At 45.8% G+C, this 56,959-nt stretch carries 60 protein-coding genes and 1 pseudogene (1 of these 61 running past the window's edge); 47 read left to right on the top strand and 14 right to left on the bottom strand.

Going from position 1 to position 56,959, the window contains the following annotated elements; genetic code table 11:
* Positions 1–584: 584 nt before the first annotated feature.
* Both CIK96_RS09680 and CIK96_RS09685 read left to right on the top strand, forming a co-directional pair.
* Positions 585–842, top strand: coding sequence for a hypothetical protein (locus CIK96_RS09680; protein ID WP_094391140.1), 258 nt, complete (start codon positions 585–587; stop codon positions 840–842).
* A 30-nt stretch (positions 843–872) separates the two neighbouring features.
* Positions 873–1,490, top strand: coding sequence for a fimbrillin family protein (locus tag CIK96_RS09685; RefSeq protein ID WP_256387599.1), 618 nt, complete (start codon positions 873–875; stop codon positions 1,488–1,490).
* A gap of 504 nt (positions 1,491–1,994) precedes the next feature.
* Here the strand turns inward: CIK96_RS09685 and CIK96_RS09690 are convergent.
* A complete protein-coding gene (locus CIK96_RS09690; RefSeq protein ID WP_094391142.1) occupies positions 1,995–2,645 on the bottom strand; it encodes a hemolysin III family protein in 651 nt (216 codons plus the stop codon).
* 670 nt (positions 2,646–3,315) lie between these two features.
* On the opposite strand from CIK96_RS09690, the gene rpsL reads away from it, so the two are divergent.
* The 36 genes from rpsL to CIK96_RS13265 all read left to right on the top strand — a co-directional run bounded on the left by rpsL (position 3,316) and on the right by CIK96_RS13265 (position 25,199).
* Positions 3,316–3,696: a 30S ribosomal protein S12 gene (rpsL, locus tag CIK96_RS09695; protein WP_094391143.1), complete on the top strand. Its 381-nt coding sequence runs from the start codon at positions 3,316–3,318 to the stop codon at positions 3,694–3,696.
* Between the two features lie 150 nt (positions 3,697–3,846).
* Positions 3,847–4,323, top strand: a complete 477-nt coding sequence (gene rpsG / locus CIK96_RS09700) for a 30S ribosomal protein S7 (RefSeq protein WP_094391300.1) — start codon at positions 3,847–3,849, stop codon at positions 4,321–4,323.
* A 24-nt stretch (positions 4,324–4,347) separates the two neighbouring features.
* A complete protein-coding gene (gene fusA / locus CIK96_RS09705) occupies positions 4,348–6,474 on the top strand; it encodes an elongation factor G (protein ID WP_094434388.1) in 2,127 nt (708 codons plus the stop codon).
* Between the two features lie 85 nt (positions 6,475–6,559).
* Positions 6,560–6,865 carry a 30S ribosomal protein S10 gene (rpsJ, locus tag CIK96_RS09710; RefSeq protein ID WP_027448969.1) on the top strand — a complete coding sequence of 102 codons (306 nt, stop codon included), beginning with the start codon at positions 6,560–6,562 and terminating at the stop codon, positions 6,863–6,865.
* A 58-nt stretch (positions 6,866–6,923) separates the two neighbouring features.
* Positions 6,924–7,538: a 50S ribosomal protein L3 gene (gene rplC / locus CIK96_RS09715; RefSeq protein WP_094391145.1), complete on the top strand. Its 615-nt coding sequence runs from the start codon at positions 6,924–6,926 to the stop codon at positions 7,536–7,538.
* Between the two features lie 3 nt (positions 7,539–7,541).
* Entirely contained in the window at positions 7,542–8,171 is a 630-nt protein-coding gene (rplD, locus tag CIK96_RS09720) for a 50S ribosomal protein L4 (protein WP_094440481.1), read from the top strand.
* A 14-nt stretch (positions 8,172–8,185) separates the two neighbouring features.
* Positions 8,186–8,545, top strand: a complete 360-nt coding sequence (gene rplW / locus CIK96_RS09725) for a 50S ribosomal protein L23 (protein ID WP_094440482.1) — start codon at positions 8,186–8,188, stop codon at positions 8,543–8,545.
* Positions 8,546–8,553: 8 nt separating this feature from the next.
* Complete coding sequence (gene rplB / locus CIK96_RS09730) at positions 8,554–9,381, top strand: 50S ribosomal protein L2 (protein WP_094391148.1); 828 nt, start codon at positions 8,554–8,556, stop codon at positions 9,379–9,381.
* A 24-nt stretch (positions 9,382–9,405) separates the two neighbouring features.
* Positions 9,406–9,672: a 30S ribosomal protein S19 gene (rpsS, locus tag CIK96_RS09735; protein WP_094391149.1), complete on the top strand. Its 267-nt coding sequence runs from the start codon at positions 9,406–9,408 to the stop codon at positions 9,670–9,672.
* 35 nt (positions 9,673–9,707) lie between these two features.
* Positions 9,708–10,109: a 50S ribosomal protein L22 gene (gene rplV, locus CIK96_RS09740; RefSeq protein WP_094391150.1), complete on the top strand. Its 402-nt coding sequence runs from the start codon at positions 9,708–9,710 to the stop codon at positions 10,107–10,109.
* 5 nt (positions 10,110–10,114) lie between these two features.
* Positions 10,115–10,837, top strand: a complete 723-nt coding sequence (rpsC, locus tag CIK96_RS09745) for a 30S ribosomal protein S3 (RefSeq protein WP_094391151.1) — start codon at positions 10,115–10,117, stop codon at positions 10,835–10,837.
* Between the two features lie 24 nt (positions 10,838–10,861).
* A complete protein-coding gene (rplP, locus tag CIK96_RS09750) occupies positions 10,862–11,290 on the top strand; it encodes a 50S ribosomal protein L16 (protein ID WP_091960123.1) in 429 nt (142 codons plus the stop codon).
* A 3-nt stretch (positions 11,291–11,293) separates the two neighbouring features.
* Positions 11,294–11,488, top strand: a complete 195-nt coding sequence (rpmC, locus tag CIK96_RS09755) for a 50S ribosomal protein L29 (protein WP_094391152.1) — start codon at positions 11,294–11,296, stop codon at positions 11,486–11,488.
* Between the two features lie 2 nt (positions 11,489–11,490).
* Positions 11,491–11,757, top strand: coding sequence for a 30S ribosomal protein S17 (gene rpsQ, locus CIK96_RS09760; protein WP_094391153.1), 267 nt, complete (start codon positions 11,491–11,493; stop codon positions 11,755–11,757).
* Positions 11,758–11,759: 2 nt separating this feature from the next.
* Positions 11,760–12,125: a 50S ribosomal protein L14 gene (rplN, locus tag CIK96_RS09765; RefSeq protein ID WP_094391154.1), complete on the top strand. Its 366-nt coding sequence runs from the start codon at positions 11,760–11,762 to the stop codon at positions 12,123–12,125.
* A 20-nt stretch (positions 12,126–12,145) separates the two neighbouring features.
* On the top strand, positions 12,146–12,463 hold the full coding sequence (gene rplX, locus CIK96_RS09770; RefSeq protein WP_094391155.1) for a 50S ribosomal protein L24: 318 nt from the start codon (positions 12,146–12,148) through the stop codon (positions 12,461–12,463).
* Positions 12,463–13,017 (top strand): 50S ribosomal protein L5, encoded by a 555-nt coding sequence (gene rplE, locus CIK96_RS09775; RefSeq protein WP_094391156.1) that lies wholly within the window; start codon positions 12,463–12,465, stop codon positions 13,015–13,017. The genes rplX and rplE overlap by 1 nt, the downstream gene beginning before the upstream one ends.
* Before the next feature lie 5 nt (positions 13,018–13,022).
* Entirely contained in the window at positions 13,023–13,325 is a 303-nt protein-coding gene (gene rpsN / locus CIK96_RS09780; protein WP_094391157.1) for a 30S ribosomal protein S14, read from the top strand.
* A gap of 74 nt (positions 13,326–13,399) precedes the next feature.
* Complete coding sequence (gene rpsH / locus CIK96_RS09785) at positions 13,400–13,795, top strand: 30S ribosomal protein S8 (protein WP_094391158.1); 396 nt, start codon at positions 13,400–13,402, stop codon at positions 13,793–13,795.
* 16 nt (positions 13,796–13,811) lie between these two features.
* Positions 13,812–14,381, top strand: coding sequence for a 50S ribosomal protein L6 (gene rplF, locus CIK96_RS09790; protein WP_094391159.1), 570 nt, complete (start codon positions 13,812–13,814; stop codon positions 14,379–14,381).
* A gap of 24 nt (positions 14,382–14,405) precedes the next feature.
* Positions 14,406–14,750 (top strand): 50S ribosomal protein L18, encoded by a 345-nt coding sequence (gene rplR, locus CIK96_RS09795; RefSeq protein ID WP_094434390.1) that lies wholly within the window; start codon positions 14,406–14,408, stop codon positions 14,748–14,750.
* A gap of 6 nt (positions 14,751–14,756) precedes the next feature.
* On the top strand, positions 14,757–15,269 hold the full coding sequence (rpsE, locus tag CIK96_RS09800) for a 30S ribosomal protein S5 (RefSeq protein WP_094391161.1): 513 nt from the start codon (positions 14,757–14,759) through the stop codon (positions 15,267–15,269).
* Positions 15,270–15,285: 16 nt separating this feature from the next.
* The gene (rpmD, locus tag CIK96_RS09805; RefSeq protein ID WP_094391162.1) at positions 15,286–15,462 is read left to right on the top strand and encodes a 50S ribosomal protein L30; all 177 of its coding nucleotides are present in this window, start codon (positions 15,286–15,288) and stop codon (positions 15,460–15,462) included.
* A 26-nt stretch (positions 15,463–15,488) separates the two neighbouring features.
* A complete protein-coding gene (gene rplO / locus CIK96_RS09810; protein ID WP_094391163.1) occupies positions 15,489–15,935 on the top strand; it encodes a 50S ribosomal protein L15 in 447 nt (148 codons plus the stop codon).
* Positions 15,936–15,940: 5 nt separating this feature from the next.
* The gene (secY, locus tag CIK96_RS09815; protein ID WP_094434392.1) at positions 15,941–17,284 is read left to right on the top strand and encodes a preprotein translocase subunit SecY; all 1,344 of its coding nucleotides are present in this window, start codon (positions 15,941–15,943) and stop codon (positions 17,282–17,284) included.
* Between the two features lie 5 nt (positions 17,285–17,289).
* Positions 17,290–18,090 carry a type I methionyl aminopeptidase gene (map, locus tag CIK96_RS09820; RefSeq protein WP_094391165.1) on the top strand — a complete coding sequence of 267 codons (801 nt, stop codon included), beginning with the start codon at positions 17,290–17,292 and terminating at the stop codon, positions 18,088–18,090.
* Between the two features lies 1 nt (position 18,091).
* The gene (infA, locus tag CIK96_RS09825) at positions 18,092–18,310 is read left to right on the top strand and encodes a translation initiation factor IF-1 (RefSeq protein WP_094391166.1); all 219 of its coding nucleotides are present in this window, start codon (positions 18,092–18,094) and stop codon (positions 18,308–18,310) included.
* Between the two features lie 17 nt (positions 18,311–18,327).
* Complete coding sequence (gene rpmJ / locus CIK96_RS09830) at positions 18,328–18,444, top strand: 50S ribosomal protein L36 (protein WP_094391167.1); 117 nt, start codon at positions 18,328–18,330, stop codon at positions 18,442–18,444.
* Between the two features lie 103 nt (positions 18,445–18,547).
* A complete protein-coding gene (gene rpsM / locus CIK96_RS09835; RefSeq protein WP_092067126.1) occupies positions 18,548–18,928 on the top strand; it encodes a 30S ribosomal protein S13 in 381 nt (126 codons plus the stop codon).
* A gap of 43 nt (positions 18,929–18,971) precedes the next feature.
* Positions 18,972–19,361, top strand: coding sequence for a 30S ribosomal protein S11 (gene rpsK, locus CIK96_RS09840; protein ID WP_094391169.1), 390 nt, complete (start codon positions 18,972–18,974; stop codon positions 19,359–19,361).
* Positions 19,362–19,405: 44 nt separating this feature from the next.
* The gene (rpsD, locus tag CIK96_RS09845) at positions 19,406–20,011 is read left to right on the top strand and encodes a 30S ribosomal protein S4 (protein ID WP_094391170.1); all 606 of its coding nucleotides are present in this window, start codon (positions 19,406–19,408) and stop codon (positions 20,009–20,011) included.
* A gap of 12 nt (positions 20,012–20,023) precedes the next feature.
* Positions 20,024–21,016, top strand: a complete 993-nt coding sequence (locus CIK96_RS09850; protein ID WP_094391171.1) for a DNA-directed RNA polymerase subunit alpha — start codon at positions 20,024–20,026, stop codon at positions 21,014–21,016.
* Between the two features lie 33 nt (positions 21,017–21,049).
* Entirely contained in the window at positions 21,050–21,559 is a 510-nt protein-coding gene (gene rplQ / locus CIK96_RS09855; protein ID WP_094391172.1) for a 50S ribosomal protein L17, read from the top strand.
* 715 nt (positions 21,560–22,274) lie between these two features.
* Positions 22,275–23,186, top strand: a complete 912-nt coding sequence (locus CIK96_RS09860; RefSeq protein ID WP_094391173.1) for an AEC family transporter — start codon at positions 22,275–22,277, stop codon at positions 23,184–23,186.
* A 358-nt stretch (positions 23,187–23,544) separates the two neighbouring features.
* Positions 23,545–24,882: an NADP-specific glutamate dehydrogenase gene (gene gdhA / locus CIK96_RS09865; RefSeq protein WP_094391174.1), complete on the top strand. Its 1,338-nt coding sequence runs from the start codon at positions 23,545–23,547 to the stop codon at positions 24,880–24,882.
* Between the two features lie 143 nt (positions 24,883–25,025).
* Positions 25,026–25,199, top strand: a complete 174-nt coding sequence (locus tag CIK96_RS13265; protein WP_158214858.1) for a hypothetical protein — start codon at positions 25,026–25,028, stop codon at positions 25,197–25,199.
* A 7-nt stretch (positions 25,200–25,206) separates the two neighbouring features.
* On the opposite strand, the gene CIK96_RS09870 is transcribed toward CIK96_RS13265, so the two are convergent.
* The 10 genes and pseudogenes from CIK96_RS09870 to CIK96_RS09915 form a co-directional block, all read right to left on the bottom strand.
* Positions 25,207–27,687: a glycoside hydrolase N-terminal domain-containing protein gene (locus CIK96_RS09870; protein WP_094440483.1), complete on the bottom strand. Its 2,481-nt coding sequence runs from the start codon at positions 27,685–27,687 to the stop codon at positions 25,207–25,209.
* 37 nt (positions 27,688–27,724) lie between these two features.
* The gene (locus CIK96_RS09875; protein WP_094440484.1) at positions 27,725–28,492 is read right to left on the bottom strand and encodes a hypothetical protein; all 768 of its coding nucleotides are present in this window, start codon (positions 28,490–28,492) and stop codon (positions 27,725–27,727) included.
* 140 nt (positions 28,493–28,632) lie between these two features.
* Complete coding sequence (locus CIK96_RS09880) at positions 28,633–31,179, bottom strand: glycoside hydrolase family 9 protein (protein ID WP_094440485.1); 2,547 nt, start codon at positions 31,177–31,179, stop codon at positions 28,633–28,635.
* Positions 31,180–31,787: 608 nt separating this feature from the next.
* On the bottom strand, positions 31,788–33,680 hold the full coding sequence (locus tag CIK96_RS09885; protein WP_371592624.1) for a glycoside hydrolase family 13 protein: 1,893 nt from the start codon (positions 33,678–33,680) through the stop codon (positions 31,788–31,790).
* A 64-nt stretch (positions 33,681–33,744) separates the two neighbouring features.
* Positions 33,745–34,155, bottom strand: coding sequence for an alpha-1,6-glucosidase domain-containing protein (locus CIK96_RS09890; RefSeq protein WP_094440487.1), 411 nt, complete (start codon positions 34,153–34,155; stop codon positions 33,745–33,747).
* Positions 34,118–34,468 (bottom strand): hypothetical protein, encoded by a 351-nt coding sequence (locus CIK96_RS09895; protein ID WP_094440488.1) that lies wholly within the window; start codon positions 34,466–34,468, stop codon positions 34,118–34,120. The genes CIK96_RS09890 and CIK96_RS09895 overlap by 38 nt, the downstream gene beginning before the upstream one ends.
* A gap of 21 nt (positions 34,469–34,489) precedes the next feature.
* Positions 34,490–36,625 carry a glycoside hydrolase family 97 protein gene (locus CIK96_RS09900; RefSeq protein WP_094440489.1) on the bottom strand — a complete coding sequence of 712 codons (2,136 nt, stop codon included), beginning with the start codon at positions 36,623–36,625 and terminating at the stop codon, positions 34,490–34,492.
* 48 nt (positions 36,626–36,673) lie between these two features.
* Positions 36,674–39,346: a 4-alpha-glucanotransferase gene (locus CIK96_RS09905; protein ID WP_094440490.1), complete on the bottom strand. Its 2,673-nt coding sequence runs from the start codon at positions 39,344–39,346 to the stop codon at positions 36,674–36,676.
* 141 nt (positions 39,347–39,487) lie between these two features.
* Positions 39,488–39,715 (bottom strand): annotated as a pseudogene (locus CIK96_RS09910) (MFS transporter); the annotation flags it as partial.
* A 91-nt stretch (positions 39,716–39,806) separates the two neighbouring features.
* Positions 39,807–40,838 carry a LacI family DNA-binding transcriptional regulator gene (locus tag CIK96_RS09915; protein ID WP_094434408.1) on the bottom strand — a complete coding sequence of 344 codons (1,032 nt, stop codon included), beginning with the start codon at positions 40,836–40,838 and terminating at the stop codon, positions 39,807–39,809.
* Positions 40,839–41,702: 864 nt separating this feature from the next.
* Here CIK96_RS09915 and CIK96_RS09920 point away from each other — a divergent pair.
* Complete coding sequence (locus CIK96_RS09920; protein ID WP_094440491.1) at positions 41,703–44,711, top strand: PEP/pyruvate-binding domain-containing protein; 3,009 nt, start codon at positions 41,703–41,705, stop codon at positions 44,709–44,711.
* 33 nt (positions 44,712–44,744) lie between these two features.
* Here the strand turns inward: CIK96_RS09920 and CIK96_RS09925 are convergent, their stop codons facing one another.
* Positions 44,745–45,740, bottom strand: a complete 996-nt coding sequence (locus CIK96_RS09925) for a YqiA/YcfP family alpha/beta fold hydrolase (RefSeq protein ID WP_094440492.1) — start codon at positions 45,738–45,740, stop codon at positions 44,745–44,747.
* Positions 45,741–45,824: 84 nt separating this feature from the next.
* Between CIK96_RS09925 and CIK96_RS09930 the strand changes: the two genes are divergently transcribed.
* The 6 genes from CIK96_RS09930 (at position 45,825) to CIK96_RS09955 (ending at position 52,438) form a co-directional block, all read left to right on the top strand.
* Positions 45,825–47,363, top strand: a complete 1,539-nt coding sequence (locus CIK96_RS09930; protein ID WP_094440493.1) for a glycoside hydrolase family 43 protein — start codon at positions 45,825–45,827, stop codon at positions 47,361–47,363.
* Positions 47,364–47,398: 35 nt separating this feature from the next.
* On the top strand, positions 47,399–48,076 hold the full coding sequence (locus CIK96_RS09935) for an MIP/aquaporin family protein (RefSeq protein WP_094391188.1): 678 nt from the start codon (positions 47,399–47,401) through the stop codon (positions 48,074–48,076).
* 223 nt (positions 48,077–48,299) lie between these two features.
* Positions 48,300–48,845, top strand: coding sequence for a hypothetical protein (locus CIK96_RS09940; RefSeq protein ID WP_094434418.1), 546 nt, complete (start codon positions 48,300–48,302; stop codon positions 48,843–48,845).
* A gap of 232 nt (positions 48,846–49,077) precedes the next feature.
* Positions 49,078–50,079, top strand: coding sequence for a class II fructose-bisphosphate aldolase (locus CIK96_RS09945; protein WP_094391190.1), 1,002 nt, complete (start codon positions 49,078–49,080; stop codon positions 50,077–50,079).
* Between the two features lie 275 nt (positions 50,080–50,354).
* Positions 50,355–50,873, top strand: a complete 519-nt coding sequence (locus tag CIK96_RS09950; RefSeq protein ID WP_144007515.1) for a hypothetical protein — start codon at positions 50,355–50,357, stop codon at positions 50,871–50,873.
* 335 nt (positions 50,874–51,208) lie between these two features.
* Positions 51,209–52,438, top strand: a complete 1,230-nt coding sequence (locus CIK96_RS09955) for an L-serine ammonia-lyase (RefSeq protein WP_094434422.1) — start codon at positions 51,209–51,211, stop codon at positions 52,436–52,438.
* Positions 52,439–52,457: 19 nt separating this feature from the next.
* On the opposite strand, the gene CIK96_RS09960 is transcribed toward CIK96_RS09955, so the two are convergent.
* Positions 52,458–54,026: a hypothetical protein gene (locus CIK96_RS09960; protein ID WP_094440494.1), complete on the bottom strand. Its 1,569-nt coding sequence runs from the start codon at positions 54,024–54,026 to the stop codon at positions 52,458–52,460.
* 333 nt (positions 54,027–54,359) lie between these two features.
* On the opposite strand from CIK96_RS09960, the gene CIK96_RS09965 reads away from it, so the two are divergent.
* Together CIK96_RS09965 and CIK96_RS09970 are read left to right on the top strand one after the other, a co-directional pair.
* Complete coding sequence (locus CIK96_RS09965) at positions 54,360–55,295, top strand: hypothetical protein (protein ID WP_094434426.1); 936 nt, start codon at positions 54,360–54,362, stop codon at positions 55,293–55,295.
* Positions 55,296–55,432: 137 nt separating this feature from the next.
* Positions 55,433–55,948 (top strand): hypothetical protein, encoded by a 516-nt coding sequence (locus CIK96_RS09970; RefSeq protein WP_094434428.1) that lies wholly within the window; start codon positions 55,433–55,435, stop codon positions 55,946–55,948.
* Between the two features lie 87 nt (positions 55,949–56,035).
* Here the strand turns inward: CIK96_RS09970 and CIK96_RS09975 are convergent, their stop codons facing one another.
* On the bottom strand, positions 56,036–56,959 hold the 3' portion of the coding sequence (locus tag CIK96_RS09975; protein WP_094440495.1) for a DUF4831 family protein. The gene runs 141 nt beyond the window's last position; only the last 924 of its 1,065 coding nucleotides appear in the window; its start codon lies off the right edge, out of view; its stop codon occupies positions 56,036–56,038.

Genomic DNA, 56,959 nt, shown 5'->3' on the forward strand with positions numbered 1-56,959 from the left:
TGTTTTCAACGTTTGTTAAAGGTATTATCCAATGTTTGGCAAGAGTGTTTTCAACGTTTGATAAAGGTGTTATCCAACGTTTGATAAAGGTGTTATCCAACGTTTGATAAAGGTGTTATCCAACGTTTGATAAAGGTGTTATCCAACGTTTGATAAAGGTGTTATCCAACGTTTGATAAAAGTGTTATCCAACGTTTGGCAAGGTGTTGATAAATATCAAGCCGTTCATCATCAAGCAGGAACAACCAATTTCTCCAGAGATGTGATGGCTTACCAACAGATGATAGAATGGTGGTCGATAATGCCGTTATAAGATTTTCGACCACCCACTTAATCGTATATCTTACAATGTGTTATCCCATATCGGTGGTCGATGGTCGATTATTTGCTACGTCGCGTGTGCGTGCATACGTGTGTACGCACGCATACCTTATTATATGGATGTTATACCAAATATCATTTCATGGATGTATAATTTGTGGATAAAGAAAATAATGTATCACCTTGCATCCGGAAACGCTTATGTATTGGTGAAATGAGAAGAAATCAAAGAAAAAGTAGAATTTAACTCTTATTATTTTTATATGAAACAAAAATTAAACTGTTGCAAATTTGTTGGTATGCTCTTGGCTTTTACCGCCATCTCCTGCTCTGAGAGCGATGGGTTGCAGAACAACGGTATGTCTGACAAGAAGATTTGCTTTACTGCTATGTTGCAGAAAGGATGGAACGGAGGTGAAAAAACTCGTGGGGCTGTGTCTGAGTCGGCAGCACTTGCCCAAGAGCAGATGGTGCTAGAGGCAGAAGGCCAACTCGACACCCTCTCTATCGCATGCTATTGAAACTGACAATGAAGAATTGAGGGGGGGATAATTACCCTCCCCTGTACACAAACCCGTTGCGCATTAAATGATGCCGCTGAGGTAGGGAATTTCGGCGTGAGTGCCGTTTACACCAAAGGTTCTACTATTTCTTCCTTATATCATGATCAGCAAGTCACCAAGAGCGGTAACAACTGGTTTACCGCAGGCAACGAGATGTGGCCTACCGAAGGATCTCTGTCGTTTTATGCTTATGCACTTTATCAGCGTGCCGCCTTGTCTTATATATCTACAGCTGCTGATTTCGCCAAGAATAAAGTCATCCGCTACGTGGCAGATACGGATATAGACCATCACCCCGATTTTATTGTAGCCAAAAACGAAGCTATTGCTTATAACATTTCTACTGCCAGCAAACTTGTGGTGCTTGCTTTCAGCCATACCCTTACTGCCCTTACCTTTGCCGTAGATGCAGAAATGATATCAGGAAAGGTGAAACGTATCACTATAAAAGGAGTGAATGGACAGAGTGACTATGATTTTGCTCCCATTCTCGTTAGGTTTGAACGGTTCCTCGTCGTGTATTCGAAAGTTTCTCGTTCGACTCTCGATCCTCTTTCGTTCGGTCTTCGACATATCCTCGTTCGGTTCTCGATCGGTCTTCGATAGACTAACGAATGACGAATGAGAAGCAATCGTGTGTTAAGCGAAAAAGCATGGTTCTTCTGTTGTATCCAGTTGGGGGCGTTGGAAGTGATGCCTGTTAATATAATTGCGTTGTTTTATATTGTACGATAAATGGCTTGTTGCAATGGTATCTTTTTGTTTTGGAAATCATCCTTAGGTACGGTTGCAAAGATACAACATCACAAAACCCAAATGTGCGTCCTTGTCCGTCTTTGAGATTGTTTTTAGGTTCTATTAACTTTTCTACGGATTTTTTATAAGTTCTGCACATTGAATAGCAAAACGCTTTTGATAAAAGATCAGTAGTCAATCAATAAGTTGCCATATCGTTTATTGATAACAATCCTTAATCGGTTGTCTGATGGTCTGTGAGTATCATTTGTCGCAGTTTGCAATCTTTAGTTCTTTATAATGCAATTCTGTTGGTGCAGGTATTGATGGCTTTATGGGAGTATATATAATGAAAATGGTCTTTTCTGCTTGACGTTAGAGATATTCCATCAATACGTCCCATACGGCGATGATGTGGCAGATGCTGCCAGCTAAGACGAAGAAGTGGAAAACGCTGTGCATATATCGTTTTTTGTTGAGCGAATAGAATACTGCACCGGTAATATAGGCTACTCCTTCAGCAATAATCCATGCCACAGCAGCAGTAGATACGGAGTCGATCAATGGCTTGAATGCCACAAGAACAGAAAGGCCCATGCCTACGAAACAAAATGTCTCAAGATTAGAATGCTCCTTGAGCTTGATGAAACTGATGGCGGTGCCGACTATGGCACAAAGCCACACAAAGGTGAACAGCGACCATCCCCAGTAGCCTTGGCTGCGTAGCGCAATAAGTGTAAGAGGGGAGTAGCTGCCTGCTATGTGCCAGTAGATGGCAGCGTGGTCCCATTTGCGCAACCGTTCTTTCCACTTTGAATGCCTGGGGAGTGCATGGTATGCTGTGGATGCCATATATGATCCTAACATGCCAAAGAGATAGAGACACACGCCGAGGCGTGCCCAAGGGTTGTCACCTTTGAATGCCATGACGAGAAACACAATGCCGAACGCCAAGCCTAATAGTATGCCGCCAGCGTGTGACCATGTGTTCCAAAGTTCTTCTTTATGTGTGTATCTTATAGCCATCGTTTGCAAAGATACGAAATATTTTTGGTTTATTAGGAAAATGAAGTGATAAAGTCTGAATAATAATATTTTGTTTCGTATATATTATATGGATCGCATGCTTCTATACGCGCGTACATTATATTATCGTGTATTCATTTGATAGAGTTTGAACTTACCTAAGGTTTATGTTGGACTTGCTTGGGACTTGCTTGGGACTTGCTTGGGACTTGCTTTGTACGTCTTCAGAAGTTTCGTGTGTAGAAAAGTAGTGACGACCCGAATGCATCCCGAATGCATACCGAAGCCCGATGACGCTTGTGCGAGAAAAGGCGGTAAGGATTTCCTTCTTGTGCGAGATTAGCAAGTGCGGCTTGCTTTACTTGGAATGATGTGAGGACTGTGTTGCTGTGGGCGGAAACAAATTTGTGGTTGAGTTGACAAAAGCTTGCTGATGAGTTATGATAATCCTCTCTTTCTCTGTTTTTATAGAACTTTCATCTGTTAAATATTGCAAAAACACTTATAAAATGTTAAATAATAAAAATGCAGGTGGTATTTGTCTCTTATATATTAGGTAGTTAGGCAAAAAGTTAGTACCTTTGCACCCCAAAAGCGCCTAATATCAATGGGGTAGCTATGTCAAGTTGAGTAATAACAAACAATATAATAAATTAAAAAACAAACAATTATGCCTACAATTTCACAATTGGTAAGAAAAGGCAGAAAGGTGCTCGTTGAGAAGAGCAAATCTCCCGCTTTGGATTCATGTCCTCAGCGTCGTGGAGTTTGCGTTCGTGTATATACAACGACTCCTAAGAAGCCTAATTCGGCTATGCGTAAGGTAGCCCGTGTACGTCTGACAAACCAGAAAGAGGTAAACTCTTACATTCCTGGAGAAGGACACAACTTGCAGGAGCACTCAATCGTTCTCGTTCGCGGTGGACGTGTGAAGGACCTTCCTGGTGTACGTTATCACATCGTTCGTGGTACTCTTGATACCGCAGGTGTTGCAAGCCGTACACAGCGTCGTTCTAAGTATGGTGCTAAGCGTCCTAAGGCCAAGAAATAATAGCCGGTGAGGGTTATTTGGCTCGAAAAATCAAAAGTAAAACGTTTTGCTGGAGAATTGTTATAGACAGGTTGAGTAAATGCTCATGTGAGAGCGTTGAAGAACAAGCAAGAACAGCCCCACGCAGACAACAAAACAAAAAAACAAAAAATGAGAAAAGCAAAACCAAAGAAGCGTGTGATCCTTCCAGATCCAGTCTTCAATGACAAAAAAGTGTCTAAGTTCGTTAACCATCTGATGTATGATGGTAAGAAATCAATCTCTTATGAGATTTTCTACAATGCTCTTGAAACCGTAAAGGGTAAGATGCAGAATGAAGAGAAATCTGCTCTTGAGATTTGGAAGCAGGCTCTCGACAACATCACTCCTCAGGTTGAGGTTAAGAGTCGTCGTATCGGTGGTGCAACCTTTCAGGTTCCTACTGAAATCCGTCCCGATCGCAAGGAGAGTATCTCTATGAAGAATATGATTTCTTTTGCACGCAAGCGTAGCGGTAAGTCAATGGCTGACAAGCTTGCTGCTGAGATTATGGACGCATTTAACAATCAGGGTGGTGCCTACAAGCGCAAGGAGGACATGCATCGCATGGCTGAGGCTAACCGTGCTTTTGCCCACTTCAGATTCTAATTATAATACAAGGAGAAGAAAGAAATGGCAAATCGCGACTTACATTTGACTCGTAATATCGGTATTATGGCTCACATCGATGCCGGTAAAACCACTACTTCTGAGCGTATCCTTTTCTATACAGGAAAGACTCATAAGATTGGTGAGGTGCACGATGGCGCTGCTACCATGGACTGGATGGCTCAGGAGCAGGAGCGTGGTATCACTATTACCTCTGCTGCTACTACCTGTAACTGGACTTGGCAGGGTAAATCATTCAAAATCAACTTGATTGACACTCCAGGACACGTTGACTTCACTGCTGAGGTTGAGCGTTCACTGCGTGTTCTTGACGGAGCTGTTGCTACTTATAGTGCTGCTGACGGTGTACAGCCTCAGTCAGAAACTGTTTGGCGTCAGGCAGATAAGTACAATGTTCCACGTATCGGTTATGTAAACAAGATGGACCGTTCTGGTGCTGACTTCTTTGAGACTGTACAGCAGATGCGCGACATTCTTGGTGCTAACCCTGTAGTTATCCAGGTGCCCATTGGTGCTGAGGAGAACTTTAAAGGTGTGGTTGACCTTATCAAGATGAAGGCTATCCTGTGGCACGACGAGACCATGGGTGCTGAATATGATTTAGAGGAAATTCCTGCTGATCTTCAGGATGAGTGCGACGAGTGGCGTAATAAGCTGCTTGAAGCTGCCGCTGAATATGATGAGGCCTTGATGGAGAAATACTTTGATGATCCTAACTCAATCACTGAGGATGAGGTTATCGCCGCTATCCGTAAGGGTTGTGTAAGCATGGCCTGCACTCCTATGGTTTGTGGTTCTTCATATAAGAACAAGGGCGTACAGCCTCTGCTCGACTATGTTTGTGCATTCCTCCCATCTCCTATCGACATTGAGGTAGTTAAGGGTACTAACCCTGATACTGATGAGGAAGAAGATCGTAAGCCCAGCGAGACAGAGCCTACTTCAGCTCTTGCGTTCAAGATTGCTACCGACCCATACATGGGCCGTCTGGTATTCTTCCGCGTTTACTCAGGTAGCGTAAAAGCTGGTTCTTACGTTTACAACCCACGTTCAGGTAAGAAAGAGCGTATCAGCCGTCTGTTCCAGATGAACTCAAACAAGGAAATTCCTATGGAGTCTATCGACGCTGGTGATATCGGTGCGGGTGTTGGTTTCAAGGATATCCGTACTGGTGATACTCTCTGTGATGAAGATCATCCTATCGTACTTGAGTCTATGAGTTTCCCTGATACTGTGATTTCTATTGCCGTAGAACCTAAGTCACAGGCCGACATTGCTAAGCTTGACAATGGTCTTGCTAAGCTTGCCGAGGAAGACCCAACCTTTACTGTCCGTACTGATGAGCAGAGTGGTCAGACTATTATCTCAGGTATGGGTGAGCTTCACCTCGATATTATCATCGACCGTCTGAAGCGCGAATTCAAAGTAGAATGTAACCAGGGTAAGCCTCAGGTTAACTACAAAGAAGCCATCACCAAGACGGTTAACCTCCGTGAGGTTTATAAGAAGCAGTCAGGTGGTCGCGGTAAGTTCGCTGACATCATTGTTAATGTTGGACCAGTTGATGACGATTGGGATATCAAGGAGAATGGTGGACTTCAGTTCGTCAACGAAGTTAAGGGTGGTAACATTCCTAAGGAATTCATTCCATCAATCCAGAAAGGATTTGAGACAGCCATGAAGAACGGTATCCTCGGTGGTTACCCCGTTGATTCACTTAAGGTAGTTGTTGTTGACGGTTCGTTCCACCCAGTTGACTCTGACCAGCTCTCATTCGAAATCGCCGCTCAAATGGCTTATAAGGAAGCTTGTGCACAGGCTAAGCCCGTACTTATGGAGCCTATCATGAAACTCGAAGTTGTTACTCCAGAGGAGAACATGGGTGACGTGATCGGTGACTTGAACAAGCGTCGTGGCCAGGTAGAAGGAATGGAAGAAGGTCGCAGCGGTGCTCGCATCGTTAAGGCTCAGGTACCTCTGTCAGAGATGTTCGGTTATGTAACCGCTCTCCGTACCATTACTTCTGGTCGTGCAACCAGTTCTATGGAATATGATCACCACGCTCCTCTGTCAAGCACATTGGCTAAGGCTGTGCTCGAGGAAGTTAAGGGACGTGCCGATCTCGTATAATGCAATTTAGGAGTGCCGCTGAGCAAATGACTCTTTAGCGGCCTCCTTTCAATATTTTTATTCATCAATTTATAATTCAAGACAAATGAGTCAGAAAATTCGTATCAAGCTGAAGTCTTATGACCACAAGTTGGTTGACAAGTCTGCAGAGAAAATCGTGAAAGCTGTTAAGGCTACAGGCGCTATCATCAGCGGTCCTATCCCCTTGCCAACCCACAAGCGCATCTTCACTGTTAACCGTTCAACCTTCGTTAACAAGAAATCTCGCGAGCAGTTCCAGCTCTCAGATTACAAACGTCTGATTGACATCTACAGCTCTACAGCAAAAACTGTTGATGCTTTGATGAAGCTCGAACTCCCCAGCGGTGTTGAAGTTGAGATCAAGGTCTAGTAACGATTAAGTAAGATACAAAAACGAATTTATTTATTATTATTAAAAAGTAATTGAAATGCCAGGATTAATTGGAAAGAAAATCGGAATGACATCCGTATTCAGTGCCGACGGTAAGAATGTACCGTGCACTGTTATCGAAGCCGGTCCTTGTGTTGTTACTCAAGTAAAGACCGTCGAGAAAGACGGTTATGCTGCCCTTCAGCTGGCCTTTGGTGACAAGAAAGAAAAGAACACCACTAAGGCTATGCAAGGTGTATTCAAGAAAGCAGGTACAACACCTAAGGCTCACTTGGCCGAGTTCAAATTTGACGAAGAGCACAATCTCGGTGATGTTATCACTGTAGAGTTGTTTAGCGACAATGACTTCGTTGACGTTGTAGGAACTTCTAAGGGTAAGGGTTTCCAGGGCGTTATGAAGCGTCATGGCTTCGGTGGTGTTGGTCAGGCTACCCACGGTCAGGATGACCGCGCACGTAAGCCAGGTTCTATCGGTGCATGTTCGTACCCTGCTAAGGTGTTTAAGGGAATGCGCATGGGCGGTCACATGGGTAGTGAGCGCGTAACCACGCAGAATCTCAAAGTATTGAAAGTAATACCGGAACACAATCTTATCCTTGTCAAAGGTAGTGTTGCTGGTTGTAATGGTTCAACCGTTTTAATTCAGAAGTAAGCAATGGAAATTAACGTATTAGATATCAATGGTCAGGAGACCGGAAGAAAGGTTACGTTAAACGAATCTATCTTCGGAATTGAACCAAATGACCACGTTCTTTATTTGGACGTAAAGCAGTATCTCGCTAACCAGCGTCAGGGTACACATAAGGCTAAGGAAAGAAGTGAGCATGCAGGTTCAACCCGTAAGCTCGGTCGTCAGAAAGGTGGCGGCGGTGCACGTCATGGTGATATTAACTCTCCTCTGTTGCGTGGTGGTGGTCGCGTATTCGGTCCCCGTCCGCGTGACTATCGTTTCAAACTCAACAAAAAAGTAAAGGTTCTTGCACGTAAGTCTGCTCTGTCTTACAAGGCACAGGAGAATGCAATCATTGTTGTTGAAGACTTCAATTTTGAGGTTCCAAAAACTAAAGATTTCATAAAAGTTGCTAAAAATCTTAAAGTTGAGGGCAAAAAACTGCTGATGGTTTTGCCAGAAGCAAATAAAAATGTATATTTGTCAGCTCGTAATTTGCAGCGCTCTGAAATTGCCCTTGCAGCACAGCTCAATTCATACAAAGTTTTGAATGCTGATGTGATGGTGATCACTGAGAATTCGCTCAAGGCTATCGAGGCTGTTTTAAACAAATAAAGGAGACATAGAATATGACATATATCATCAAGCCTCTGATTTCAGAGAAAATGAATAATATCACAGAGAAGTCTTCTGCTGACAGAACTTTCAAGGCTAAGACCGGTGCCCACAAGGGTGAGATGGTTACTAAGAAGGCTCAGGCAAAATACGGTTTTATCGTAAAGCCTGAAGCCAAAAAGCTTGAGATTAAGTCAGAGGTCGAAGCTCTGTATAATGTTACAGTAGAGAATGTGAACACACTTCGCTATGCCGGCAAGCGCTCTCAGCGTTACACCAAGGCAGGACTCGTGAGAGGTCAGAAGAATGCGTTCAAGAAGGCAATCGTTACTCTTAAGGAGGGCGACACTATTGATTTTTATAGCAATATTTAAAATAAAAAATGGCAGTACGTAAATTTAAACCCGTTACTCCGGGTCAAAGACACAAGATTATTGGCACGTTCGAGGATATTACTGCATCCGTGCCAGAGAAGTCTCTCGTTTACGGTAAGCGTTCTACCGGTGGTCGAAACAACACCGGTAAGATGACCGTTCGTTATATGGGCGGTGGTCACAAGAAGAAGTATCGTTTGGTCGACTTCAAGCGAGAGAAAGATGGTGTTCCAGCCGTAGTAAAGACAATTGAATACGATCCGAACCGTTCGGCTCGTATTGCATTGCTTTTCTATGCTGATGGTGAAAAACGTTATATCATTGCTCCTAACGGACTGCAGGTTGGTGCAACCTTGATGTCAGGAGAGGATGCAGCGCCTGAGGTAGGTAATGCACTCCCATTGGCTAACATTCCCGTTGGTACCGTCATCCACAACATTGAGATGCGTCCCGGTCAAGGTGCTAAGCTCGTTCGTTCGGCTGGTAATTTCGCTCAGTTGACTTCTCGTGAGGGCAGTTATTGTGTTATTAAGCTTCCTTCAGGAGAGACTCGTCAGATTCTCTCTGCTTGTAAGGCTACAGTTGGTAGTGTAGGAAACTCTGACCACGCACTTGAGCAGTCTGGTAAGGCTGGTCGCTCACGCTGGTTGGGCCGTCGTCCTCACAACCGTGGTGTTGTTATGAACCCGCATGATCACCCAATGGGTGGTGGTGAAGGACGTCAGTCTGGAGGTCACCCACGTTCACGCAAGGGCTTGTACGCTAAGGGTCTCAAGACTCGTGCACCTAAGAAGCTTTCAAACAAGTATATTATTGAAAGAGCTAACAAGAAGTAATCACGAAGTTAATTAGAGTAAATTATGAGTCGTTCATTAAAAAAAGGCCCTTACATCAACGTATCTCTCGAGAAGAAAGTTCTTGCCATGAATGAGAGTGGCAAAAAGAGTGTCGTTAAGACATGGGCTAGAGCTTCAATGATTTCCCCCGATTTCGTGGGACATACAGTTGCAGTTCACAACGGAAATAAGTTCATTCCTGTTTACATTACTGAAAACATGGTTGGTCACAAGCTCGGAGAGTTTGCCCCCACTCGTCGCTTCGGCGGACATGCTGGTAATAAGAAATAACAGGCTAATCCACCAGAAATAAAAAGAATAAAATAATGGGAGCAAGAAAAAAAATTGCGGCTAATAAAAGACAAGAAGCCAAAAAGACACAGTATTTTGCAAAGCTGAAAGGTGTTCCTTCTTCTCCACGCAAGATGCGCTATGTCGTTGATATGATTCGAGGCATGGAAGTTAATCGTGCACTTGGCGTACTGAGATTCTCGAAGAAGGCCGCTTCGGCTGACGTTGAGAAACTTTTGCGTTCAGCTATTGCCAACTGGGAAGCCAAAAACGATCGCAAGGCTGAAGATGGCGAACTTTACGTAACACGCGTCTTCGTTGATGAAGGTGTTACAATGAAACGTATGAGACCGGCACCTCAGGGTCGTGGATACCGCATTCGTAAGCGTTCTAACCACGTTACTCTGTTTGTTGATGCTAAAACTAATGATAAATAATAAGTATGGGACAGAAAATAAATCCAATTAGCAACCGTCTTGGAATTATCAAAGGTTGGGATTCAAATTGGTTCGGAGGCAAGGACTTCGGAGATAACTTGGTAGAGGATCAGAAAATCCGCAAGTACCTCAACGAACGTCTGGCTAAAGCTAGCGTATCAAAAATTGTCATCGAACGTACATTGAAGCTCGTTACCATTACTATTTGTACCGCTCGCCCCGGTATTGTCATTGGTAAAGGTGGACAGGATGTCGATAAATTGAAAGAGGAACTGAAGAAGCTCTATGATAAAGAGATTCAAATCAATATCTTCGAAGTGAAGAGACCTGAGCTCGATGCAACAATCGTTGCCAACAACATCGCTCGCCAGATAGAAGGCAAAATCGCTTACCGCCGTGCTATCAAGATGGCTGTTGCTAACACCATGCGTGCAGGAGCAGAAGGTATTAAAGTACAGATCTCCGGTCGTTTGAACGGTGCTGAAATTGCACGCAGCGAAATGATCAAAGAAGGTCGTACTCCACTCCACACTTTCCGTGCTGATATTGACTACTGCCAGGCAGAGGCTCTTACAAAAGTTGGACTGCTGGGATTGAAGGTTTGGATTTGCCGTGGAGAAGTTTACGGTAAGGTTGATCTGGCTCCAAACTTCACTCAGGAGAAAGGCATGGGTCGCTCTAATGGTGGTAACAATGGTGGCAGAAAGTTCCGTAATAGAAAAAAGTAATTAACGTTAAAGTAAGAAGCTAACATGTTACAGCCTAAGAGAGTAAGATATAGAAGACCTCAAGATGGACGTGGCAATAAAGGCAACGCTCACAGAGGTACGCAACTGGCCTTCGGTTCTTTCGGTATCAAGACACTTGACGCCAAGTGGATTGACAGCCGTCAGATTGAGGCAGCCCGTGTTGCTATCAACCGTTATATGAACCGTGAAGGTCAGGTATGGATCCGCATCTTCCCCGACAAACCTATCACCCGCAAGCCTGCTGATGTACGTATGGGTAAAGGTAAAGGTGACCCCGCAGGATGGGTTGCTCCGGTAACTCCCGGACGCATCCTCTTCGAGGTTGAAGGTGTTCCTTTTGAGACAGCCAAAGAGGCTCTTCGCCTCGGCGCTCAGAAGTTGCCTGTTAAGACTAAGTTTGTTGTTCGACGTGATTACGATAAAAACGCTTAATTTATGAAGACAAAGGAAATCAAAGAGCTCGAGACCAAAGAATTGGCCGAGAAATTGGAGACTGAAGTTGCCAAGTACAACATGATGAAGATTAATCATGCAGTAACTCCTGTGGAAAATCCATCTCAGATTAAAGCAGCACGTCGTGATATCGCTCGTATGAAGACGGAGCTCCGTCAAAGAGAACTTAACAAATAATAATGGTTCAGATGGAAACAAGAAATTTAAGAAAGACAAGACAGGGTGTTGTCATCAGCAACAAAATGGATAAAACCATTGTTATTGCCGCTAAGTTCAAAGAGAAGCACCCTATTTATGGTAAGTTTGTCCAGAAGACAAAGAAGTACCATGCTCATGATGAGAATAACGAGTGCAACGTAGGTGACACCGTTCTTGTTATGGAGACCCGTCCCTTGTCGAAGACAAAGAGATGGAGATTAGTACAAATCGTAGAAAAAGCTAAGTAATTATGATACAAGCAGAATCAAGACTGACAGTAGCAGACAACAGCGGCGCTCGCGAGGCCCTTTGCATTCGTGTATTGGGTGGTACACGCCGTCGTTATGCAAGTGTAGGTGATGTGATCGTTGTTGCTATCAAGAACGCCATCCCTACTAGTGATGTTAAAAAGGGTGCAGTATCAAAGGCTTTGGTTGTTCGCACAAAGAAAGAGATTCGTCGTGCTGATGGTTCTTATATCCGTTTCGACGATAATGCTTGTGTGCTTTTGAACAATGCTGGTGAGCTCCGCGGAAGCCGTATTTTCGGTCCTGTTGCACGTGAGTTGCGTGCTGTAAATATGAAGGTCGTTTCACTGGCACCTGAGGTTCTTTAACATTATAAAGTATTAAAGAAATGAGTAAGTTACATATTAAAAAAGGTGATGAGGTAATCGTCCTCGCTGGTAAGAATAAAAACAGCAAGGGAAAGGTGCTCAAAGTCTTGGTAAAGGAAGAAAAGGCTATTGTTGAAGGAGTCAATATGGTTTCTAAGAGCACTAAGCCTAATGCCCAGAACCCTCAGGGAGGTATTATCAAGCAAGAAGCTCCTATTCATATCTCAAATATTAGTCTGATTGACCCGAAGAGCGGTAAGCCTACTCGTGTTTCTATCAAACATGATGGCAAAAACGTAATCCGTGTCTCTAAAAAGTCAGGGGAGGAAATTAAGTAATGGATACAGCACAGTTAAAGAAAGAGTATAAGGAGAAAATTGCTCCAGCTCTCCAGAAGCAGTTCAACTACACTTCAGCCATGCAGATTCCTGTCCTGAAGAAAATTGTTATCAACCAGGGTTTGGGTGATGCAACTCAGGATAAGAAAATCATTGATGTTGCTATCAATGAAATTTCTACTATCGCTGGACAGAAGGCCGTTGCAACCTATTCCAAGAAGGATATTGCTAACTTCAAACTTCGTAAGAAGATGCCTATCGGTGTTATGGTAACTTTGCGTCGTGAGCGTATGTATGAGTTCCTTGAGAGACTCGTACGTGTTGCTTTGCCTCGTATCCGTGACTTCAAGGGTATCGAAAGCAAGTTTGATGGTCGTGGTAACTATACTCTTGGTGTTCAGGAGCAGATTATCTTCCCTGAAATCAACATTGACTCAGTGGACCGCATCCAGGGTATGAACATTACCTTCGTTACTTCGGCTACTACCGACGAAGAAGGTTATGCTCTCCTCAAAGCTTTCGGTCTGCCATTCAAAAACGCTAAAAAAGATTAATAGATATGGCAAAAGAATCTATGAAGGCTCGCGAGGTAAAGCGTGCTAAGATGGTTGCTCAATACGCCGAGAAACGTGCTGCCCTGAAGAAAATCATCGCAACAACAGAGGATCCCGCAGAAGCTTACGAGGCAGCTCGTAAACTTCAAAGCATTCCTAAGAATGCTAATCCTATCCGTCTGCACAACCGTTGCAAGATTACAGGACGCCCCAAAGGTTATATGCGTCAGTTTGGACTGTCGCGTATTCAGTTCCGTGAGATGGCCTCAAACGGTCTGATTCCAGGCGTAAAGAAAGCAAGTTGGTAATCAACATTTGAATCGAAAGAGATTATTTATTTAATATTGTCGGGGTTGTCCCGATTAATTAAACATTTTATTTTATGACAGATCCAATAGCAGATTATCTGACAAGACTCAGAAACGCAATTATGGCTCATCACCGTGTTGTTGAAGTTCCTGCGTCTAACTTGAAGAAGGAAATCACTAAGATCCTCTTCGAGAAGGGTTACATCTTGAACTACAAGTTCGTAGAAGATGGACCTCAGGGAAGTATCAAAGTTGCTTTGAAGTATGACCCTGCAACAAAGGCAAATGCCATTAAGTGTTTGAAACGCGTATCGACTCCAGGTCTTCGCAAATACACTGGCTACAAAGACATGCCGAGAGTTATTAACGGATTAGGTATTGCAATCTTATCTACATCCCAAGGTGTAATGACAGACAAAGAAGCTTCTGATTTGAAGATTGGTGGCGAAATACTTTGTTATGTATATTAAATTGGAGGAATAGCATATGTCAAGAATAGGTAAATTGCCAATTAGTATTCCTGCTGGTGTTACTGTAGCTCAGGGTCAGGATGGAATTGTAACCGTTAAGGGTCCCAAGGGTGAACTCTCTCAAAAGGTTGATTCTTCTATCAAGGTGACTATTGCTGATGGTCACGTTTCTTTCGAAATTGACGAGAATAGTCCTGTTAATCTCAAACAGAAACAGGCTTTCCATGGTCTTTACCGTGCCCTTGTACACAACATGGTTGTTGGTGTAAGTGAAGGTTATAAGAAGGAAATGGAACTGATCGGTGTAGGTTATCGTGTTTCAAACCAGGGTAATCTTATTGAGTTCTCTCTCGGTTATACTCACCCCATTTTCCTTCAGCTTCCAAGTGAAGTAAAGGTTGAGACTAAGTCTGAGCGCAACCAGAATCCTCAGATTGTACTTGAGTCTTGCGACAAACAGTTGCTCGGACTCATCTGTGCTAAGATTCGTTCTTTCCGTATGCCTGAACCTTATAAAGGAAAGGGTATCTTGTTCAAGGGCGAGGTTATCCGTCGTAAATCGGGTAAGTCAGCTTCAGCTAAGTAATAATCATTAAACGAATTGAAGATTATGACAACAAAGAAAGTAGAAAGACGAATTAAGATCAAATACAGAATTCGTAAGAACGTTTTCGGCACAGCCGAGCGTCCCCGCTTGAGCGTTTTCCGTAGTAACAAGCAGATTTATGCTCAGGTGATAAATGATTTGGAAGGTAAAACTCTTGCATCTGCATCTTCTCTCGGTCTTGAGGCTATGCCTAAGATCGAACAGGCTGAGAAGGTTGGCGAATTGGTAGCCCAGAAGGCCAAGGAGGCTGGCGTTGAAAGCGTAGTCTTTGACCGTAACGGTTATCTCTATCATGGCCGAGTAAAGTCTTTGGCTGATGCAGCTCGTAAAGGTGGACTTAATTTCTAAACGATTATGGCAATAAATAAAGTTAAAGTAAATAGTGACGTTGAGTTGAAAGACAGATTGGTTGCCATCAACCGTGTTACCAAAGTAACTAAGGGAGGTCGCACCTTTACTTTCGCAGCCATTGTTGTTGTCGGTGACGGCAACGGTATCATTGGTTGGGGTCTTGGCAAAGCTGGTGAAGTTACCGCAGCTATCGCCAAGGGTGTAGAAGCAGCCAAGAAGAATCTTGTAAAGGTTCCCGTACTCAAGGGAACCATTCCTCACGAGATGGAAGCACGTTACAGTGGTGCTCAGGTCTTCTTGAAGCCTGCAGCTGCTGGTACCGGTCTTGTTGCCGGTGGTGCTATGCGTGCTGTGCTTGAGAGCGTAGGTATTAAGGATATTCTGGCCAAGTCAAAGGGTTCTTCTAACCCTCACAACTTGGTTAAGGCAACAATCGTTGCTTTGAGCCAGATTCGTGATGCTTATACTATTGCCGGCACACGTGGAATCAGTATGGATAAAGTATTTAGAGGATAATAAGGAGATATTAACTATGGCAACAATTAAGATTAAGCAAATTAAAAGCAAAATCGGTTACCCTGTAGATCAGAAGCGTACTCTTCAGGCTCTTGGCCTTCGCAAGATCTCTCAGGTAGTTGAGGTGGAGGATACTCCTGTCATCCGTGGTATGGTACGTAAAGTCCATCACTTAGTGACTGTTATCGATTAATTATCATTTATTAAACAGATTCGAATATGAAACTTCATACTTTAAAGCCCGCAGAAGGCTCTACACATTCAAGCCGTCGAATCGGACGTGGTCCCGGTTCAGGTCTTGGTGGTACTTCTACGCGTGGACACAAGGGTGCAAAGGCTCGTTCAGGTTACAAGAGAAAGATTGGTTTCGAAGGTGGTCAGATGCCTCTTCAGCGTCGTGTTCCTAAGGCTGGTTTCAAAAATATCAACCACAAGGAGTATTTCGCAGTAAACCTTTCTACACTTCAGAAGCTTGCTGAAAAGCATGGTTATGCCAAGATTGGTGTTGCTGAACTCGTTGAAGCAGGTCTTACCAATGGTAAAGAGTTGGTTAAGGTTCTCGGAAACGGTGAACTGAAAGCCAAGGTAGATGTAGAAGCTAATGCATTCTCAAAAACTGCCGAAGAAGCAATCAAGGCAGTAGGTGGTAACGCAACAATTATCTAAAAAAGATGAAGAAGTTTATAGAGACACTGAAGAACATTTGGAAGATTGAGGATTTGCGTCAGCGCATCCTCATCACCTTCTTGTTTGTAGCAATATACCGTTTTGGTTCGTTCGTAGTTCTGCCTGGTATTAATCCTAGCATGCTCGACAAACTGCAGTCACAAACTCAAGGTGGCCTTATGTCACTTTTGGATATGTTCTCCGGTGGTGCATTTTCCAACGCATCAATTTTTGCGCTTGGAATCATGCCTTACATCTCTGCTTCTATCGTTATGCAGCTTCTTGCTGTTGCTGTACCTTATTTCCAAAAGATGCAGCGTGAAGGCGAGAGTGGCCGCAAAAAGATAATGACTTATACTCGGTATCTGACAGTAGGTATCCTGCTGTTTCAGGCACCGAGTTATCTCATTAACTTGAAAATGCAGGCTGGTCAAGCTTTGGCCTCGGGAATCAACTGGACGATTTTCTCAATCCCCGCATGTTTTATTCTCGCAGCAGGAAGTATGTTCATCCTTTGGTTGGGTGAGCGCATTACAGATAAAGGTATAGGCAATGGTATTTCTCTAATCATTATGATTGGTATCATCGCACGTCTGCCTCAAGCTTTCATCCAGGAAGTAGGCTCGCGTTTTACCGCTATTACCAGTGGTGGACTTGTGATGTTCCTTGTAGAGATTATCATTCTCTATGCAGTTGTTTGCGCATCTATCATTCTGGTACAGGGAGTTCGTAAGATTCCCGTACAGTACGCAAAACGTCTTGTAGGTAATAGTCAGGTTGGTGGTGCACGTCAGTACATCCCACTCAAGTTGTTTGCCGCCAATGTGATGCCAATTATCTTTGCTCAGGCATTGATGTTCATCCCCTTGGCATTTGTGCAGTATGCAGCTCCTGAGAATGCAAGTTGGTTTGTTCGTTCGTTGTTGAATCATCACAGTTGGACTTACAATATTATCTTTGCAGTTCTTATCATTCTATTCACCTATTTCTATACAGCTATTACGCTTAATCCAACCCAAATGGCTGAGGATATGAAACGTAACAATGGATTTATTCCTGGTATTAAGCCTGGAAAACCGACTGCTGATTACATCGACACTATTATGTCGCGTATCACATTCCCTGGTTCGTTGTTTATTGCTTTCATTGCTGTTATGCCCGCTTTGGCTGGATTGTTGAATGTTCAGGATGCCTTCTCTCAGTTCTTTGGTGGAACATCTTTGTTGATTCTTGTTGGTGTTGTTATTGATACACTCCAGCAGATTGAGAGTCACTTGTTGATGAAACACTACGATGGACTATTGAGTTCTGGCCGTATTCATGGACGTGGCGGTGTAGCAGCCTACTAATCTGTATGAAGATATTTCTAAAAACAGAGGACGAAATAAACTTGATGCGCGATGCTAACCAACTTGTTGGTAAAACGCTCGGGCATCTTGCGAAATATATTAAGCCTGGCGTAACGACCCTTCAGTTGGATCAGATGGCAGAGGAATTTATCCGTGACCATGGAGCTATTCCGACTTTTAAGGGATTTCCAAATCCATATGGAGGGCCGTTCCCTGCCAGTATTTGTACATCAGTCAATGATGTCGTAGTTCATGGAGTACCTAATGCACAGACCATATTAAAGGAAGGTGATATAATCTCCATTGATTGTGGTACGTTATTGAATGGATTTTGCGGTGACTCTTGCTATACGTTCTGCGTTGGGGAAGTCAGTGATGAAGTTAAGAAATTACTTCGCACAACTAAAGAATCTTTGTACAAAGGCATTGAAAATGCAGTTGCAGGAAATCATTTGGGTGACATCAGCAGTGCTGTTCAAGATCATTGTGAAGTACAAAATTACGGTGTTGTCCGTGAGTTAACCGGTCATGGTATTGGTCATGAGATGCATGAAGATCCTCCTGTACCTAATTATGGTCGTAGAGGAAACGGTATTCTCTTGAAGGCCAATATGTGTATAGCGATTGAACCGATGATAACGATGGGAAAACGCGAAATTTGGCTTGATGCCGATAAGTGGACCATTCGTACTCGAGATGGTAAACCTGCTGCACACTTTGAGCATACCATAGCAATTAGAAAAGGCAAGGCTGAAATTTTATCCTCATTTGAAGAAGTTGAAACGATAGAAGGAAAACAATATTAGTATGGCAAAACAAGGCGCTATTGAGCAAGATGGTACAATTGTCGAGGCATTGTCCAACGCAATGTTCCGAGTTGAATTGGCAAATGGTGTGCCCATTATAGCACACATTTCTGGTAAGATGCGTATGCATTATATCAAAATTCTTCCCGGAGACAAGGTGAAGGTTGAGATGAGCCCCTACGATCTTACTAAAGGACGAATTGTATTTAGATACAAATAAATAAGGAGAAAATTATAATGAAGACAAGAGCATCATTGAAAAAACGTACCCCAGAGTGCAAGATTGTACGTCGTAAGGGACGTCTGTTCGTTATCAACAAGAAAAACCCTAAGTATAAAATGCGTCAGGGCTAATGTTAAATAAGCATAAAGGATACATGAAGTTTCGCAAATTCTGTGTATCTTTGCATGCTTTTTAGCAGAAATTCGAATTTTAATTATTTATTTTAAGTAACAAATGGCAATTAGAATTGTTGGAGTAGATTTGCCCCAAGAGAAGCGTGGCGAAATCGCATTGACCTATATCTATGGTATTGGTCGAAGTAGTTCAGCAAAGATTTTGGACAAGGCCGGCGTGAGCCGCGACCTGAAAGTCAGCGAATGGAGTGACGACCAGGCAGCCAAGATCCGTGAGATTATCGGTGCTGAATTCAAAGTAGAAGGTGATCTTCGTAGTGAGATCCAGTTGAATATCAAGCGACTGATGGATATTGGTTGCTATCGTGGTGTCCGTCATCGTCACGGTCTTCCTGTTCGTGGTCAGAGCACCAAGAACAATGCACGTACCCGCAAGGGTAAGAAGAAGACTGTTGCAAACAAGAAGAAGGCCACGAAGTAATTCACAATTCACAAAAATCAGTAACAGTTAAGAATTAAGAATTATGGCAAAGAAAACAGTCACTTCAAAGAAAAGAAACGTGAAAGTAAATGCCCTTGGTCAGCTTCACGTACACAGTTCTTTCAATAACATTATTGTATCATTAGCCAACGATGAGGGTCAGGTTATTTCTTGGTCTTCCGCAGGTAAAATGGGTTTCCGTGGTTCTAAAAAGAACACTCCTTATGCTGCACAGATGGCTGCTGAGGATTGTGCAAAGGTCGCTTTTGACCTTGGTCTTCGCAAGGTTAAGGCCTATGTGAAAGGTCCCGGTAACGGTCGTGAGTCAGCTATCCGTGCGGTGCATGGTGCAGGAATTGAGGTTATCGAGATTATCGATGCAACTCCACTGCCACACAACGGATGTCGTCCTCCGAAGCGTCGTCGTGTATAATTGAAAGGAACATTATTATTATTTATTAGACATCTATTAAGATTATGGCAAGATATATTGGACCGAAATCAAAAATTGCTCGTCGATTTGGTGAAGCCATCTTCGGCGCAGACAAAGTTTTGTCCCGCAGGAACTTCCCTCCGGGACAGCATGGCAACAATCGCCGTCGCAAACAGTCGGAGTATGCTGTCATGTTGGCAGAGAAGCAGAAAGCCAAGTACACCTATGGTGTTCTTGAGCGTCAGTTCCGTAATTTGTTCGAGAAGTCAGCTAAAGCAGCTGGTATCACCGGTGAGGTTCTTCTCCAGCACTTGGAGAGCCGCCTTGACAATGTGGTGTTCCGCTTGGGTATTGCTCCCACTCGTGCCGCTGCCCGTCAGTTGGTTAGTCACAAGCACATTATCGTTGATGGCAATGTTGTGAACATTCCTTCTTATGCTGTTAAGCCTGGTCAGATAGTTGGTGTTCGTGAGAAGTCTAAGTCTCTCGAGGTTATCGACGCTGCCCTTGCAGGTTTCAACCACAGCAAATATCCTTGGATTGAATGGGATGAGCAGACCAAGAGTGGTAAGTATCTCCACGTTCCTGAACGTGCCGACATTCCTGAGAACATTAAGGAGCAGTTAATCGTTGAGTTGTACTCTAAATAAATCATTAAATTAATGGCGATATTAGCATTTCAAAAACCTGATAAAGTCGTAATGTTGGAGGCCAATGACAAGTTCGGCAAGTTCGAATTTCGTCCTCTTGAGCCAGGTTTTGGTGTAACCATTGGTAACGCCTTGCGCCGCATTCTTCTTTCATCGCTCGAGGGTTATGCAATCAACACCATTCGTATTGCTGGTGTTGAGCATGAATTCTCTTCAGTACCTGGTGTAAAGGAAGATGTAACCAACATTATCTTGAATCTGAAGCAAGTAAGATTCAAGCAAGTAGTGGAAGAATTCGAGAACGAAAAAGTCTCTATCACCGTTGAGAATTCTACCGAGTTCAAAGCTGGAGATATAGGTAAGTATCTGACTGGATTTGAAGTGTTAAATCCCGATTTGGTGATTTGTCATTTAGATTCCAAAGCTTCGATGCAGATTGATCTAACAATTAATAAAGGTCGTGGTTACGTTCCCGCAGACGAGAACCGTGAGTATTGTACCGATGTTAATGTAATAGCAATCGATTCAATCTACACCCCAATCCGTAACGTTAAGTATTTTGTTGAACCTTATCGTGTTGAACAGAAGACAGACTACGACAAGCTTGTGCTTGAAGTAACAACGGATGGTTCCATTCACCCGAAAGATGCTTTGAAAGAAGCCGCCAAGATATTGATTTATCACTTCATGCTTTTCTCTGACGAGAAGATTACATTGGAGAATAATGATGTTGAAGGCAACCAGGAGTTTGACGAGGAAGTATTGCACATGCGTCAGTTGCTCAAGACTAAGTTGGTAGATATGAACCTTTCGGTTCGTGCGCTTAACTGTTTGAAAGCAGCCGATGTCGAGACCCTTGGTGATCTTGTACAGTACAACAAGACCGACTTGCTTAAATTCCGTAACTTCGGTAAGAAATCGCTCACTGAGCTTGATGATTTGCTCGAGAGTCTGAATCTGTCGTTTGGAACCGATATTACAAAGTATAAACTGGACCAGGCATAATAAGGCCATTAGTCCTCTAAGAAAAAACGAAAAATGAGACACAATAAGAAATTCAATCATTTGAGCCGTACTGCAGATCATCGCGCAGCTATGCTTGCCAACATGGCTATTTCGCTGATCATGCACAAAAGAATCACTACGACTCTTGCCAAGGCAAAGGCCCTCAAGAAGTATGTTGAGCCCCTGATTACACGCTCAAAGGACGATTCAACCAATTCACGTCGTGTAGTATTTAGCTACCTTCAGAATAAGGAAGCTCTGAAAGAGCTCTTCGGAGTTGTTGCAGAGAAGGTTGGTGACCGTCCCGGTGGTTACACCCGTATCATCAAGCTCGGTACCCGTCAGGGTGATGCTGCTTCTGTAGCTTTCATCGAGCTCGTTGACTTTGATGAGAACATGGCCAAGACCGTTAAGTCTGAAGCTAAGAAGACTCGCCGTTCACGCAAGTCAACTGCTGCTAAGACTGAGGCTCCCGCTGAGGCACCTGTTGCAGAAGCTCCCGTAGCTGAAGCACCTGCTGCAGAAGAGGCAAAAGCAGAGTAATCATCGATTAATCTCAAATAGTAGAATCCCGCTTACATAAAGTGAGCGGGATTTTTTTAGATATTATTTTTGCTTTTATTGCCATTAAGCCAATCAGGTTACAGTGCTTTTATGTATGGTTTATGATCTCTTATATTAAGTTTAATACACCATGTTTAGCGGATTGAAGTCGCTGTCTTTAATTATTGTCGCAGACACCTTATTATATCGGAGAGGTTGCCTTTTGGTATTGGCATATATAGGATCAATGATGTTGCGATGGACTTTAAGCTATGGAACTGTGACTTTGAACCTAATGTAAGTGCTTTATATATTTCTTGAAGGTACCGTTCAACGAAGGTATATGTGGCATCAAGTAATGAAGAAGTTGTTCTACTTTATATATAAAACAGTCCTTTTGCAAAGGTGTCATAACGCATATAATTGCGATGACAGCCTTTTATGATAAGCGGCATATTGTTTTCAAATGGTTTTATAGCTGCTAAAAAATAAGTTTATAGATAGTATGGGATAACAAGAAACGGAATCGGTATTTGAATGAACATGTTTGAGGTAGAAATCTTATTGTCCTTTCTGTCTTTAGTTGCTGCATTGATGGCATTTGTTCTACATTGATAGAACCAGTCTTAGTTACAATAAGAAGATAACGCAATGCAAAGAATAGCAATGATCGTCATAAGTATGTGTAGATACCGTAGATAATAATAATGATTGTATGATAGAGAATGTAGAAGTGATGGTGATTTTGTTCATCATGGTGATATTAGGCTATGTGCTTTATAAGTTGGGTTACATGGGTGATAAATTCGAACAGAAGTTATCTGCTATTGTAATCGATGTGACGTGCCCTGCGCTTATCTTATCGTCCGTTATGGGTTCAGAAATTCCCGATCGTAGTCTTATTCTTCCTTTGTTGGTTACAGGGTTTCTTACCTATATATTGTTATTGGTCTATGGTTTCTTAGTTCCGCGTTTTATCACGCAAGATCGTGATGCGCGTGGGATGATAGGTTTTGCATTGATGTTTGCCAATGTCGGCTTTATTGGATACCCCATAGTTGCTTCGATATTCGGTGTTAAAGCCGTATTTTACGCAGCCTTATTGAACATGCCCAACACCTTTTTTATCTTTACCGCCGGTGTAATGCTTGTAAAAGGCGAATACAGTATCAAGAGTATCAATCCCAAGTTGCTTTTTTCACCTGCAATGATAGCAGCATTTGTAGCCGCCTTAATGGTTGCATTCGGTATTCATACCCCTGCTATGATAGCACGTCCCATGACGATGGTAGGTAATATTACAGTTCCAGCCTCATTGATGATCATCGGTTCTTCTATGGCGCGTCTCTCGTTAAGAGAGATAGTAGGCAGCCCGAAGGTATATGTAGCCTCCGTTTTGCGTTTGTCAGTTGTGCCTTTATCCGTTTATTTTCTGTTCAAGATATGTGGTGTAAGCGATGTCATCAACAATATCAATACCGTTGTTATTGCTATGCCCGTAGCATCTTTCGGCACAATGTTCTGCATGAAATACGGTCGCAATCCATCTTTGATGACCGAGATGACCTTCATTACCACTGTAGCCTCCATTCTGAGCATTCCATTAGTAACGCTCTTATTCAAATAAGTGTTATTGATTTAATGTCAGTCGTTATGTGTTTTGAGTCATGCTGACGCGTCATTCATCCGATATATACCTATTCCATTCATCTGATGTATTCCCATCGTAAATGTGATAGCTGTACGAAGTGTGGTAGTCTTTCAATAATCTTGTTGAAAGATACTTTTTTTGAACTATTAAGCCCATAGAAAACAATTGTTGGGTACGTGCACAGCGTAAATAAGTGTGCAAAATTAACATAATGTAAACATTGACTTTAAAATATTTCGTATTTTTCTTTGAAGTTTCGGGAAAGATACCTATATTTGCATTGTCTTAATGACACATTGCAACAAAGTTACTAAAATATAAAATCCTTAAAACTATGAATGTAGAGAAAATCATGCAAGACCTGGAACATAAGCACCCAGGTGAAGCCGAGTACTTACAGGCAGTCCGTGAAGTGTTACTCTCTATTGAGGAAGTCTATAACCAGCATCCTGAGTTTGAGCGCGCCAAGTTAATTGAGCGTCTTGTTGAGCCCGAACGTATTATCACTTTCCGTGTTCCTTGGACTGATGATAAGGGTGAGGTGCATGTAAATATCGGCTATCGAGTACAGTACAATAGCGCCATTGGCCCATACAAAGGCGGTTTGCGCTTCCATCCCTCTGTAAACCTCAGTATTTTGAAGTTCTTGGGATTTGAGCAGACATTTAAGAATGCACTGACCACATTGCCTATGGGCGGTGGTAAGGGAGGTTCTGACTTCTCTATCCGTGGTCGCAGTGACAACGAAGTGATGCGTTTCTGCCAAGCATTCATGACCGAACTGTATCGTCATATTGGTCCAGATGAGGACGTTCCCGCTGGTGATATCGGTGTAGGCGCTCGTGAAATTGGTTTCCTGTATGGTCAGTATAAGAAGTTGACCCATCAATTCCAGGGTGTTCTTACCGGTAAGGGCATCGAGTGGGGCGGTTCAAAGATTCGTCCAGAAGCAACAGGCTTTGGTGCATTATACTTCGTCAATCAGATGATGCAGACCCATGGTCTCGACATCAAGGGCAAGACCGTTGCTATTTCAGGCTTCGGCAACGTAGCATGGGGTGCCGCCAAGAAGGCTACCGAACTTGGTGCTAAGGTAATCACTATCAGTGGACCTGACGGCTATATCTACGATCCTGCCGGTTTGGATGCAGAGAAGATTGCTTATATGCTTGAGCTTCGTGCTTCAGGTAACGATATTTGCTCACCTTATGCCGAAGAGTTTGCAGGTTCTGAATTCTACGCAGACAAGAAGCCTTGGGAGCGCGAGGCTGACATTTATCTGCCTTGTGCTACTCAGAACGAACTCAATGGAGCCGATGCCGACCAGATTTTGGCCCACAAGCCACTCTGCGTAGCTGAGGTATCTAACATGGGTTGCACAGCAGAAGCAGCAGAAAAGTTCATTGCTGCCCATCAGCTCTTTGCTCCTGGTAAGGCTGTCAATGCAGGTGGTGTTGCCACTTCTGGTCTTGAAATGACCCAGAACTCTATGCGTTTGGGTTGGAGCGAGGCAGAAGTTGATGAGAAACTCCACTACATCATGTCTAATATCCATGAGCAGTGCGTGAAGTATGGCAAGCAGGCTGATGGCTATATCGACTATGTGAAGGGTGCAAACGTAGCAGGTTTCATGAAGGTAGCCAATGCTATGATGGCTCAGGGTATTGTTTAAAAAACTCTCTTTACTAAGCACTCCGATTACAAGTAGTCGGAACATATCCTTGGGAGGGAAGTCGCAAGACTTTCCTCCTTTCTGTTTTTTCTTGCGTCAAAGCAGCTTTGCAAATCAGCTTTATTGCTTTGCTGAGTGATATTATGACGCGTCCTTCCATGATATGCACAGCAGTTCATTGTGCAAATGCGACATGCGAGCGTGATGTACGGCTGTTGCTTTGGTGTCTGATGTTGTTGATGAAGGGATATAAATCAGCCTCTGCTCAGAACTTACGCTCTGTGGCAGAGGCCGACTATATGGGTATTATGTGTTAGCGATTGCTTATTTTGCAGTGATGGTAACAACCTGTCCGGGTTGCGTCATGATGTCGTATTCATAGACCGAAGGAATGTTTGCATCTACCCCATCGTCTATGCGTTTAGCCACAATGGGCTTTGCAATGACCGCAGGGGCATAGAGCATGTTTGGACATTGTCCCTTTGCTTTGCGTAGTTTCTTGCCTTTCAACGGCACAGCCGAACGCAGACGGAGCGTTCCGCCGATAGTAGAATGGATGGTAGCCTGTGTCAACTGATGGTTGTTCCATGTCATATCCACTTCAAATCCGCCTCGTGCACAAAGTCCGTTGATGCTTCCTTTCGTCCAATCATCGGGTAGGGCAGGCAAGAGATGCACCGCACCATCATGGCTCTGAATAAGCATTTCTGCCACACCAGCCGTTACACCGAAGTTTCCGTCAATTTGGAACGGCGGATGTGCATCGAAGAGGTTAGGGTAGGTGCGACCTTCCGGATACTGTGCCGCCAGTTTATCAGAAGGCAAAAGGTGCAACATATTGCGTATAATACGAAATGCATGATTGCCATCGAGCATACGTGCCCAGAAGTTAACTTTCCATCCCAGGCTCCATCCTGTAGCCATATCGCCACGCTGATGCAGTGTGTTGGCAGCCGCACGGAACAGTTCTGGATGAGAGAAAGGCGATATCTGGTTTGAGGGATAAAGTCCGTAGAGGTGCGAGATATGTCTGTGCTCGTTGTGAGGGTCGTCAGCATCGATGAGCCATTCCTGTAGTTGTGCATATCGTCCGACGTGCATTGGAGGTAGCAAGTCCCTCATTTTCTTCATTTCCTGACGTAGCGGCTCGTCTATTGCGAGCACTTCAGAGGCCTGAATTGCATTCGACAGTGCATCGAAAGCAATCTGATTGTCCATGGTGCAACCAGCAGTTACCGCCGTATGCTTGCCTGTTGGTCCCTGTTCCGGGCTTACCGACGGCACAGCAACACGCCATGTTGTTCCCGGCATGGGTTGCAGATAGTCGAGATAGAACTCCGCTGCGCCCTTAATCACCGGATACCATTGCTTCAAAAAGTCCTTGTTGCCCGTGTAGAGATAGTGTTGCCAGAGATGTGTGGTGAGCCATGCCCCACCGTTGGGAAACATTCCCCATTGTGCTCCGTCTATTGGTCCTGCTATGCGCCAAATATCCGTATTGTGGTGAGCCATCCATCCTCGACATCCATACATCTGTTTTGCCGTTGTCGTGCCCGTGACGCTGAGGTCTTTGATCAGTGAGAACAGTGGTCCCACGGTGCTGCGTAGATTGGTCACCTCCGCCGGCCAGTAGTTCATTTCCGTATTGATATTGATGGTATATTTCGAGTCCCACGGTGCATGGGTATTATCGTTCCATACGCCCTGAAGGTTAGCAGCCTGTCCTCCCTCCTGCGATGATGCGATCAGGAGGTATCTGCCATAGTGGAACATGAGAGCCACCATTGCCATATCCTTGCTTTCTGCAAAGTGAAGCAGTCGTTGATCTGTGGGCAGCAAAGCGTTGCTGTCAGCATCGAGTGTGAGCTTCACGTTGCCAAACTGCCTTTTCCATTCCTTTTCGTGTTGTTCCAAGAGTTGGTTATAGGTGAGTGCTTCTGCAGCATTGAGCCATTCGTTATTGCGCTTTGCAGCGTTTCCCGATACATCGTGATAGTTGACGAAATTGGTAGCCGCGCTCAACAGCATGGTTACCTCCGATGCTTTTTCCACGTGTAAAGCATTCGCAGTGTTGCAACTGTCGTTCAAACATTTCTCCACGACCTTTCCATCGGTTCGAATCTCAGCCACACATTCAGCGGTGAGCGCTGCGTCAATGCCTTCCTGCTTGCATCCTTTCACGCTCATTGTAATCTGTTTGCCGTCAGCCTTTGTTGTATAGTCAAATGGTGCATCGAGTGTGGCTGTCATGTTGATAGCTCCTTTCCGATCCGCCGTCAGTCTTACCACGAGCACCTTGCTTGTCATTGAGGCAAACACGGTGCGTGTATAGTTCACGCCGTCAATCTTGAAATGTGTTTCCGCCACCGCACGGTCCAGTTGCAGATTGCGCTGATAGTCGGTAGCCTTACCGTTTCCGTCCATTTTCATCCGCAGATGTCCCATCGGCAGAAATCTCATACCGTGTGGTCCAACGATGAAGTCTTGGTTGATGAGCTTTGCAGCCTCCTCCTCTTTGCCGTTGAAAATGAGGTTGCGCACCTCCGTCAAGCGCCCCAGCGACCTTGTGCTGTTGTTTTGGTGAGGGCCGCCGCTCCAGAACGTCTCTTCGTTGAGTTGTATAGTCTCGTTGGTTGTACCTCCATAGACCATAGCGCCCAAGTGTGAATTGCCCACTGGCAATGCTTCAAGCCATTGCGTAGCCGGCCGATCGTACCATAGTTGCATAAGTTCACGGCGGTCGTCGCGTGCTGAAACAGCCACCGCCACGACCGCCATGATAATCAGTGATAATGTTTTCTTCATATTTTTTTAATTTGTAGTATTTCGCATTGTTTCCACCTCATCGCCTTCTGCGAGTGGTGATGGTGAGCGTCTTTCCGCCCTCTTTCACCTCTTGGTTGCCTATTGCTGCGCCCACTCGGATAGTCGCTGTACCGTTTTTCAGTTTTCTATCCGCCAGTATCGTCGCCGTATAGCGTATTCCGGCATTGGGCGAAATGCGCTCCACGTGGAGGTTTGGCGATATGTGGATGTGCTTATTGTTGCTCTCGTCGATGACGAATGGTTGCACGTCATATACCGTTTCGTTGCTACAGTTCATGATTTCAAACTGTATGGTGCACTCATCTCCGGCACATACCACCTCATCCATTCCCGCATAGCTGATGCGTATTTTTCGTATGTCGAGTGTCGGCTCCGCTTTCGGTTGGTAGCTGTCCGTCTGCGGCATCTCCTTTGGTCCCTGTCCATCGAAGTCGATTACATCGTTGTTGCCTGTTGTATCCACGCTGTATGCGCTGTCGTCGTTAGGTTGCATGGGCTCACACCGAGGGTCGTAAACATCGGCATCGGCCTGTTGCTGCCGTCTGTTCTCCATTTCCTCCTTGTCGTCAGCCGCCTGTCCAACTGCAGCACCGATAGCAGCCCCGCCCGCCATGCCTATCACGGTTCCGATGTCGCTGCCTCTCGGTCCTCCGATAATGCCACCGATGGCAGAACCGAGGATCGTTCCAAACTGTGCTCCCACATAGGTTCCTACCGCAGCGTTGTTAGAGCAACTGCTCATCATGATAGTTGCTACTATGATTGCGAAAACTGTCTTTTTCATACTGTTACGTGTTATGATCTATTGTTTTTCGCAGGCAAAGTTAACAAATTTCTGTCAGATAGCAAGAAAAAATCCCCATCATTGCATAGGGGAATCCCTAATTCTGTAGCAATGATGGGGTCAGCTGTTACCCTGATGTATTATTTCATGAGGTGCTTAGCAGCGAGCACCAAGAACATATAGTCAGACGATCCGCCTCCCAACACATATTCTGTTTGCTGCCAGAGGTATGGAAATTCCAGCAGTTCGGGGAAGTCTGGGCGTATGATGGCTGTGCCCGAAACCACGCCACCCGGCACGTAAGACCAGTCAGCGCGTGTAGTTCCGTAGGCCACGGTAGCCGACTTTGCACCCACACCCGATGCAAACGATGCCGTGTTGGAGCCCGGATGACATCCCAATATAAAGTCGAGTGCACTGTAAACCGGCTGTGGTTCGAACAGTTCGGGATAGTATTTTGTGAGATAGTAGTATTTCACACCGAAACTCTGAATACCCCATCCTGCTCCCCAGATGCTTGGTTCGTAGGGCACACCGTATGGAGTTTTCGCTGCTTCGTTCTTCATTTGTTCCACACAGGCAGGTAGTGCTTTGCGGAATGTTGCAGCAAAGCGACGTTCCTGCTTGTCGCCTTGTTGTTCCCACTGTCGTGCGAGTCGTGCCAGAATCGGTGCGTTTCTACCGATGTTCTTGATCACTGCCGCCTGATTTCGCAGGATGTAGTTGCGATAAACAGCATCACCAGTGGTCAGATAGAGTTCCACGGCAGCGTGCAGTTTAGCCCCAGCCACTGGTTCTTCGCGTGCAAAGAGTGCGCGTGCCATTTCCAGACACTGTGCCGCCAAGGTATCGTTATGCAGTTTCAGCACTCGTGTGGCACCCGCCAGATGTGCAGCTGTAGTCAGGTCGCGCATTGGATTGTCCTCGGTATATACCCATCTGTCGTCATCGTTGCCTTTGATACCATCGGTCATGGCGGCAGCATCGCCCAGCATGGCATATTGCCTGAGGTCGTGACTGATGATGCCACGGTAGGGGCGGCCCAGTGCGCGATATGCTGCACATACCGACAATGCACCGTGTTCTATCTGTTGCAGGATGTCGTTCTTACCGTCAGCTTGGTGAATCTCCGTCAGATGCTGCTGTTGATCGATGGTCGTCACATCTATTTCAGGCTTAAACTGCTCGTATATCATCGCCAGATTGTAGGCTTCGCCAATCTGCGACTCGATGCGAAGGTCCAGGTCGCCAGCATCGTGCCATCCGCCCATAGCCAGTCCATCCACCTCTTCTTCCTCAGCAAAAGGAGACAGTCCCGGTTTCTGATCATAGCCATCTATACCGTTTTCGTTGCGTGCCATGCGTGCATCGTCCATGTGACATCTGTCGTGCCAAACGCGATATTTCTCGTTGACCCTCATGTGACACATCTGATTAGGCAAGAAATATTCTATCACCGGTTGCCATACACCACGGTCAAACACGGTATCGTCGATTCTAAATACCGACGACTGCACATTGCGATAGCGTATCTTGTAGAGTCCCGGAGTGACAATGTCAGAGAAATCGAGACGTGCATACTGGTAGCGCAGAAAATTTCCCCACTTGTTGAGTGGCATGGTGCGTACCACTTTCTCGCCTTCCGCGCCAATGTATATGAGTTCGGCAGCGCCCTCTGCACCGTCTCGGCTGTCCATTTCCACAACCGCCACCTTCTGTTGGTGAGTGAGATATCCCACCTGTGAGGTTTGTATCACGGGTTGGTAGCGCCATCCTTTCACCACAGTAGGTGTGATAATCCATTTGATAGCCCCTTTGGTTTTGCCCGCAGGAATCTCCGATCGTAACACAAACCAACCGTTGTTATGGTTCATGCGACCGTCGTAGAGCTTCAAATCTGCTGTCATGCTCTCTATCGTCACCTTATTGTAGTTGTCGTCAGGACGCGACACAAAGCGCCTGCCGACGCAGTATGGCTCGGCAATGATGTCGTCGGCAATGATAGGATTGTAGCCCTTATCGGTGCGCGTCAGGCGCTTGAAGTCAATGATCGATTTGCCTTTTTGGTGGAAATCGCCCGTGCGCAGATAGTTGGGTGTGGTTGTAGCGAGCGGAGAGTTCGGTTGCCGTGGGAAAATGCCCGATTGACTGTCCATCAGCCAAGGCTTTCCGAAGAGCGCCCCTGGATAGAATTCAAGGTTGAATCCCACTTTGCCCAACCATTCCTCTGGTATCGGACGATCTAAATCCACGGTTACTTCCACGTGGTTCCCCACAGCCTCAGTTGTTACCGTGTAGCGCAATTGCAGGTCGGGATATATCATCGGGTTGAAGCCCGTGAGGTGTCTTGACGAGTCTGGATAAGCCAGTTCAGCCACGATGGTGTTGCCTTTCGCCTCGCGTCGCAGTTGTTTCGGCACCGGTTGCCATTGTCCTGGAGTAGCTTCCATACGTATATCGCCGTTTGTTGCCACTCTGTTTCCGTTCATCAGGATAGACACTCCGCCTTGATGTCCCTCTGGATAGAAGTCGTAGAATGCCATTACATCGACTCCTTCACACTGGAAGTATCCACCTTCAGTCAGTTTAAAATCTTGTGCTTGAATACCAATGGCATATGCCAATGCGACAATCGTCGGTACGAAACTTCCGACATTAGTTTTGAATAGATGCTTAAAATTCTTCATAGTGAGTAGGTTGTTCTATTGTGCTTGAAAGTAGTAGTATTGGACATGATCTGCGCTATTGCGCACCATCTTTAGTTATTTCGTTGCAAAGATACGCTTTTTCTATCAACTCCACAAGTATTTGAGGTTAAGTTACCATTCATTTGAAACATGATAAAAAAGGTTTGAAACAATAGTGCATGTCTCATGCTTTATTTCTTCACACTGTCCTTATGTCATTCATGTATGTTGTATGGTAGAGTGGTTGACGTTGCATACTTTGCCCTGCAATGCCATCTTTCTGTCTTGTCGATATTCTCTTTTTCAGCAAATCAAATTGATTTGCAGACCAAATCAAATTGATTTGCTAACCAAAATAAATTGATTTGCTGACCAAAGTAAATTGTTTTGCTGAGTAAACTCATTGAAATTGCAGCGTAAATTGATATTTGCAGCTCACAAATGCTTGATACATAGACAGCTTTCGGATTATGGCAAATCATCGTGAAAAGCATCCTTTTCACAGCGGCGCAATAGTACTTCGCTTGACGCACATCGTGATGTGGCGTAAAACCAAACATGCCCACCTTTGGTGAAAGGTGGGCATGAGTGTAGAGTATGCAGTGGAATTAAAATTCCAGAATCATCGTCTGACGTGGGCGGAGCTTCACATTCTTGTTGAGCGATACATGTCTGCCAGTGGTCACATCGGTGGCTTTGACCGTCTCGCCTATGATTTCAGCATAGCGCTTAACGTCGAGCTCGGCAGCTTCGCGCTTACCGTTGATCACGGTCATCACGCTCTTGCCCTTATACTGACGGGCTACGACATAGACACCCTTGTAGGTGATGAACTGAGTCTGACTGCCTTTGGTAATCACTTCGTTGCCCTTGCGCCAGTGGAGCAAGTTGCTAATCCAGCGGAACATATCGTTTTCCGCCTTTGTTCTACCTTCGGCAGTAAACGCGTTGTGCTTGTCTGAAGCCCATCCGCCAGGAAAATCCTGACGCACATAACCATCGGTAACAGTCTTCGTGCCGTTCATCATCACCTCGGTGCCATAGTAAAGTTGCGGTATGCGATTGATGGTAAGCAGCAGCGCCAATGCCTGTTTCAGTGCAACGGAATCTTTTCCCTCGCCCAAGAAACGGTCGGTATCGTGGTTTTCCACAAAAGCCATCACGCTTTTTGGATTTGGATAGAGGTAGTCGTAACACAACACATTATAGATGCGGTTCATGCCGTTCCACCATTCGTCGGTATCTTCGTTCTTCGCCTGATTGATGCGATCGAAGAAAGCAAAGTCCATCACAGTAGGCAGATAACTGTTCTTCTCAGACAACTTGCTATCTTTCTGCCATGCAGCTGTATAGGCAGGCTCGGTAACCCATGTTTCACCCACGGTGTTGAAATTAGGATATTCCTCGCCAAGCACTTTCATCCAGTGTGCCATAGCATCACGGTCAGCATAAGGATAGGTATCCATACGTATGCCATCAATGCCTACGGTCTCTATCCACCACTCGCTGTTTTGGATGAGATAACGTATCACATGGGTGTTGCGCTGGTTGAGGTCGGGCATAGAAGGCACGAACCATCCATCCACAGTCTCGTGCAGATCCACCTTGCTGGCGTATGGGTCGATCACTGGCGTCAGTTTATAACTGGTCTGGAGATACTTGTCGTTCACCTTAGCCACACCATCCATGGTGCCTATGTTCTTCTGATGCTCCGCAGTTTGATTTTCTGGAGCAAGCCATTCCGATGTGTTGAACCAGTCTTTCGATGGCATGTCAGCCACCCAAGGATGGAAATATCCGCAGTGGTTGAATATCATGTCCATCACAATCTTCAGTCCTTTGCTGTGGGCTTCATCTGCCAAACGACGGTAGTCAGCGTTGGTGCCGAAGCGTGGATCTACGCGATAGTAGTCCGTAGTGGCATAGCCATGATAGCTACTGCTCTTTCCGTCGCTGGGACTGTCATTTTCCAAAACCGGTGTAAACCACAGTGCTGTGACACCCAGTTCGGTGAAATAGTCGAGGTGTTGACGGATGCCTTCCAAGTCACCACCGTGGCGCAGACTGGGTGCCTGACGGTCGATGGTCTTATCGCGCATGGTCTTATAGGCATTGTTGTTGGGGTTTCCATTTGCAAAACGGTCGGGCATCAGCATGTACAGTACGTCGGCATTGGTGAATCCCATGCGGCGTTCGCCCGCCATTTCGCGGTTTTTCAACAGATATTTCACCTTCTTCTGCTGTTTGCCCACCTTGAAGTTGAGAGTCATCTCTCCTGCCTGTGCATCTTTCAGATTGAGATAAACCAGCAAGTAGTTGGGCGAGTCGAGTCGTATCAACGAGTCGATAGCCACACCGGGATAGTCGGTAGTGACGTTAGCCTCGCGGATATTGGGTCCATAGACCATCAGTTGCAGTGTTGCATCCTTCATGCCCACATACCAATCGGTGGGGTCTATGCGGTCTATCTTTACCGCAGCCGAAGCGGAAATCATGCTCATAAGCATCAAAAAGGATAAGAAAATTTGTTTTATTTCGATTGTCTCTTAGTTAAATTAGGTGTAGTTATTGACGGTAGAGAATCAGTGCCGACTGACCATCGACGGTAGTTTTACCACCGCTGACGGGCATGCCGATGTCTGCTTCACTAATCACTCCATTGCAGCAAGCCACGCGGTATTCACCTTCGGGAATATCGACAGTCTTGGTGTCGCGGTTGCCGTTTAGCACCACGATGATGTCTTTCCAGGTGTCAATGCCTTCCAGATCTTTCAACTGGAATGCAATGAGACAGTCCGAGGCGGTTAGGAATTGCAGATGGCGCACCACGCTTTCAGCCTTAGCGAGGCGGAAAGCAGGATGATTCTTACGCAGTTGTATTAGGTTGCGATAGTATTCAAACACCTGAGGATACTGCTTCAGGTTGTCCCAGTTGAACTCAATGATGCTGTCTGACGATGGCACCACGCTGACCATTGACACCTACGGCCTTGGCAAAAGTGCCGGGACACTCGCCGCGACCGATGTCGAAAGTGTAGAACTTGCCGTTGAGGTCGCCTTTCACTGTGGCTTCCCAGCGGTCGGTGCCTACGGCGCGCATCGTCACAGTCTTGATGGGCTTGCCACCCTGACCGTTCTGATAGATACGCACTTTGGGCATAGCGGGTGCGTTGAGGTGGAATACGGTCTGTGTTTTATCATAGACCATCTCGTTGAAACGTCCCTGTGCATGGACCACCGGTGTGATTAGTGTGACCATCAGTGCAGATAGAATATATTTTCCATTCATATTGATTGCTTCAATAGGGGATTATTTAGCCATCAGCGAAATAGCAAAACCACCGCCACGTGCCTCTTTGATCTTCAGCACATCGCCACGTTTCACAGTCTTGTGGATAATCTGATAGGCTTTGGGATTACGCTCATAGTCGGCATCCTTACCATCCTGATAGATGGCGCAATCGTACTTACGACCCTTATCGAGGAAGTCCAGACGTACTACGGCGGTGCGTGCTTCGGCATCGGTCTTACCGCCAACAAACCAGTTGTCGGTGCCTTTGGCCTTGCGGGCTACGGTAATATACTTGGCAGGCTCTGCCTCAAGATACTTAGAGTCGTCCCAGTCGCAAGCTACGTCGCGGATAAACTGGAAGGCATCATCGTATTTCTCGTAGTGTTCGGGCAGGTCGGCAGCCATTTGCAATGGACTGTACATCACAAGATAGAGTGAGAGCTGACCGCAAAGGGTGGTGTGTACGAAACTTGTGTTACTGCTCCATTCAGAGAGTTTGGTTTCGAAAATACCGGGAGTGTAGTCCATCGGACCGCCTTGCAAACGGGTGAAGGGCAGCATCACAGTATGGTAGGGCACACTACCGCCAAAGGCTTCATACTCGGTGCCGCGTGCACTCTCGTTGCCTACAAGGTTAGGCCATGTGCGGCAGATACCTGTAGGACGTGTGGCTTCATGGGCATTGACCATGATATGATGCTTGGCAGCAGTCTCTATCACACGCTGGTAGTGGTTGTTGGTGAGTTGGCTGTAGTGGTATTCGCCACGTGGGATGATGTCGCCCACATAACCGGTTTTCACTGCATCATAACCATATTTGTTCATCAACTCAAAGGCTTTCTCCATGTGGCGCTCGTAGTTGAGAGTGGAAGCTGAGGTCTCGTGGTGCATCATCAATTTCACGCCTTTCGAGTGAGCATACTCGTTGAGGGCCTTGATGTCGAAGTCGGGATATGGAGTGACAAAGTCAAAGACATCCAATTTCTGATGGCCGAACCAGTCCTCCCAGCCTTCGTTCCATCCTTCCACAAGTACTTCCTGAAGTCCGTTCTTGGCTGCAAAGTCGATATAGCGCTTCACTTCTTCGTTTGTAGCACCGTGTGTACCGTTGGGCTTGCACTTCTTATAGTCCGTTTGACCTAAGCGTACTGATGGAAGATCGTTGGTATAGCTCCATGTTTTAGTACCCACAATCATGTTCCACCATACTCCGCAGTATTTTGTGGGGTGAATCCATGAGGTGTCTTCTATCTTGCAAGGTTCGTTGAGGTTGAGCGTCAGCTTGCATGACAGCATGTCGCGGGCATCGTCGCTGACGAGGATGGTGCGCCACGGTGTGTTGAATGGAGTGTGGATGAATCCTTTGCGACCTACAGCATCAGGGGTGAGCCATGATTCAAAGACGAGGTTTTTATCGTCCAAATTCAGGTGCATCGTGGGATAATCAAGACATGCTGCTTCGTGGATGTTGATATACAGACCGTCGGCAGTCTTCAGTTGGAGCGATGTCTGAACACCGGTGTCCGAGAATACTGTGGTCGATGAATTGTTCTTATAGCTTTCGCGATTCTTGGCAATGACCTCGCGAATGCCGGTAAGTGGAGTAATCTGGTATTCATACTCCTGTGTGTCGTAGTCGCCAGGAATCCAGTAAACAGTGTGGTTGCCCGTCATGGCAAACTGAGTGTGCTCTTCTTCTATCACAAAATAGTTGAGCTGATTCTGTTGGGGAAACTCATAACGCAGTCCCATGCCGTAGTCATAGACCCGGAAACGAATGGTCATGTCGCGACCAGATGTGGGCTGGTTGAGGCATACCGCCATTTCGTTGTAGTGGTTGCGGATAGTGGCTGTCTCTCCCCAAACGGGGCGCCATGTCTCGTCGAAAGTTGAGGTTTGGGTGTCCTTCACTTTGAAACCTTCCATGAGGTCGGTTTCATTCATACCTTTCGACGCATGTTTGTCGCAGGCAAGAGCCAGTCCAAGGTGTGAGGGATTAATCACTTTCTTGCCTTTATACGACATCTCATAGGTCGGTTGACCTTGTTCTGTCAGCGAGAAGGTCAGTGTGACATTGCCATTGGGTGATGTCACAGTCTGCGCAGCTACCATCATGGGCAGCAGCGCAAGTACAGTCATTATTGTTTTCAGCATGTGGATTGTTATTTTATGAATATTGTCTCTCGGTTGTGATGAGGAGCTTTACGACCTGCCAGTCTGTCGGATAAGGGTGCTGATGGTGTCGGTCAGCTTGCTGTCGGCCATCAAATCCTCAATGTTGAGATGCATGCGGTAGCGCCAATAGTGTTTCGGATTGGCTGGAATATTGATGCGCTCGGCATCGGCATCGGGTAGGCGGAGACGTTCATCCATAGCCAACCAGTCCTGAATGCTTAGGATGCAGAGCATGGACGGGCATGCCAAATGACGTGCGATGATGTCTTCTGCCAACCATCCGGGGAGTGGATGGGGAGCACCGCCGTCGCGATAGAGCATCGTGTTGTAGTAGTCTTGAGTGCGGTTGTAATCTTCGTCCCACCACTGGCGAAGGGTCGGCATGTCGTGACTTGATATGGTGCAGACCGAACGGTAGGGATTGCTGCTGAGATGACCAAAGCGCACTGTGGGCGACTTGGGCATGCTTTGCAGTTCCAGACTGAGTATCTTCAACTCGTTCATCACCCAGGGCACGCAGTCGGGCACCATACCCAAATCTTCTGCGCATACCAACATGCGGGTGGCTTGTACCAACTTAGGCAGTTTCTTCATTGCCTCGCGATACCAGAACTGGTTGTTGCGGCGATAGAAGTAGTCGTTGTAGAGTCGGTTGAAAGCTGCCTTATCGTTGTCGTAGAGTGATTCATAGATGAAGTCGAGCTGGGCGGAAATGCGTGGATGGAACATGTTGGGATCGCGGCGGTCGCGAACAAAGAGTACGTCGCTTACCAAGGCATATAGTCCATCGCGTAACCAAAGGTCTTCCTGACAGGTTGTCTTTGCAAAGCGTGCTTCTATCTTGCGCTGTGTATCTACCTCGGCTTTCATGCGGTAACGCTCGCCATCGATGCGTTCGAGATAGGTTTGGCGAACCTCATCAGCACGATCGTGGAAGATTCGGTCCAATACCCAGTCGGTAATGAAAGGTTCGGTGAAGCGTTGCTCTTGGAAGTTGAAACCATACTGTGCTATCTCTTCGCGGCTCATGGCCTGCGAAGGAGAGAACTGTCCGAGAAGTCCGTGAACGCTGTCGGTGGGGATTTCCCAAATGCGGAAGAATCCTAAGACGTGGTCGATACGGTAGGCATCGAAGAACTGTGACATATTTTGGAAACGACGAACCCACCATTGGCAGTCGTCTTTCAGCATTTCATCCCAGTTGTAGGTAGGGAATCCCCAGTTTTGACCGTTCACCGAGAAGTCGTCGGGTGGTGCACCGGCCTGTCCGTTGAGGTTGAAATATTTGGGTTCCATCCATACATCGCAACTGTAACGGTTGACGCCGATGGGGATATCGCCCTTGAGAATGACACCTTTCTGCTTGGCATAGTCGTGCGCTGCTTTCATCTGTGATGACAAAACGAACTGCACGAAATAGTAGAAGGCTACCTCCTCGTAGGCTTTAGTACGAGAGTTTGATAAGTTTTGGCGGTCATCCTCATTCCATGTGTTGTGGTCTTTCCATTGAGTAAAATCGGCTGTACCATACTTATCTCTCAGATATGAATACTGAGCGTATGGTATGAGCCAATTCTGAGTCTTCTGGAAGAATGCCTTAAATTCGGCACTCTTCATCGTCTTTTTACCTTCTTGAAGATAGAGTTTCTGCAAATATGCTAATTTAAATCTGTTTACTGCTTCGTAATCAATCTGTGGCAAAGCGTTCAAACGCTGGCGCTCTGCCTCGGAAGACTTGCGATCTGCCTCATCTGCCAATGCGGGTAAAGCGCGAAGATCGGCATACTGAGGATGGATGGCAAAGATGCTGATGCAACTGTAGGGATAGGAGTCGGTCCAGGTGTGCGTAATGGTTGTGTCGTTGATGGGCAACAACTGCAATACGCGCTGACCAGTCTTGACTACCAAGTCTATCATCATCTTCAAATCGCCGAAATCACCAACACCCGCACTGCTCTTGCTTCTCAGCGAGAATACGGGTATCAATGTGCCTGCCAGTTTGTGATTGTAAATCTCGAAAAATGCCTGATCGAGATGATATACCACTGCTTGGCCCTTCGACATGGTGGGCAGACTGATGCTACGGTTGTAGCCACATTCCCATAGTTGGATGCTGCCTGAAGCGTCGGTGATGACGAACTTCAGTTCTACAGGACCGTTGTGCAAGGGTGCTGCATCAATGTCAATTGCCCATTCACCATAGTTATGGAGGGTCATGGGGAGTGACTTCTCAGGATTCCAACCGCCCAATGAGGGAGCAGAACCTATTACTGCCAATCGCTCGCCATTGCGCAACTGTGGTGCACGAACGGTGATCCGCACTGTTTGGGCGAAAGAGGTAGCCTTCATCTGTTGAGGCTCCTGGTGGTTGATGCAGTCTGTAAAGGCGCTACTGTATAGATATGAGTCATCGGGCATACTGTTCCATCGGTCGTAGATGGTATATTCAGTAGCCGTGGTGCTGGTCATGTCCAACAGGTGTCTTACCATCTGCCATTCGTAACGGTCGCCGTTGCTGCCGCCAGACACCTTATAATAATAGGTGAGGGTAGTGGCTTTGCTCTGTGCTAAATCGCAGTACCAATCTGTGCCGTTGATGGTTGTCATGCGGTACGACTTCACCTCATGGCCTTCTATGATGTTCAGCGATACTTCTTCGCCGAAGTTTGTATTGTATTCAATATGGAAATGTAGAGTCATATTTATATGAGTTATTGGGTTTCTCGGTGCGAAAGTAAGAAAAAAAACTGTACCTTCTGGTGCTCCAATCAAACTATTTTTATCTTAAGACGTGCAAACGTTTGCATTACTTACGCTCCCTTTTTGTCTATCAAAGACACAAAAACGGCACCACGTCTTGTCGCTGAGACTACCAACTATCGGTTGTACGAGGGTTCCCATCAATGGTGGGAGAATCCAGAATTAACTCAAATCGTGGGGGTCTGCTCCTAAAGTGGCAAAAATACGCGAGATATTTGCGCTTTGCAGGGCGTAGGCAATCTGTACGCCGAAGAATCCAAAACTCAAATTCCAGAGTTTCCAGAATGAAAGATCAGGTTTTTGTGTCATTGTTATTATTGTTTTTTTTTGTTTAACGTATGAATGAATGTTTTGTGTCGTATGGTATCATGTTGCTTGCCGTATATTATAATATGCTATGTTAGCGTGTCGTACCTCTGATAACCAGTCGGGTACGAACTACACGCAGTTCTACTTCGTCCTTGGGAATACTGCCTTCCACTTGTCCTATTAGAATGTTGGCAGCCTCTTCGCCTACGGCAATACCGCGCTGCTCTACTGTTGTCAGCATTGGATCGCTGGCTTTGGCACGGTCACTATTGGTAAATCCGCAGATACTGATGTCAGTAGGAATGCGGAATCCCATGTGCTTGGCGGTATAGAGTATGCCGATAGCCGTGTCATCGTTGATGGCAAAGAATGCATCGGGTCTTTCGCCTTCTGGTAATGATAGAATCTCTGGTGTAATAGCCTCGGCTTGTGCGCGGTTGTCACATAGTTTAACGAAGCCTTCATGTTCTTTCAAACCATGTTTTGCCAAGGCATCGTGATAGCCGTTATAGCGGTTCTTCGACAGTTCGAGATTCATGGGAGAACCATAGAAAGCAATGCGTTTGCAGCCGGTATCTATCAGATGGGTCACGGCTGTATATGCTCCCATATAGTCATCTACCACAACTCGTGAACCATTCACACCTGTACAGATGCGGTCGTAAAATACCAAAGGTACGCCATTGTCCATCAGTTTGCGGAAATGGTCATATTGCTTGGTGTCCTTGGCTTGTGACACAATGATGCCACACACCTTATTCTTATAGAAGGAGTCGCAGATAGCCACTTCCTTATCATAGCGCTCGTTGCTTTGTGCCACCATTACACGGTAGCCGCGTGCACGTGCTTCTTCCTCAATGCCCGAAAGTACTGACATGAAATAGTAATGCACAAACTCAGGAACAATTACTCCTATCACCTTCATGGGCTGTATCCTACTGTGACGCAGGGCTTCACCAATGACATTAGGATAGAAGTTGCGCTCCTTTGCGTAGGCTTGGATGCGTTTTTTTTGCGATGCGCTAATGCGTGGACTGTCCTTCAAGGCACGGCTCACGGTAGCTACGGAAACGCCCAATTCGCGGGCGATATCCTTCATTGTTATAGGTATTTTATCACTCATGGTTTTCAGTTGTTGGCACAAAAGTACTTATTATTTTTGAAAACAAAGGTGATTTTTGACGTAAATCAATAAAATCAGATGCAAACGTTAGCATTAAAAAACATCGGATTTGACCTGAAATACTTTTGCCAAACATCTGAAACTCCTTGTCAAACTATGATCTCCAAATACGATCAGTTTCATTTCTATGCGATATTTATTGCTTTTGATGGAGAAACAGCAGCACCACAGATACGCTTATGGCCATGTTGTGGTCGAAGTGTGGTCGAAATTCCATGATTTGAGCATTCGACCACAGCGTAAGATCCTAACAGATAGGATATTGCAAATATCTGTGGTCGTGTGGTCGAAATTTCTTAAAAACTAAATTAACTATGCGCGAGAGTATGGCTGCTTATTCGTCATGACTTCTCATCACTAAACCGATGGCAACTGGGTGTTCGAATATTCCTGTGTTTTTAGAATCGAACACCGATATAATGTGCAGTAATACACGAAGTTATTTCAATGTGGTGTTCGATGTTCGATCTGAAACAAAAAACTAATTCGCGTGCGCACGTGTGCGCACGCGATACATTATTATCTGATTTCAGATGAAGAGATGCTACGCATCTGAGGTACTCACGTTCGAAAATACTCAAATAAATTTGGCATTTTCTTCACTTAATCGTACCTTTGGTCTTACAGACCTTAGGTACTCACGTTCGAGAATCCAAAAGAAAAAACGAGTTTTCTTTTGTATTCTTCTCACTTAATCGTACCTTTGGTCTTACAGACCTTAGGTACTCACGTTCAAAAATGCTCAAATAAATTTGGCATTTTCTTCACTTAATCGTACCTTTGTAATCAAATAAACGTACTACAATGAGCACAGTACCACAGCAATGGAATCAGTTTTATCTGAAAGACGTATCGTTTGTCAACCTCATGACACGACGCATCTTCAATGTACTTATAGTTGCCAACCCCTATGACGCCTTTATGTTGGAGGACGATGGCAGAGTGGATGAGAAACTCTTCGACGAGTATATGGAACTCGGCATGCGCTATCCACCATCGTTCAGTCAGGTGTCAACCACCGAAGAGGCAGAGCAAGTGCTTAAAACTACCGATGTCGATCTGGTGATATGTATGCCAGGTAATGCCGACAACGATGCCTTTGCTGTGGCGCGTGACGTGAAACGCATGGCACCACAGATTCCCTGTGTGGTGCTGACACCATTCTCACACGGTATCACCAAACGTATAGAAAACGAGGATATGTCTATCTTCGACTATGTGTTCTGCTGGTTGGGAAACACCAACCTCATACTCTCTATCATCAAACTGATAGAAGACCGGATGAATATCGAGCACGATATCAACGAGGCTGGCGTGCAGATGATACTCCTCGTAGAGGACAATATACGTTTCTACTCTTCTGTATTGCCCAACCTCTACAACTATATTCTGGCACAGAGCAAGCGCTTTTCTACCGAAGCGCTCAATCCACATGCTGCAGCACAGCGCAAACGAGGACGCCCCAAAGTGGTGCTTGCCACCAACTACGAGGATGCGATGCGCATCTATGAGAAGTATCATGAAAATACCTTGGGCGTCATCAGCGATACCCGATTCCCCATGCATACCCCACACGGACAGTTGGCACAGGTGCAGGATGGCGATGCTGAGGCTGGACTGAAACTGTTGCGCGAGATACGCAAGCGCGATGAATATGTGCCACTCATTCTGCAAAGTAGCGAAAGCGAAAACCGCGCAAAGGCAGAAGCCGAGGGCTTTGACTTCATCGACAAGAACAGTAAGAAGATGAATGTTGACCTGCGACAGGTGATAGAAGAACACATGGGATTCGGCGACTTCATCTTCCGCGATCCGCAAACCCATGAAGAGGTGTGTCGTGTGCGATCGCTGAAGGAACTGCAAGACAATATCTTCAAGATTCCCAACGACTCGATGCTCTACCATATATCGCGCAACCACATGAGCCGCTGGCTCTGTGCAAGAGCCATCTTCCCCGTATCGGCATTCCTCAAACATGTCACCTGGCACAAGCTACAGGATGTCGATGCCCACAGACAGATTATCTTCGATGCCATCGTGCAGTATCGACACATGAAGAATATCGGCGTGGTGGCAGTATTCGACCGTCTGAAATTTGACACCTACAGCCACTTTGCACGCATTGGAGAAGGTTCGCTCGGAGGAAAAGGCCGTGGCCTGGCATTCCTTGACAACATCATCAAGCGCCATCCCGAACTCAACCAGTATCCTAATGCGCGAGTCATGATACCGAAGACCGTTGTGCTCTGCACCGACTACTTCGACCAGTTTATGGATAAGAACAATCTCTGGGGCATAGCCCTCAGCGATGCCAGCGATGACGAGATACTCCATCACTTCCTCAAAGCACAGTTGCCCGATGCACTCATTGCCGACTTCTTCACTTTCTTCGATGCGGTCAAGTCGCCAATTGCTGTGCGCTCGTCGTCGCTGCTGGAGGACTCCCATTATCAGCCCTTTGCCGGTATCTACAGCACCTATATGATTCCTTATCTCGACGATAAGTATGAGATGCTCCGTATGTTGGCATGTGCTATCAAAGGCGTGTATGCATCGGTCTATTATAAAGATTCGAAAGCCTATATGACGGCTACTTCCAATGTGATCGACCAAGAGAAAATGGCTGTCATACTACAGGAAGTGGTGGGCAAGACCTATGGCGATAAATACTATCCGACCTTTAGCGGTGTGCTCCGATCACTCAACTATTACCCGATAGGCGATGAGACTGCCGAGGAAGGTATTGCTTCGCTCGCCCTTGGGCTCGGTAAATATATTGTTGATGGAGGGCAGACGTTGCGCGTTTCGCCCTATCATCCCAATCAGGTGTTGCAAACCTCAGAGATGGAAACGGCACTCCGTGAGACCCAGACACGCTTCTATGCACTCGATATGAGTAGGGTGGGCGATGATTTCCAAGTGGATGATGGCTTCAATATCAAGAATCTGAGAGTGAAAGAAGCCGATAAGGATGGGGCGCTCACCGGTATTGCTTCCACCTTCGATCCCTACGATCAAGTGATTCGCGACGGCATCTACGAAGGTGGACGAAAGATTATTTCCTTCTGTGGCGTACTCCAACACGGGGTGTTCCCACTGCCAGAAATATTGCAGATGTCGGAGCGCTTCGGTGCCGACGAAATGCGCCGCCCGGTGGAAATAGAGTTTGCTTGCAATCTGGAGAATGGCGAACAAGGCAAGATGAACGGCAATTTCTATCTGTTGCAGATACGACCTATTGTCGATTCCAAGCAGGTGCTCGATGCCGACCTCGATGTCATCAGCGATGAGAAATGCTTGTTGCGATCTGCCAACTCGTTGGGACACGGTATTTCGGAAGATGTCACCGATGTGGTATATGTCAAGACCAGCGATGATTTTACGGCTTCAGAAAATCCGTATATCGCCGACGAGATAGAACAAATCAACAGACGATTCCTCAACGAGGGACGCAACTACGTACTGGTAGGACCGGGACGATGGGGATCAAGCGACTATTGGTTGGGCATTCCCGTCAAGTGGCCACACATCTCTGCAGCACGCGTTATCGTGGAAGAGGGACTCAAAAACTATCATGTCGATCCCTCGCAAGGCACTCACTTCTTTCAGAATCTCACCTCCTTTGGCGTGGGTTACTTCACCATCAATACCTATACGGGCGATGGCCTATTTCAGAAAGAGGTGCTCGACAGTATGCCTGCCGTGGAAGAGACACCACATGTGCGCCATGTGCGCTTCGACAAGCCGTTGAAAATCATGATGGACGGCAAGAAGCAGAAGGGTGTTATACTTCTGCCCGATGCCGAACAGTAAACGAAAATAGGTTGTGGGAAGGGGTGCCCGACTTTACTGTCCGCCCAAACGCGAGAAGTATTCTATCACCTCTTCCCATGTCTTGAAGGTGTCGCTGCCGTATTCCAATAGCGTGGCCATGGTGTCGGGAGTTTTCTCGCGAGCTATCAGATAGTCGCCATAGAGCAGATGGCGCTGGTTGGTGAATACGGTGTGACCCCAGGCAGGAACACCCACATACTGCGTCAGCCAGTCGGTAGTGACGGCATACTCGGCAGCATCGCTACTGGGCGATGGTGCTACGAAATACACCTGATAGTGCTCAATGAGCATGCTGATAGCTTTTGCCATCGAACTCGTTGGTTTGTTGTAACTGTCGGCAAGAGTCTCAGCACCTATATATATAATAGGTCGTTCGCGTTGCTCCTGGCTGTCGTCAATCCAACGGATGACCGGCAGCACGGAGTGCATAAACGATTTGTCGTTCATGCGGTGCTCACCATGGAAATGCAATGCCTGGCGATAGTGATCATGGAAGTCGGCATAACCATCAACTGTTGTGTCTTCATCGCCAAACAGTCCATAGACCAGCGATTGCTCATCGTCGGTCACTCCCTCAAAACAGTGTTCACAGAAGTCTTTATACTCTTTAGCCAATGCCTTGGTCACGATAAACTCCTGCACTCCGTCCTGTCGGGGGTTCTGAAAAGTCTGTGCCCCGATCATGCCATGACTCTTCATCGTGTCGCCCATCTGTAGGGCTGGGTTTACACAGATGCGAGCATAGCCATAGAGACGCTCGGCATACATGCCACCCATCGATGTGCCGATAATCAGATGAGGCTGCTCCTTCTGGCAGATGTCCTGTAGCAAGGCGATGGCTTCATCGGGATGCAAAGGCAGATCGGGTGCAATCACATGGGCGTTGGGCATCACTTCGCGAAGGCGTGCCACAGTGCCCGACTGTCCGCTTGAAGCAAAGCCATGAACATAGAGTACGGTCTTTCCCGACATCAGTTCGGGATATTGTTGTATGTAAGGATTTTCCATTGAAGTGAAATTTTTTGCAAAGTTACTGATTATTTGCGAAATATTTCGTAACTTTGAACCCAAATATGACTAATAAATCGTAACATGAGAAAAGTATTTCTACTATTGATGACATGGGTGGCTGCTATGACCGTTTCTGCTCAGCCCCTGCGCAACCCTATCATTCCAGGTTATCATCCCGACCCAAGTATCTGTCGTGTCAATAGCGACTTCTATCTCGTCAACTCTTCATTTCAATATTTTCCAGGTGTACCCATCTTCCATTCCACTGATTTGGTCAATTGGAAGCAGATTGGCAATGTGCTCGACCGTTCCTCACAACTGAATCTGAAGGGTGCGTCGTCATGGTTGGGCATCTATGCACCTACCATTCGCTACCATGAAGGTGTGTATTATATGATCACCACCAATGTGGGTAATGGCGGCAACTTCATGGTAACAGCCAAAGATCCAAAGGGGCCATGGAGCGAACCGATATGGCTTGAGCAGCAAGGCATCGATCCATCGCTGTGGTTTGAAGATGGCAAATGCTATATGATGTCTAATCCCGACAATACCATCATGCTCTGTGAGATAGACCCTGCAACGGGCAAACAACTCACCGAGAGCCGCCCACTGTGGCAAGGCACTGGTGGACGCTATCCCGAAGGACCGCACATCTATAAGAAAGATGGCTATTACTACCTGCTCATCTCTGAGGGTGGCACCGAATTGGCACACCGTCTGACCATAGCACGCAGCAAAGATATCTATGGTCCCTACGAGTCGAATCCCGCCAATCCGATTCTCACCAACTGCAACATGAAGGGACAGACGATGCAAATACAAGGCACCGGACATGGCGATTTCGTTCAGGCTGCCGACGGAAGTTGGTGGATTACCTTCTTGGCATACCGCAATTTCGGCGGTTCATACCATCATCTGGGCAGAGAAACCTATCTTGCACCCGTTGAATGGAAGAAGGGTGAATGGCCTGTGGTCAATGGTGGTAACCCTATCGATACACTCATGCAGGTGCCGGCGCTCTTTGGCACACTTGCCGACAGCGTGAAGAGTCAGCATGACATCAATCCCAAAGACCCACAATGGGTGTATATCCAGAATCCCATCGCCGACAACTATCGCTTTGCCAAAGGTGGTGTCACACTGAAAGCGTCAGCCAGTACGCTGACGGAGAACAGTCAGCCGACATTCATCGGACGCCGACAGGAAAGCAACACCATGGTTATGGAGACCGAGATTGATGTGGCTTCGCTGGATAAAGGATGTGAGGCTGGCATCACGGTCTATCAGATCCATGACGGACACTTCGACCTTGCACTCGTCAAAGACGACAAGGGTGGGGTGGAAGTACAAGCTGCCTATACCATCAAGACACTCCATCAGGCGCAGAAGGCAATGCTGGCAAAAGCCAAGAAGGTGCGTTTGCGTATCACTGCCGTTGCCGACCACTATGTGTTTGAATATGCTGCCGACGGTGCACCGTTCACAACGCTGTCCCGTCAGGCCTGTTTGTTGGTCAGCACCGAAGTGGTGGGTGGCTTCACCGGAGTTGTCGTTGGCATGTATGCCCAAGGCAAAGGCGCTGCCTGTTTCAATTATTTTGACTATATAGAAAACTAATCATCAACAAATATATTCACTAAACACGTAACACGATGAAGAAGTACTTAGCAGAAATGGTAGGCACATTCGTGCTGACCTTCTTAGGCTGCGGTGCAGCAGTTAGTTTGAATTGTGGTGTCGATACGGCATCAGTAGTGGGAACGGCTATGGCTTTCGGTATCTCGGTCATTGCCATGGCATATACCATCGGCGGCATTTCCGGTTGCCACATCAATCCTGCTATTACGCTGGGTGTATTCCTCAGTGGACGCATGAATGGCAAGGATGCCGGCATGTATATGGTGTTTCAGACCATTGGAGCCATCATAGCTGCTGCAGTACTATCGCTTCTGGTATGGACCGACCCCAGTTTGGTGGAAGGTACGGCAACTGGCGCAAACGCATGTGCTTCCAATAATGTGTTCAACGGATTGTTGGCAGAGGTGTTGCTCACCTTCCTTTTCGTCCTCGTGGTGTTGGGTGCTACCAGCAAGACCAATGGTGCTACCAACAATTTTGCAGGTCTTGCCATCGGTTTGTCGCTCATCCTCATCCATCTCGTAGGTATTCACTATACCGGAACATCGGTGAATCCCGCTCGTTCCATCGGTCCTGCCCTCTTCCAAGGCGGTCAGGCATTGAGCCAACTCTGGGTTTTCATCGTCGGTCCGTTTGCCGGTGGCGCATTGGCAGCAGGGGTGTGGAAGATGATTGCACCCGATGGAAAATAAGTATATCGGCTCTGTAGCAACAGAAACAGTTTGATGCGGTCGTTCTGACTGTCATCCATCAATATGGCGTGGCTCCTGCAGAGGGAGTCACGCCATTGCTATGTTAAGCAATGTCAATGGCGCACAGTCATCATGGGGTGCTGTGTAAACAGAGTGAAAAGAAGTATAACAATACTTGCAAAACGATGGTGTTGGGCAGAATCTTTGTATTTTTGCCGATGAAATGGAAGCACAAACATATCATACAGGCATTGCCCTGACACTGCTCACACTACTGTTGGCAGTGGTGGAAAGTCATGCAGAAGAGGCTGACAGCTGTAGCCATCAGCGCCAACTGGTAGTGGTCGATATGGAAACGGGTGTTCCGCTGCGCAACGTGGAGGTATCTACCGACGACGGACAGCACATGCGCACACCGTGGAATGGTGTGTTCTGCCTGCGCAATGGTTATAAAAGAGTTGATCTGGCTTGCCCCAACTATCAGAGTCGCTATCTATTTCCCGACGAGGTGAAAGGCGACACCATCGGACTGTTGCCCAATCTTAATGCCCTGCGCGAAGTGATAGTCTATGGGCATCGGCGCGACAAAACGGCAGCCATCAATGCCCATCTCAACAAGGTGGATGCTCAGTTGATGCAGAAAATACCTGTCGGTTTTAATCCTTTGGCATTGGTGGGATGGGCCATCGGCAAGATAGTTGGTCCGAAGGGACCTTCCAAAGCTGAGCGCCAACGGCAGAAGCAGCAGGCTCTGCTCGATAATTATTAACCCACCTTCGGGTGTCTAAAGCGTAAAGTGCAGGTGGCGGATGGATATGAAGAATGGCAAAAAATGGAATGTGGATTTTGCAAAATGGCAATTGACCGACTGATATATATTAATAATGTGTAAAGATGAGCTACAAACGGATAACTTTTTGTTACCACATCTGACACTTTCAAATATTTTTTTCTACCTTTGCATCAGAATTTAACTAACATATATAAAAATATAAAAGAATATGGTAAATTACAAAGACCTCGGCCTCGTAAACACTCGTGAGATGTTTAAGCGTGCCGTTGCTGGCGGTTATGCTATCCCAGCATTCAATTTCAACACTATGGAGCAGATGCAGGCTATCGTACAGGCTGCTGTTGAAACAAAGTCTCCAGTTATCATGCAGGTTTCTAAAGGTGCACGTAACTATGCTAACGGAACTATCCTCCGCAACTTGGCTAAGGGTGCTGTAGAGTATGCAAAGGAACTCGGTTGTGAGCATCCTGAGATTGTGCTCCACCTCGACCACGGAGATACTTTCGAGCTCTGCAAGGATTGTATCGACAATGGCTTCTCTTCTGTAATGATCGACGGTTCATCACTGCCTTACGAGGAGAACGTTGCTTTGGCCAAGAAGGTTGTTGAATATGCACATCAGTTTGATGTAACTGTTGAGGCTGAGCTCGGCGTACTTGCTGGTGTTGAGGATGATGTAGTTGCTGCAGAGTCTCACTATACCAAGCCTGAGGAAGTTATCGACTTCGCTACACGTACTGGTTGCGATTCACTCGCTATCTCTATCGGTACTTCACACGGTGCTCACAAGTTTACTCCAGAGCAGTGCACGCTCGTGAACGGTGTGCTCGTTCCACCGCCACTCGCATTCGACGTACTCGCTGAGATCGAGAAGAAGCTCCCCGGATTCCCCATCGTTCTCCACGGTTCTTCATCAGTTCCTATGGAAGAGGTTAACACTATCAACAAGTACGGTGGTCACCTTGAGGCTGCTATCGGTATTCCTGAGGATCAGCTCCGTCAGGCTGCTAAGTCTGCTGTTTGCAAGATCAACATCGACTCAGACTCTCGTCTTGCCATGACTGCTGCTATCCGCAAGCACTTAGCTGAGCATCCTGGAGATTTCGATCCACGTCAGTATCTGAAGCCTGCTCGTGAGAACATGAAGAAGATGTACATCCACAAGATTGTGAATGTGCTCGGTTCTGATGGCAAACTGGCTCAGTGCTAAGTCTATTCATCGCGTAAGCGATAGATAACAATACTATAAATCACTCTGTTGTCCGATGGATGGCAGAGTGATTTTGTTGTTTTGTTAATGATTGTTCCTTTGCTGTTAACGATTGTGCTTTATGACATCAGTCTTCTATGGTGGTCGTTAAATTACAATAATACGCTGAGTTAAAAGATAATAAACCAATAGATATTGATGTAAAAAGATGTAATTTTGCGCTGTCGATGACATGTTGCATCGGTATATTTTTTAATAACAAATATATTAGCATTATGAAAAAGATTGGTATTATGATGTTGCTTTGCATGCTGGCGATAGGTGTGAAGGCACAGGAAGAGCGTTGTCCACTGCATTTTGAAGGTTCGTTCTATATGGGAGTATCTTCCAAAGATTTGACTTTTATGGGTGAAAACATTGATTTCGGCTATTCCCCCATCAACAGGTTGTCTATCCATGCATTGGCACACTCCGAATTCTTTATCCCCAAAATTGGTGCAATCATAGACAGCAACATTGCCGTTAACTTAGGAGGCGGTATCGGTTATCAGTTGCTCAACAACAAGAATTGGCGTATGGGAACACTCGAACTCCGAGGAACACTGACTACATCGTTGGGAAGTTCTAGTTCTACGTATAAGAATACTTCGTATGGTGTGGGACTGTATTTCTATAAACATTCCAATGCACAGCGCTTCCAACCAGTTATTGGTATAGGCTTTAATGTCAGAAACTTCCATGGTAATGTGCCAAACTTCTATGGCCCTTACGTATCGTTGGGCATTCGCTTCTGATGCTGTGATATTTGCGCTCTGTAATGCGCATTAGACCATGATAGGAGGTGGCTGTCGTCAGACAACGCCTCCTCTTTTATTTCTTCTTGTCTTAGGTACTGACGCTCGGAAAAACTCAAATAGATTTGGTTTTTCACTCACTTAATCGTACCTTTGACGTATTGCATCTTAGGTACTCACGTTCGAGAAAGCAAAAAGAAAACGAGTTTTCTTTTGTTTTCTTCTCACTTAATCGTACCTTTGGTCCTATGGACCTTAGGTACTCACGCTCGGAAATGAAAATAAAAGCGAGCATTTATTTTGCATTTCACTCACTTAATCGTACCTTTGCAAACATGAAATCATTAAGAGAACTATACCGAATAGGTAAGGGTCCATCGAGTAGTCATACGATGGGACCACAGAAGGCTGCGCAAATCTTTGCCAGTCATCATGGCGATGCCTATTCTTTCGAGGTGACACTCTATGGCAGTCTAGCTGCTACGGGACGTGGCCACATGACCGACGTGGCTATCAAAGAAGTGCTTGAACCCATCGCTCCGTTGCAGTTGGAATGGCAACCGCAGGTGTTTCTGCCGTTCCATCCTAATGGAATGAAGTTTGTGGCACGCGACGCGAACAATAATATAATAGATGAGTGGATTTGCTATAGCGTGGGAGGCGGTGCTCTTTCAGAAGGCGAACATCCACGCTGGTTTGCTGATCAAAGTGAAGTATATGAGCTGAATACCATGGCTGAGATTCAACAGTGGTGCGAGAAAAGTGGTCGCAACTATTGGGAATATGTCGGCGAATGTGAGGATGAAGGCATCTGGGACTATCTTGCTGAAGTTTGGAAAGCCATGCAGGAGAGTGTGGAGCGCGGCATCGACCACGAAGGTGTATTGCCCGGTCCGTTGCATCTGCCTCGCAAAGGTCCTACCTACTATGTGAAAGCCAGCGGTTATAAACAGTCGTTGCAAACCCGTGCCTTGGTTTATGCCTATGCACTGTCGGTCAGCGAGGAGAATGCTTCAGGTGGTACCATCGTTACCGCCCCCACTTGCGGATCGTGTGGCGTATTGCCTGCCGTGCTCTATCACTTGTCTCGCGGTCATAAGTTTAGCGATATTCGTATTCTCCACGCTTTGGCTACTGCCGGTATCTTTGGCAATGTGGTGAAACGCAATGCTTCTATCTCTGGTGCCGATGTAGGTTGTCAGGGCGAAGTAGGTGTGGCTTGTGCCATGGCATCTGCCGCAGCTTGTCAATTGTTTGGTGGTAGTCCGTCGCAGGTGGAGTATGCAGCAGAGATGGGATTGGAGCATCACCTTGGAATGACATGCGATCCGGTGTGCGGTCTGGTGCAGATTCCATGTATTGAACGCAATGCTTTCGCAGCTACCCGTGCTCTCGATGCCAACCTTTACGCTGCTTTGTCAGACGGTAGCCACCGTGTTTCGTTCGATCGTGTAGTGAAGGTGATGAAGCAGACCGGTCACGACCTGCCGTCGCTCTATAAGGAGACGAGTGAAGGCGGTTTGGCGCGTGCCTATCAGTTGCACAAAGAGGAACGCAGAGACTGACAAGAGAGCGGACACACTACTACTTATTGTTTTTGACTCTGGATTTATAGGTGCGTAGCGAGTCTTCGCTCACGCAGAGAGCCTTTGCTATTCTTTCTTTTGAATAGCCCATGTGGACGAGTGTTTTAAACATCATCAAACGAGGTGACGAAATCTCAACTTTGTTCTCCAACTGCTCCACGAAAGATGCATCCTGCATGCGATAGTATTCCATAAATGCTGTGAAGTCGGGCTTACGCCATAGAAGCGTGTTGCCTCCTTGTTGGATTTCCTCATAGCGTTGTTTGCCTTTGGCAAGCAGTTGCGACTGCTTGTTGCGCAGCATTTCCACTTCCTTATGCAGTAATTTGATATCTTTTGCAGACTTTTCAGAAGAGTCTTGCAATTGTTCTATTTCTTTTTTGTTGACTAGCATTTCGTCTTTATGCAGCTTGATTTGTTGCTTGTAGTGTTGTCTGCGTATAAAATGAACTGTGATAACGATGACAATCAGTAGTGTGAGGATGACGCAAAAGGAAAGCAGAAGGTGTTCCTCTTTGCGGGCTTCATGTCGCATGTACTCTTGGTCGAGCATTCCTTGTATCTCCTTGATGCTGTCTTGCTTGTTTTTCTGTTCCAAGCTATCTTTCAGTGCAATGATTCGCTTAGCTACCTCATGGGCTTCGTGCTCCTTGTTTCGCTCAGAGAGATATTGATGTTGGGCCTCTAAAAATGAAATTTTGAAGCGTAAGTCAGTAACACTTTTTGCTTTTTCAAAATATAACATGGCTTTTTCGCCTTGGTGATTTTTGTAGTAGTGGTTGGCGAGAAGTCCATATATAATAGGATTTTTATTATTTTGTAGAGCCTTCTGGTATAGTTGTTCGGCTTCATTAGGATAAGTGTCGTCTAATAGTAAAGCCATGTTTGCCCATAGATAGACCAAATCGTCGTGCGTAAAAAAGTTGATGTTCCTATAGGCTTCCATAATATAATATTTAGCGCTATCTTTGTTATTCTCGCCAATATGGATAGCTGCGATTTCTCCTAAGGTATATGTTTTATAGGTTATATTGTTGATTCTATTGGCTATTTGCAATTTCTTTTGGTTATATTGTAATGCTTCATTGCTGTTATAGTTTTTGTCGTTGTAGTAGCCAAGATTGGTGTATATTTTAAAATTCAGTATATCATCGTGTAGCGGCTTGGCTATTTGTTCTGCTTTTTTTTCAAGAATAATGGCTTCTTTTATTCTGCCAAACTCATAGAGGATACCGCTTTTATAGTGCAATGAGAGTGCTAGTTTGCGGGCATCATAGGTCTTGGTATAGTAATCAATGCAGTAGGTAATGGCAGAATCGCTGTTTATTTTCTTTTGTTTTTGCCAGTCAATTTCTGTTTTAAGCAGCAGATAGTAGGCAGAATCCTTTGACGTCTTGATTTCGCTTGTATTGATGTTTTGTAAAAGTGATGCTGCAACTTGAAGTGAATCTTGATCAAGAAGTTTGTCAACTGTTTCAAGCTTGTGATTGATTTCACTGCTGCAATTGACAAGTAGCGTGCATATGGATAGTAGTAAGATAGAATTTACTTTTGTTTGAAGTCTCATATTTATTATCTATTTGGCGACAAAGTTATAAAAAAATCGGCGAAATTGAGGACAAAACGTAGCATTTTTATATCAAGAATATGGGTAAAAGAATATCTAATGTATTTAAGTACAAGAAATTAAGGCTATTTTCGTTTTGTAACATCTGTAGTGTTAAAATGCGTTTACGACAGGGCGCTTGAAGATAAAACATGTACTTTTGCATTGTGATTTAACCACCGGCTTCTTTGTTAAATGAAGTGTGCACACGGTGAAAATGTGAATTTTAAATAGCCTCGGAGTTGGATAAATCTTGTGCAGTTTTCATATGGAAGAGGCATAAAACAAAAAACAATGAAAAATTTCAAATTGTTATCAGTTTTTATTTTGTTTACTTTATTCTCGTGTAATGCGGAAGAGAATGCGTGTGAAACAACGTTGAATCAACAACAAAACGAACTGGCAATTTCGAACGAATTTGCAAAGGTTCAGAAGCAGATGATTTCTCTTAATGAAGAAATCACTGCAGAAAATCGTTCGCAAACACGGAGCGTGTGGGGATGGTTCAAAAGAATCGTCGGTGTTACTGTAGCTGACGCAGTAGGCGGAATCGTATGTTCGTGGTTTGGTCCTGCTGGAACTGCAGCGGGTGCAACTGCTACATCAGGTTTGGTTGCTGCATTTCTTGATGAGCCAGTTATAGAAATATATACTCGCTCAAAAGGTGATGATGAGTTGTTCCCTCCGATGAACCCAGATGATAAATCTATGAATAACTTGTTCCCGGGTGATGTGTCGGAGGAACTCTTGACCATAGGCGACAGCATTGGATATTTTCATAATAGGATATTGCTGGATATCAAGAATGAGAATCAGGGACAAAAACTCTCACGTGATTCTATCCTTGAATGTATTGCACAGAAGACGAGCGAGTTTTATCGGGTTGACAAAAACGAGATAAAACAGGATTTTGCGAACAACAAGGAACTCTTTGATTTTGTTGCAGGAGGCGATTATCAATCTGTTAATGGCGAGGATCTTCACGATATTATCGCAGCTTGGATTGCAAAATATCCAAATAAACAAGGAGAACTGACACTTCTGGAAACCTTTTTTTCCGGTCTTAACAATATTGATGTAGATGAGAATGATGGTGATTATCTCATGAAGGTTTTAAAGCTTGTGGATAATTCAGAGCTGAGCGAGGAAATAAAGAGAAATCTGCGAAATGCTTTCATTGTTGGCAATGCAAGCTACCAATTGTGGAACGTGCCAGATACGCGAGAATAACTTAACAAGTGTTACAAGTGCTGTATAGGTAGTTAAATAATCATTACTAACGATATAAAATAGTGTTTAATATAGATGATAGTTAGATATTCTGCATATATTTGCACCAGAAAAATAATAACGAACAAGAGTAGATTATGAGAAAAGTATTGTTTATGGCTGTGATGCTCTGCATGACAGCAGTGGGTGCAAAAGCCCAAACAGAGAATGTGCCTTTGCATTTCGATGCATCGTTTACAATGGGTATGCCAGCCAAGGACCTTTCGCCCATGGGCGCATCGTTCGACCTCAATTTCTCACCCATCAACCGTCTGTCTATCCATGCGTTGGCACACACCGACTTCTTTATTCCGAAGAATGGCGCTACGAAAGATTATAACAATGCAACGAATATCGGAGGCGGATTGGGCTATCAGTTGATCAGCAACGAGCGCGGTCGCCTGGGTGCATTGGAGCTGCGCGGCACAGCATCTGTATCGGTGGGAAAGAGCGATTTTGCAAACTCTACCTATTCGCTGGGCCTGTATTTCTATAAGCATCCCACGGCACAACGCTTCCAACCTATTGTCGGCGTGGGCTTTTCGATGCGCAATTTCCATGGCAACCAGCCTACTTGTTATGCCCCCTTCGTGTCGCTTGGATTCCGCTTCTGATGTTCCCCCGACACTGCACAAAAGCCCCGTAGCAACGTTGCTACGGGGCTTTTGTGCGTTATATATTATATATATAATTCGGTGTGCCTATTTTGTAGGCATGTCGGCATGTATTGTCTCCACAGAACCCGTAACGGGGTTAAGGGTCATGTGGGTGACATAGCGTTTGAAGAGTGAGCCGCTGCGCAGTTCTACAAAACCAAACTGTGCAGCATAGAGGTTGAACGATGCCAACTGATGGTCTTCGCGCAACAGGGTAAACTTGATTCTTCCGGGTACGTTGACAAAGAATCCACCGTCCTTTTTATTCTCAGGAATATCATATTTCTGCAACGTGGTATGGTGCTCATCTTCAATGTTCATGTAGTAGGGGATGCCCGACAGATCGTCTTTATCTACCAGACCGATCTTCTTGTTGAGGCGGAAAACAACTTCGCGCTTAACTTCTTTCTCCGGACAAATCGTAATAACCTGCTCTACAGTATCGCGTGTAGTGGTGCCAAGAAACATCGACATGAGTGCTTCGCGCTCTTTGTCGAGCTGGTCAATCATCAGTTGCAACTGATCTTTATCAGTCGGCATGTCTTCCGCCTCACCGCTGATGAGCATTTGACGATGGTTTTGTATCTCAAGAATCTGCTGCACGGTCAGTTCAGCCATCTTTGCCACACTACCTGCCGACAATACTTCGGCACTGAGATACTGTTTGGAATCGACAGGCGCCTTGCGTGGCGCAGGTTTGAAAGGCTCTTTCACTTTCACTTTAGCCGGTTCGGCATTGACCGCCTGAAGCACACCATCGTCGCTCAACTTCACTTCTGCAGTAGCACTCTTGCCTTTCAGCATGACGGTATAACACTTTGATGTGTCGCGAACACCAACAGGTGTGAGTCCGTAACTGACGATGCTGTGGGTCACTTCCTCTTCCTGTGCAATGCCAGAGAGACGTAGAAATTTCTCCGCATACTTACAAAATTCGCCCGGCTTGTAGGTCTTTTTCTCAACCAGCAG

Source organism: Prevotella sp. P4-98, assembly GCF_002251405.1.
Taxonomy (GTDB): domain Bacteria; phylum Bacteroidota; class Bacteroidia; order Bacteroidales; family Bacteroidaceae; genus Prevotella.

Excerpts from the sequence above, each read along its gene's own strand:
- CIK96_RS09680 (WP_094391140.1), top strand. The coding sequence starts at position 585 with ATGAAACAAAAATTAAACTGTTGCAAATTTGTTGGTATGCTCTTGGCT.
- CIK96_RS09690 (WP_094391142.1), bottom strand. The coding sequence starts at position 2,645 with ATGGCTATAAGATACACACATAAAGAAGAACTTTGGAACACATGGTCA.
- rpsL (WP_094391143.1), top strand. The coding sequence starts at position 3,316 with ATGCCTACAATTTCACAATTGGTAAGAAAAGGCAGAAAGGTGCTCGTT.
- rpsG (WP_094391300.1), top strand. The coding sequence starts at position 3,847 with ATGAGAAAAGCAAAACCAAAGAAGCGTGTGATCCTTCCAGATCCAGTC.
- fusA (WP_094434388.1), top strand. The coding sequence starts at position 4,348 with ATGGCAAATCGCGACTTACATTTGACTCGTAATATCGGTATTATGGCT.
- rpsJ (WP_027448969.1), top strand. The coding sequence starts at position 6,560 with ATGAGTCAGAAAATTCGTATCAAGCTGAAGTCTTATGACCACAAGTTG.
- rplC (WP_094391145.1), top strand. The coding sequence starts at position 6,924 with ATGCCAGGATTAATTGGAAAGAAAATCGGAATGACATCCGTATTCAGT.
- rplD (WP_094440481.1), top strand. The coding sequence starts at position 7,542 with ATGGAAATTAACGTATTAGATATCAATGGTCAGGAGACCGGAAGAAAG.
- rplW (WP_094440482.1), top strand. The coding sequence starts at position 8,186 with ATGACATATATCATCAAGCCTCTGATTTCAGAGAAAATGAATAATATC.
- rplB (WP_094391148.1), top strand. The coding sequence starts at position 8,554 with ATGGCAGTACGTAAATTTAAACCCGTTACTCCGGGTCAAAGACACAAG.
- rpsS (WP_094391149.1), top strand. The coding sequence starts at position 9,406 with ATGAGTCGTTCATTAAAAAAAGGCCCTTACATCAACGTATCTCTCGAG.
- rplV (WP_094391150.1), top strand. The coding sequence starts at position 9,708 with ATGGGAGCAAGAAAAAAAATTGCGGCTAATAAAAGACAAGAAGCCAAA.
- rpsC (WP_094391151.1), top strand. The coding sequence starts at position 10,115 with ATGGGACAGAAAATAAATCCAATTAGCAACCGTCTTGGAATTATCAAA.
- rplP (WP_091960123.1), top strand. The coding sequence starts at position 10,862 with ATGTTACAGCCTAAGAGAGTAAGATATAGAAGACCTCAAGATGGACGT.
- rpmC (WP_094391152.1), top strand. The coding sequence starts at position 11,294 with ATGAAGACAAAGGAAATCAAAGAGCTCGAGACCAAAGAATTGGCCGAG.
- rpsQ (WP_094391153.1), top strand. The coding sequence starts at position 11,491 with ATGGTTCAGATGGAAACAAGAAATTTAAGAAAGACAAGACAGGGTGTT.
- rplN (WP_094391154.1), top strand. The coding sequence starts at position 11,760 with ATGATACAAGCAGAATCAAGACTGACAGTAGCAGACAACAGCGGCGCT.
- rplX (WP_094391155.1), top strand. The coding sequence starts at position 12,146 with ATGAGTAAGTTACATATTAAAAAAGGTGATGAGGTAATCGTCCTCGCT.
- rplE (WP_094391156.1), top strand. The coding sequence starts at position 12,463 with ATGGATACAGCACAGTTAAAGAAAGAGTATAAGGAGAAAATTGCTCCA.
- rpsN (WP_094391157.1), top strand. The coding sequence starts at position 13,023 with ATGGCAAAAGAATCTATGAAGGCTCGCGAGGTAAAGCGTGCTAAGATG.
- rpsH (WP_094391158.1), top strand. The coding sequence starts at position 13,400 with ATGACAGATCCAATAGCAGATTATCTGACAAGACTCAGAAACGCAATT.
- rplF (WP_094391159.1), top strand. The coding sequence starts at position 13,812 with ATGTCAAGAATAGGTAAATTGCCAATTAGTATTCCTGCTGGTGTTACT.
- rplR (WP_094434390.1), top strand. The coding sequence starts at position 14,406 with ATGACAACAAAGAAAGTAGAAAGACGAATTAAGATCAAATACAGAATT.
- rpsE (WP_094391161.1), top strand. The coding sequence starts at position 14,757 with ATGGCAATAAATAAAGTTAAAGTAAATAGTGACGTTGAGTTGAAAGAC.
- rpmD (WP_094391162.1), top strand. The coding sequence starts at position 15,286 with ATGGCAACAATTAAGATTAAGCAAATTAAAAGCAAAATCGGTTACCCT.
- rplO (WP_094391163.1), top strand. The coding sequence starts at position 15,489 with ATGAAACTTCATACTTTAAAGCCCGCAGAAGGCTCTACACATTCAAGC.
- secY (WP_094434392.1), top strand. The coding sequence starts at position 15,941 with ATGAAGAAGTTTATAGAGACACTGAAGAACATTTGGAAGATTGAGGAT.
- map (WP_094391165.1), top strand. The coding sequence starts at position 17,290 with ATGAAGATATTTCTAAAAACAGAGGACGAAATAAACTTGATGCGCGAT.
- infA (WP_094391166.1), top strand. The coding sequence starts at position 18,092 with ATGGCAAAACAAGGCGCTATTGAGCAAGATGGTACAATTGTCGAGGCA.
- rpmJ (WP_094391167.1), top strand. The coding sequence starts at position 18,328 with ATGAAGACAAGAGCATCATTGAAAAAACGTACCCCAGAGTGCAAGATT.
- rpsM (WP_092067126.1), top strand. The coding sequence starts at position 18,548 with ATGGCAATTAGAATTGTTGGAGTAGATTTGCCCCAAGAGAAGCGTGGC.
- rpsK (WP_094391169.1), top strand. The coding sequence starts at position 18,972 with ATGGCAAAGAAAACAGTCACTTCAAAGAAAAGAAACGTGAAAGTAAAT.
- rpsD (WP_094391170.1), top strand. The coding sequence starts at position 19,406 with ATGGCAAGATATATTGGACCGAAATCAAAAATTGCTCGTCGATTTGGT.
- CIK96_RS09850 (WP_094391171.1), top strand. The coding sequence starts at position 20,024 with ATGGCGATATTAGCATTTCAAAAACCTGATAAAGTCGTAATGTTGGAG.
- rplQ (WP_094391172.1), top strand. The coding sequence starts at position 21,050 with ATGAGACACAATAAGAAATTCAATCATTTGAGCCGTACTGCAGATCAT.
- CIK96_RS09860 (WP_094391173.1), top strand. The coding sequence starts at position 22,275 with ATGATAGAGAATGTAGAAGTGATGGTGATTTTGTTCATCATGGTGATA.
- gdhA (WP_094391174.1), top strand. The coding sequence starts at position 23,545 with ATGAATGTAGAGAAAATCATGCAAGACCTGGAACATAAGCACCCAGGT.
- CIK96_RS13265 (WP_158214858.1), top strand. The coding sequence starts at position 25,026 with ATGACGCGTCCTTCCATGATATGCACAGCAGTTCATTGTGCAAATGCG.
- CIK96_RS09870 (WP_094440483.1), bottom strand. The coding sequence starts at position 27,687 with ATGAAGAAAACATTATCACTGATTATCATGGCGGTCGTGGCGGTGGCT.
- CIK96_RS09875 (WP_094440484.1), bottom strand. The coding sequence starts at position 28,492 with ATGAAAAAGACAGTTTTCGCAATCATAGTAGCAACTATCATGATGAGC.
- CIK96_RS09880 (WP_094440485.1), bottom strand. The coding sequence starts at position 31,179 with ATGAAGAATTTTAAGCATCTATTCAAAACTAATGTCGGAAGTTTCGTA.
- CIK96_RS09885 (WP_371592624.1), bottom strand. The coding sequence starts at position 33,680 with ATGAGCATGATTTCCGCTTCGGCTGCGGTAAAGATAGACCGCATAGAC.
- CIK96_RS09890 (WP_094440487.1), bottom strand. The coding sequence starts at position 34,155 with ATGGTCAGCGTGGTGCCATCGTCAGACAGCATCATTGAGTTCAACTGG.
- CIK96_RS09895 (WP_094440488.1), bottom strand. The coding sequence starts at position 34,468 with ATGAATGGAAAATATATTCTATCTGCACTGATGGTCACACTAATCACA.
- CIK96_RS09900 (WP_094440489.1), bottom strand. The coding sequence starts at position 36,625 with ATGCTGAAAACAATAATGACTGTACTTGCGCTGCTGCCCATGATGGTA.
- CIK96_RS09905 (WP_094440490.1), bottom strand. The coding sequence starts at position 39,346 with ATGACTCTACATTTCCATATTGAATACAATACAAACTTCGGCGAAGAA.
- CIK96_RS09915 (WP_094434408.1), bottom strand. The coding sequence starts at position 40,838 with ATGAGTGATAAAATACCTATAACAATGAAGGATATCGCCCGCGAATTG.
- CIK96_RS09920 (WP_094440491.1), top strand. The coding sequence starts at position 41,703 with ATGAGCACAGTACCACAGCAATGGAATCAGTTTTATCTGAAAGACGTA.
- CIK96_RS09925 (WP_094440492.1), bottom strand. The coding sequence starts at position 45,740 with ATGGAAAATCCTTACATACAACAATATCCCGAACTGATGTCGGGAAAG.
- CIK96_RS09930 (WP_094440493.1), top strand. The coding sequence starts at position 45,825 with ATGAGAAAAGTATTTCTACTATTGATGACATGGGTGGCTGCTATGACC.
- CIK96_RS09935 (WP_094391188.1), top strand. The coding sequence starts at position 47,399 with ATGAAGAAGTACTTAGCAGAAATGGTAGGCACATTCGTGCTGACCTTC.
- CIK96_RS09940 (WP_094434418.1), top strand. The coding sequence starts at position 48,300 with ATGGAAGCACAAACATATCATACAGGCATTGCCCTGACACTGCTCACA.
- CIK96_RS09945 (WP_094391190.1), top strand. The coding sequence starts at position 49,078 with ATGGTAAATTACAAAGACCTCGGCCTCGTAAACACTCGTGAGATGTTT.
- CIK96_RS09950 (WP_144007515.1), top strand. The coding sequence starts at position 50,355 with ATGAAAAAGATTGGTATTATGATGTTGCTTTGCATGCTGGCGATAGGT.
- CIK96_RS09955 (WP_094434422.1), top strand. The coding sequence starts at position 51,209 with ATGAAATCATTAAGAGAACTATACCGAATAGGTAAGGGTCCATCGAGT.
- CIK96_RS09960 (WP_094440494.1), bottom strand. The coding sequence starts at position 54,026 with ATGAGACTTCAAACAAAAGTAAATTCTATCTTACTACTATCCATATGC.
- CIK96_RS09965 (WP_094434426.1), top strand. The coding sequence starts at position 54,360 with ATGAAAAATTTCAAATTGTTATCAGTTTTTATTTTGTTTACTTTATTC.
- CIK96_RS09970 (WP_094434428.1), top strand. The coding sequence starts at position 55,433 with ATGAGAAAAGTATTGTTTATGGCTGTGATGCTCTGCATGACAGCAGTG.